The following is a 54,247-nucleotide window of genomic DNA, read 5'->3' as shown; positions in this document are numbered from 1 at the left end:
GTCTCCTCCATGCGGGCCGGCGTGACGACGGTGGTGTCGGTCTGCTCGGCCGACTGGATGGTGTAGCGGCCGTCGACGATCAGCGCCGCCTTGTCGGACAGCACCACCGCATTGCCGGCCGAGCCGGTGAAGCCGGTCAGCCAGGCGAGGCGGGCCATGTGAGCCGGGACATATTCGCCCTGATGCTCATCGGCGCGCGGGATGACGAAGCCGTCGAGTCCCTGCGCTGCCAGCGCCTTGCGCAGGGCGGCGACGCGGCCGGCGACGAGCTTCGGATCGCTCGGCTCGGAGAAGGACTGGAAACGGCAGGTCGGCAGGATCGAATCGGTCATGGCGGGGTCCGGCTTGGGTCGCGGCATCGTTGCCTCGCGTTCGCGAAAGCGCCAGCGCAAATGCGTCGGCCGCGAGCTGCCCGTTCCGTGGGACGGGGCAGCCTTCCTGCTCCGCATTGTGCCGATTGGTTATGCAATCTGCGCAAACATTAATGGATATGGACGGATCGCATGCGTTTTCTGCATATCTTGCATATGCGAACATATCTTCTCGCAAGTGCGAAATGACCCCACCTTGGTCGCATAAGAGAACGAGGAAGCGACCGGGACTGTCCTTCGTTTTTCGGAGATGGACCCATGACTTACGTGTTGGATAATGCCGACCTGCTGCCTGTATCGGCTCGGACCCGCGGCGAAACCCGCGCCAGCAAGCCTGGCCTGATGCAACGCTTCTACGCCGCGCTCGTCGCGAGCCGCCAGCGCTCAGCAGCTCGCGAACTGCGCGCCCGCAACCTCCTCGTCAACGAGGCCGAGATCGTGCTGGGCGGCTACCCGTCCGCGACGCTGTCAAGCGACGTCTCCCTGCCTTTCAACCGCTGAATTCATGCCGCCGCGGCCTCGCGCCGCGCAGCAGGCAACCTTCAAGGACCTTCATCATGATCGCCATCATCAAGCACATCTACGAACAGATCGCCGATGCCGCGAAGTTCGCCGCCGCCGTCTGGCACGATGCCCGCAGCCTGCAGGCCGATGCCGAGAAGAAGTACGGCTATATCGGCTTCTGAGCCGAACGCGTAACGGCCTCGCGCTTCCCCGAGGAAGCGCAGGAGGTCAGACAAGGCGGCGTGGCCTCTGGGCTGCGCCGCCTTTTTTCATGACCAGCGTCGCCCAACCTTCGCGCAACGAATGGCTGGCGAGATAGACGCCCTGATGCCGGTAAGCCGAGACGACGCCGGCGACGTCCATCGCCAGCAGGCCTGACAGGATCAGCGTGCCGTTCGACGAGAGCACGCGCGCGATCGACGGGGCGAGCCGCTTCAGCGGGCCGGCCAGGATATTGGCGAAGACGAAATCGAAATGGCCGGGGCGCCAGGCCTTGGCGTGGCGCAGGCCCGGCGCGACATAGAGATCGAGCGCGTTCGGCGCGTGGTTGAGCCGGGCGTTATGGGCGGAGACCTCGACCGCGACCGCGTCGATATCGCCGGCGACGACCTTGCGCTTGATCTGCTTGGCGAGCGCCAGCCCGAGAATGCCGGTGCCGGTGCCGATATCGATGCCATGGCGCGGGCGGCGCTTCTTCAGCTCGGCATCGAGCGCGAGCAGGCAGCCGGCGGTGGTCCCGTGATGGCCGGTGCCGAACGCGAGCGCGGCCTCGATCTCGATGGCAACGTCATTGGTGCGGACCACGTGCCGGTCATGCGCGCCATGGACGAGGACGCGGCCGGCGCGCACGGGCTTCAGCCCGTCCAGGCTGTTGGCGACCCAGTCCTTGGTGTTGACCGTGGTGAAGGGCGTGATGTCCACGAGTTCGCCGACGATGGGGCGCAGCAGATCGCGCACCGCGTCCTCGTCGGGCGGATTGGCGAAATAGATCTCGACCTTCCACGGGATGTTCAGCGACAGCGTGGTGATCCCGTCCTCGACCTCGAAGGCCGAGATCGCGGTTTCGGTCGGGTCGAAAATCTCTCCCAGCAATTCGGTGAGGGCCCGGGCCTGTTCGCCCGAGGTGGAAAGTTCGAGGACGGTCGCGACCGTCGCTGGCAGGAGGCCTTCACGCATGGCGCCGGCTTAGCAGGCGCCCCCGCCGCTGTCATCGGAAATGGCCGGGGCGGCGCTGCTAAACCCCCCGTTCAGTATTCGCTGCTACCCGCGGGGCATGACGGCCTCGACACGCGCGATCATTCTGAAGGCAAGCCTCGCGACATTGCTGTCGATCGCGGCTTCGCTTGCTCTGGCGCTGACGGTGGTCCCGATGCTCGGCGGAGTCGTGGACGGCACTGCCTGGCTGATGTGCATCCTCTGCCCGCTCCTGATCGCCTGGCCGGCGAGCGCCTGGCAGTTCCGGCAGGCGCAGCGCCTGAAGGACGCACATGGCGAGATCGCGCGGTTGCATGACGAATTGTCGGCGACGCATGAGGCCTTGCTGGAAAGGGCGCGCCGCGATGGCCTGACCGGGCTGCTGAACCGCGAAAGCTTCCTTGCGGAGCTGGAGAAAGCGGTGGCCGCTGGCGGCGAAGGAACGCTGCTCTTCATCGATGCCGACCACTTCAAGCAGGTCAACGACCGCTTCGGCCATCCGGTCGGCGACGACGCCTTGCGAAGGCTGGCGCGGACGATCGTGGAAGCGGTGGGCGAGGGTGGCCTCTCCGGCAGGCTCGGAGGCGAGGAGTTTGCGGTTTGCCTTCCGCAGATCGACCTTTCGGAGGCAAGAGCCGTTGCCAAACGGATACTCGATGCTGTCCGGCGCCTCAGGATCGAGACGCCGGGTGGCGCGGCTGTCAGCCTGACCGTGAGTATCGGTGCCGCCGGCTGGGCCGGCGGCATGATGCTCGCGCATTTGATCGCCGAAGCAGACGCGCAGCTCTACCGTGCGAAGATGCAGGGCCGGAATCGGGCTGTCTGCGCTTCGAACATGGCTGCGGTGGCGTGAGGAGCGCCCGCCTCAGGTGCGCTGCGCGTTCAGCGCCGCGAAGACCTGACCGAAGGTGCCAGTCGCCTCGGCGAAGCGCAGCGGCTTGCAGCGCTCGACGATGACCTCGGTGGCCTCGGGCTGGGTTTCGAGGATCGTCATCACCTCCGTGATGAAATCGGCGAGGGGCATCGCGGCTGGATCGACAGCCTGATGAGGGCCGAGCAGCTCGGTCTGCACATAGGGCGGTGCGATCTCGATGACCTCGACCGATGTACCCTTGAGCTGCTCGCGCAGGCCGATCGACCAGGAATGGATCGCGGCCTTGGTCGCGCTGTAGGTCGGGGTCGCCGCCAGCGGCACGAACGCGAGGCCCGACGAGACGGTCAGCACCGCGGCGCGCGGCTGCTTCAGGAGATGCGGCAGGAGCGCCGTCGTCAGGCGGATCGGTCCGAGCAGGTTGGTCGCGACCGTTTCCTCGGCGATGGCGAGGTTGTCGGCGGCCGGGACGTTCTCCGGCTTCATGATGCCGGCATTGTTGATGACGGCATTGAGGCTCGGGAAGCGCTCGGCGGCCCTTTGAGCGAAGGCAGCGATATCGGCCGCTTCCTGGATGTCGAGCAGCATCGATTCCATACCGGGATTGTTGGCGGTGACCGCATCGAGCACGGCTTCGCGGCGCCCGGCGATGACGACCTTGTTGCCCTTGGCGTGCAGCGCCTCGGCCAGCGCCCGGCCGATGCCCGAGCCGCCGCCGGTGACGAGGATGGTGTTTCCGGAAATTTTCATGGCAAGACCCTCTCGTGGTTGCGCGAGACGAGATGGCGCCCATACTCTTCAATGGAAAGAAGGCGCTTGGAAGTGCCATACGCACCAAAAGGAGAGTGTGCGATGCAGGCGATCCGGGCCGCCATGGCGGCGATGCATCAGCGCAGCGAGGCCATCCCGCCGGTCAGTCCGGCGGTGGAGTCGCTGGTGCGGCAGGTCATCGCGCAGGTGGCGGACAAATGGACGATGCTGGTGCTGGAAGCGCTGGAGGAGCACGGCACGCTGCGCTTCACCGAGGTCGGCCGTATCGTCGGCGGCATCAGCCAGAAGATGCTGACCAAGACGCTGCGCGAGATGGAGCGCGACGGGCTCGTCATTCGCACCGTCCATCCGGTGATCCCGCCGCATGTCGACTACACGCTGACGGAGCTGGGGCGCGAACTCAGCGCCGCCTTCTGCGGCGTCTGGACCTGGGCCGAGACCTACTACGCCGAGGTTTCGGCAGCGCGAAAAGCGTTCCGCGAGCGGGAAGGCGGGGCTTGAGCGCTCAGAGGTCCTTGGTCAGGTAGATGCGGGTCGCGCCCGGCGGCTTGGGGGCGATCTCGCCAAAAACCTGCCAGCCGAGCTTCTTGTAGAACTCCGGCGCCTGGAAGCTGATGGTGAAGAGCACGGCCTTGCTGCAGCCGCGCCTGCGGCCTTCCTCCTCGGCCATGGCGAGGATGCGGCTGCCGATGCCGGTGCCGCGCAGGCTTTTCGGCAGGTAGACGGTATCGATGAAGAGCAGGCCGAGCGAGGTGCGCCCGGCGAGCCCGCCGATCGGCTTCCCCGTTTCCGGATCGCTGATGCGGATCTGCAGTTCCTGGCGATCGTGCCGGCCGATCGCCGCGTCGTTATAGTCTTTCAGGCCTTCGCCGAGCAGCTTGCGGAAAGCGTCGTCTTCGGCGTCGGTGAGGGTGATCTCGGGAGGCATGGTCGGTCGGATCGCTGAAGCTGCGGCAGGGACGAGCCGCTTCTACTCCGCTGCTGGCTGCAGCGATAGGCCGGGTGCCGGGATCAGAGCTATGGCGTGTGCGGCCATGTCTGCGGAAGTCTCTGGATCGCTGCGCAATTCGCTGGACGTCCGGGCGCGGGGGGCTGAACCGCCTTGAGCTTCGATCCAGAGTGCAACTGCCTCGGGAGCATTGAGCAAGGCTTCATCCAGCGTATCGCCGGCCGCGAAGCAGCCGGGCAGATCGGGAAACCAGACGCCGACGGCATGGTCAGGGCCGGCATCCTCGATGATGGCGACGTAGAAACCCATCTTAGCGCTGGGCCTAACCTTCCGGAAAAAGTGGCAGGTCGCTGCCTGGAGACTGAGTGGGCCGTTCGGAATCTGCTCGCTCTTTGGAAACAGGCTCCTTTGCTAGGAAATAAGCTTCTACGAATTTCTCAAGCTCTTGTGCTAGCTCTTTGTCTGAAAGGCTATGAAAGTCCTTTCTATTATACACTCGTGCGCCACGAGTTGTGCTTCCAGTTGGGCAAGAGAGGTCAACAAAATCAAGGTCGAGTGATCTAAAATCTGAACGGCCGAACATCTCTCGTTCAAGGATTGATATAAAAACTCTCCCTGGGATGCCATTCAATTTCCCGGGTGTTTTCCAGAAGCTTGGCCAAAACAATCGGGGGCGCCTAGCGTCAATCAGAACAAACGGAGGATTGACTGGAACATACAGGCCGCGTCCGATGGGGAACAGCCGAGGATCGACGCGGATCGCTCCAGAAAAAGAGTTCTCTTTGATATATTTTGATAACGCCTGAAGCGCAGCCAAATTATGTTTGGCGTTTTTAGGTTTCAAAGTGGCTTTGATAGCTTTCTCGATCTGTTCGGCGTCAATTCCCAGTTGGAATCGATCGAAAAGCCATTGTGTCCGAAGCGTTTCATAGCTGATGCCACTTCCGCCGCCGGCTCGTTTCTCAATCCTCTTTCGGATGTCGGCAACAGTTCCGCCGCAATGTGTCGAGAAATGCTGAACAGTCGGAAGTTTCAAATTGGCCAATTCATGCTCCCGCTTTTGACCACGAACTCCTAAAATAGGCCCTCATACTCTCGTTCGAGATTTTCATCCCAACATTCAATCGCCCTGCATGATGCCATGTCTCGTACCATGGCGAGCCTTCCATATGGCTCCAATCCACAAGCTTTCCAGAGGGAACGCGGGAAAAAAAATCAATGACTGGCAAAATCCGATCTAACTCATCGCTGGTTATTGTTTTTGGAAATATCTCTGTTTTTCCAGTCAAAAAATCTGTGGTTGTTGCTCGGCTTGTTATTCTCTCGGAGCCATGTTTTTTGAATTGATAGTATATCTCTTTAATTACAGGCCCATACTCCCAAGCTTCAAATCTGTCCATTAATAGATCTTCATTTGTGAATTTATAATTCACGCCATTTACAAAGTATAATATTTTATTAAGTGATAGATTTGAGATATGTAAATTTAAATATTCCGATCTATCAAGTATTATATTGGCTATCTCTCTGGCGTCGCGGGGCATAATTGCTAGCCCGCCTTCTGCACGAACGAGTCGAGCACCATCTTCCGGCCGGCCTTGTCGAAATCGACGGTGAGCTTGTTGCCGTCGACGCTGGCGACGGAGCCGGGGCCGAACTTGACGTGGAAGACGCGGGCGCCCTCGCCATAGGCGGATTCGCCGGATGATTTCGCGGTCAGCTCGCCCTCGATCAGCAGCGGACCGCGCTGGCGCGAGCCGCCGCCGAAATTGCCCTGGCCGAAGCCGCGGCCGCTTTCCGAGAAACCGCTGCCGCCGCCATTCCTCGCCCGGTTCTCCTGCGCGCGCTGCCAGCCCGGCGTGTTGTAGCTGGAGCCGAAGCTCTCCATCCGGTCGAAGCGCGAGGCGCCGTAGCCGCCTTGGCTATAGCTGGTCGGGGCCTGCTCGACCTCGACATGTTCCTCCGGCAGTTCGTCGATGAAGCGCGAGGGCAGGCTGGTCTGCCAGAGGCCGTGGATGCGCCGGTTCGAGGCGAAATAGAGCTTCAGCTTCTTGCGGGCGCGGGTGAGGCCGACATGGGCGAGGCGGCGTTCTTCCTCGAGGCCGGCGCGGCCACTCTCGTCGAGGGCGCGCTGGTTCGGGAACAGGCCTTCCTCCCAGCCGGGCAGGAAGACGGTGTCGAATTCCAGCCCCTTGGCAGCGTGCAGGGTCATGATCGAGACGCGCGCCTCGGCCTCGCCGTCCGCGAGGTCCGTCACCAGCGCGACGTGCTCGAGGAAGGCGGGCAGGTCGGGGAACCCGTCGAGCGAGCGCACCAGTTCCTTGAGGTTTTCCAGCCGCCCGGCGGCGTCGGCCGACCGGTCTTTCTTCCACATTTCGGTATAGCCGGACTCTTCCAGCACCAGCTCGGCAAGCTCGCCCTGGGGCATGTTCTCGGCGTTGGCCTGCCAACGGCCGAAGGCCTCGACCAGCTCGCGCAGCGACGTGCGAGCCTTGGACTTCAGCTCGTCGCTCTCGACTGCGGCGCGGGCCGACTGCATCAGCGAGAAACCGGTGGCGCGGGCGTGCTCGTGCAGGAGCCGGACCGTCGTATCGCCGAGGCCGCGCTTGGGCACGTTGACGATGCGCTCGAAGGCGAGATCGTCGGTGGCTGAGACCACGCAGCGCAGATAGGCGAGCGCATCGCGGATTTCGGCGCGCTCGTAGAAGCGCGGGCCGCCGATGACGCGATAAGGCACGCCGGCCTGGACGAAGCGTTCCTCGATCTCCCGCATCTGGGCGGAGATGCGCACGAGCACCGCGACCTCGGCGAGATTGTATTTCTTGGCCTGCATCGCCTCGATCTCGTCGGAGATCAGGCGCGCTTCCTCCTGGCTGTCCCACGCACCGGTGATGGTGACCTTCTCGCCGAGCGCGTCTTCGGTGCGCAGGGTCTTGCCGAGACGGCCTTCGTTGCGGGCGATCAGCTTCGAGGCGGTCGCGAGGATATGGCCGGTGGAGCGGTAGTTGCGCTCCAACCGGATCACCGTCGCACCTGGAAAATCGTGCTCGAAGCGCAGGATGTTGTCGACCTCGGCGCCACGCCAGCCATAGATCGACTGGTCGTCGTCGCCGACGCAGCAGATGTTGCGGCGGCCCTGCGCCAGCAGCCGCAGCCAGAGATACTGGGCCGTGTTGGTGTCCTGATACTCGTCGACGAGGATGTAGCGGAAGCGGTCGTGATAGGTCTGGAGCACGTCCGGATAGTCGCGGAACAATGTCAGGCAGTGCAGCAGCAGATCGCCGAAATCGACGGCGTTCAGCGCCTTCAGGCGCTCCTGATAGGCGGCATAGAGCTTGCCGCCCTTGCCATGGGCGAAGACGGCGGCTTCGCCCGCGGGCACATCCTTGGGCGCGAGACCGCGATTCTTCCAGCTATCGATGAAGCCTGCCAGCATGCGGCCGGGCCAGCGCTTCTCGTCGATGCCCTCGGCCTGAATCACCTGCTTCATCAGGCGGATCTGGTCGTCGGTGTCGAGGATGGTGAAGTCGCTGCGCAGGTCGAGCAATTCGGCATGGCGGCGCAGGAGCTTGGCCGAAATCGAATGGAAGGTGCCGAGCCAGGGCATGCCCTCCGCCACGGGGCCGACGAGATGGGCGACGCGCTCCTTCATCTCGCGCGCCGCCTTGTTCGTGAAGGTGACGGCGAGGATCTGAGACGGGTAGGCGCGGCTGGTCGAGATCAGGTGGCCGATGCGGGTGGTCAGCACGCGGGTCTTACCGGTGCCGGCGCCGGCCAGCACCAGAACCGGGCCTTCCGTCGCCTCGACCGCCTGACGCTGCTCCGGGTTCAGCCCCGCGAGATAGCCGGCCGCCGGCTGCGCGGCAGCGCGCGCGGCGAGGCCGCCGGGGCGGGGCGGGGGAGCGGAAAAGGGGTCTGCGTCGGACAAGGGTGTGCGCTGCTCGTGCGTGATTCGTTCTCCGGCGAATATAGGGCGTCGCCGTCAGGATTGCGCCCTGCCGGAGCGATCATTTTATATCCCGTTCCACAGGGAGGTGGCAGCAATGGCTGAGCTAGGCGAAACGGCGCGCTGGGAGGTCACCAATCAGGTGCCGGTGCTGGCGGAGTACGACGCCTTCGCCGCCGATCCGGTGCTGCCCGGCATCGTCTCGGCCTTCGGAGCCGACTGGGCGCGCGCACGCTTGAGCGAGGCGGGGCGGACGGTCGGTTCGGCACGGGTGCAGGAGCTGGCCTATCTCGCCAATCGTTACCCGCCTGAACTGAAAGCCTTCGACCGTTTCGGCAACCGGATCGACGAGATCGCCTTCCATCCGGCGTGGCATGAGTTGATGGGGCTCGCCATCGGGCAGGAGGCGCATGCGCTCGCCTGGAACCGGCCGGAATCCGGCGCGCAGGTGGCTCGCGCCGCCCTGCAATATCTCTGGTACGGGGCGGAGAGCGGTATCTGCTGTCCGATCAGCATGACCTATGCCGCCGTGCCGGTGCTGAAACCGGATGCGGCCGTGTGGGAGCAATGGGGCTCGCTCGTCACCTCCGACCGCTATGACCCGCGGCAGGGACCGGCCCACCTCAAGACGGGAGCGACCGTCGGCACGGCGATGACGGAGACGCAGGGCGGCTCGGATCTGAGGCAGACTCAGACTTCTGCCGAGGATAATCGCGACGGCACCTTCTCGCTGCATGGGCGGAAGTGGTTCTTCTCGGTGCCGCATTCCGACGTCTTCCTGACGCTGGCGCGCACGGCCGAGGGCATCTCCTGCTTCGCCGTGCCGGGCTGGCTGCCGGACGGCGGGCGCAACGGTATCGCGATCCAGCGGCTCAAGGACAAGGTCGGCAATCGTTCCAATGCCTCTTCCGAGGTCGAGTTCAGAGGCGCGATCGGCCACCTCATCGGCGAACCGGGCCGGGGTATCCGGACTGGCCTGTCGATGAATCACAATTCGCGGCTCGATATCGCGGCGGCGTCCTCCGGGCTGATGCGGATGGCGGTCTCGCTCGCGGCGCATCACGCGCAGCATCGCCGCGCTTTCCAGAAGGCGCTGATCGACCAGCCGATCATGCAGAACGTGCTCGCCGATATCGCCATCGAGGCGGAGGCCGCTGCCTGGCTCGCGTTCCGGCTGTTCGCGGCGCTCGATCGGCAGGAGGTGTCCGAAAGCGAGCGGCTCCTGGCGCGGGTCGGGGCGCCGATCGCGAAGTACTGGATCACGCGGCGCGCGCCGGCCGTCGTCACCGAGGCGCTGGAATGCCATGGCGGCAACGGCTTCATCGAGGAGAACCCGATGGCGCGGCTCTATCGGGAGGCGCCACTCAACGCCATCTGGGAAGGCTCGGGCAACGTCATCTGCCTCGACGTGCTGCGCTCGCTGGCGCGCGATGAGGGGGCGGTCGACGTGCTGCGGGCGGAGCTGATGGCCGCTGCAGGAACGGATCGGCGTTACGATGCGGCGCTGAAGCGGCTGGAGGGCGATCTGCCGGAGATGATGCGCAACGAGGGGCAGGCGCGGCGATTGACCGAGAAGCTGGCGTTGATGCTGCAGGGTTCGCTGCTGTTGCGCTTCGCGCCGACAGACGCGGCGGACGCCTTCATGGCGACGCGGCTTGGGGGGGGCTGGTCAGGGCAGTTCGGCGACCTGCCACTGGGCGTCGATGCGGCGGCGCTGGCGCGGCGGGCGGTTCCGCTGGTGAACTAGACTCTTTTAGCCCGGGTACCCCTTTCCCTCCGAGAGAGGGGTACCCGGGCCTTTTTGTTGGAACGAAGTGATAATCAGGCCGCTTCCGGCTCGAAATCCATCGCCACGCCGTTGATGCAGTAGCGCAGGCCGGTGGGTGGCGGGCCGTCCGGGAAGACGTGGCCGAGATGGCCGCCGCAATTCGCGCAATGCACCTCGACGCGGACCATGCCGAACTTACGATCCTCGCTGGTCTCGACCGCGCCTTCCAGCGGCTGGTCGAAGCTCGGCCAGCCGGTGCCGCTCTCGAATTTCTTGCCCGACCGGAACAGCTTCTGGCCGCAGCCGGCGCAGGAGAAGGTACCGGCGCGCTTCTCGTAGTTCAGAGCGCAGGAGCCGGCCCGCTCCGTGCCGTGCCCGCGCAGGACCTGATATTGCTCCGGCGTCAGCCGCGCGCGCCACTCAGCGTCCGAGAGTCGGAAAGGGAAGCTCTCGTCCTGTTCCTTCGGCTCGCCGAACATGCTCATCAGACCCATTGCGATCTCCTTGTCAGCGGGAGGCGCCTCATTGGCTCTCTTAGCCTCAATATGGCGTTTCCCGCGTCTGATTTCAGCCCCGCGCCGGTTAGCTTTTTCACGAAGCCGTGGGCACTCCCCTGGCATCGTCACCGGACCGTCACGCGACTCCTCTAGCAGCCCGGCCACCCGCAAAGGGAGGAAAACCTGTGACGCAACAGGCGACGCAAACGGCGCGCGCGGCCCGCCGCATGACGAGCTCGGGCCTGGGACAGGCCGTCCGGCGCAGCAAGACGCTCTCCAAGGCCGGCATGCTGGAATGGCTGTTCGCGCGCGCCTTCTCGGGGCTGGTCTATCCGCAGATCTGGGAGGACCCGGTCGTCGACATGGCGGCGCTTCAGCTCAAGGCCGGCGATCATGTCGTCGCGATCGCGTCGGGCTCCTGCAACATCCTGTCCTATCTGACGGCGGCGCCGATCCGAGTCAGCGCCGTCGACCTCAACGCCACTCATATCGCGCTCGGGCGGCTCAAGCTCGCGGCGCTGGCGCGGATGGAGAAGCAGGAAGATTTCCTGCGCTTCTTCGGGCGAGCCAATGAGAGCGCCAATGTCACGCTCTACGACCGCGAGATCGCCGATCATCTCGACGCCGTCTCGCGGGGCTACTGGGAGGGGCGGGGGCTGAACGGGCGCCGCCGGATCAATCTCTTCGCTCGAGGCTTCCATCGCTACGGCCTGCTCGGGCGCTTCATCGGCACTGGGCATCTGCTGGCGCGATTGCTCGGCGGCAATCCCAAGGCGATGCTGGCGGCGCGCGACTTGGCCGAGCAGCGGGCGCTCTACGACAGGCATCTCGCGCCGGTCTTCGAGCGCAGGCTGGTGCGCTGGCTGGTGCGCCAGCCAGCCTCGCTCTACGGTCTCGGCATTCCGCCGGCGCAATACAAGGCGCTGGCCGCCGATGGCGAGGACGGCATTCTGGGCGCGCTGAAGCTCCGGCTCGAGCGCCTCGCCTGCGATTTCGACCTCAGGGACAATTATTTCGCCCAGCAGGCTTTCGGCCGGCGCTATGGCGAGGGGCCGGACGCGGCCTTCCCGCCCTATCTCCAACCGCAGCATTTCGCGGCGGTGAAGGAGCGTGCTTCGGGCGTCTCGTATCGCCAGAGCGCGGTCACGGCCTGCTTGGAAGAGCAGCCGGCGGAGAGCTGCGATGCCTATGTGCTGCTCGACGCGCAGGACTGGATGAACGACGCCGATCTCACGGCGCTGTGGTCGCAGATCACGCGGACGGCCCGGCCGGGTGCGCGGGTGATCTTCCGCACCGCCGCCGATGAGCGCCTGCTGCCGGGCCGTATCCCGGCTGCGATCCTCGGCCAGTGGCATTACGAGGAGGCGAAGAGCCGCGATCTCTGCCGGCAGGATCGCTCGGCGATCTATGGCGGCTTCCATCTCTATGTGCTCCAGGAGCCCGCCCGGTGAGCGCCGCAGAGGCGCCGGCCGGCTCGGCCGCCGGGCTGATGGACCGGATCTACCGGCACCAGCGCCATTTCTACGATGCCAGCCGGAAGTTCTACCTGCTCGGCCGCGACCAGCTCATCGACGGCTTGCAGCCGCCGAAAGGCGGAAGCGTGCTGGAGATCGGCTGCGGCACCGGGCGCAACCTGATCCGGATCGCACGGCGCCATCCGGATTGCGCCTGTTACGGGCTCGACGTTTCCAGCGCGATGCTGGCGACGGCGCAAGGTTCGGTTTCAAAGGCCGGGCTTGAGGGGCGGATCAGGCTCGCGCAGGCGGATGCCACCGGCTTCGATCCGCAGGCGCTGTTTGGCCGCGCCGGTTTCGACCGGATCGTGATCTCCTATGCGCTGTCGATGATCCCGCCCTGGCAGGGCGTCGTCGTCGAGGCTCTGCGGCGTCTCGCTCCGGGCGGTTCGCTGCATATCGTCGATTTCGGCGATCAGGCGGGTTTGCCGGCGCCGTTCAAGGTGGCGCTGCTGCGCTGGCTCGCGCTGTTCCATGTCACGCCGCGCGAGGATCTGGCCGAGGTCGTGCAGGCCATGGCGGAAGCGGCCGGGGCCGATTGCCGGACCGGCGTGGCCTATCGCGGTTATGCGGTCCATGCGGTGGCGACGCGGCAACGGGACGCGGCATAGCGGTGCGCGGGTCTTTTGTTCTTGCATCGGCTTTGCCCGAAAACCGCGTCGCACTTTTCGGGGCGATGCTTTAACGCCTATGCTGGCGGCGATGGATGCCGCCGACGCCCCGCCCGATCAGAGCCGCTTCGAAGCCCTGCGGAGCCGTTTGCGCCAGCTTTATCACGGCCGCTCGCCGGCAGCGCTGCGCTTCCAGGCGGTGACGACGGTCGTCGATCTCCTGATCATCGCCTTCTTCATCCTGACGCCGCTGCTCCGGGAGAACGCGGCCTTCCTCTGGATCGACTATTCCGTCGCGGTGATCATGGTGACGGAGATCGCTGCGCGTCTGCTCGCTTCGACCAACATGCTCCGGCTGCTGCGCCAGCCGACCCTGCTGCTCGATCTTTTCATCCTGCTGACGCTGCTTGCGCCGCAATGGCTGGAGAATTTCGGCTTCCTGCGCATCCTCAGGCTGTGGTCACTCTCGCATAAGGGCATCGTCTGGGCGCAGTTCCGCGAGACCCGCTTCCGCCAATGGGAGAACGTGGTCCGGGCGCTGAGCAATATCGCGACCTTTCTCTTCGTGGTGACCGGCTTCGTCTACACCTTCTTCTTCCGGCAGGAAGGCGGGCTGGAGAGCTATGTCCAGGCGCTCTATTTCACGGTGGCGACCGTGACCACGACCGGCTTCGGCGACGTGACCCTGCCGGGTGTCGCCGGCAAGCTGACCTCGATCGTGGTGATGATCGTCGGGATCACGCTGTTCGTGCGCCTGGCGCAGGCGCTGTTTCGGCCGAACAAGGTGCTGTTCCCCTGTCCCGAATGCGCCTTGCAGCGGCATGAGCCGGACGCGGTCTACTGCAAGGCGTGCGGGCACAAGCTCAAGATCCCCGACGACGATCCCTGAGATGATCGTCGTTCAGTGCCGGGTTTCGGTCGCCGTCTCGGTCTCGCGCTCGTCGGTGGTCTCATCGACCCGGATCGCCGATTTCCTGGGCATGCCGATGATGCGGCCGATCGTGGCCGGCAGCGGCATCATGCTGTGGGCTGCTTTCATCAGGGCGATGTTGGCGAGGATGTCGGCCGGGAAGGGCGTGACCTTGCGGTGGACCATGTCGACATGCAGCGACAGGTTTTCGCTGGTCGCCGCGAGCCAGCCCTCGTTGGCGTGCCGCATCTCCAGGTAATAATGCAGGCGCTTGTCGTCGAAGGCGATGAGCTGCGCGGTGATGCGGACGAGGTCCCCCTCGGTCAGTTCCCGCTTGTAGAGGACATGGCACTCGGCCGCGAAGGTTGAGGCGTGGCGCGTCTCGGCATAGTCGCGGCTGAGGCCGACCAGCGAGAAGACCTCGTCGACCGCACGGTCGAACAGCACATGATAATAGGCCATGTTGAGATGGCCATTATAGTCGATCCATTGAGGCTCGACCCGCATCGCCGAGGAGACGAAGGGCGCGAAGAACAGCGCCGGGGCGCGGGTATCGTGTTGCACCTTCGCCTCCCTGACAGGCGCCTGGTTCAAGGGACGGCCGCAATATTGCCGCTGCCCATCTCATGGTCGCTTGATCTAGTATGCATCGCTCGCAAGCGGCGTCAGCATCATGGTCCGGCCAGTATGGCAGGACCATGTCGAAGCGTAACCAATTGCGAAACCGATCTGTTCCAAATCTAAGCGCCAGAACCGGATGTTGACAATGAGCCTGCCTGCCGCCGCTCCTCATGACAGCCCTGTCCCGGCCGCAGTGCTGCCGCCCTCGCCGGAGGCGATCGCGGCGGTGACTCAAGGCTTGGCCGCAAGCTTCGGCAACCGGCTGGTCACCAGCCTCGCCGTGCGCCAGCAGCACGGCCATACACTGACCTGGATCCCGAACCAGCCGCCGGATGCGGTGGTGTTCCCGCAGAGCACGGCGGAAGTCTCGCAGATCGTGAAGCTTTGCGCCGCCCATGGCGTGCCCGTCATCGCTTTCGGCACTGGTACTTCGCTGGAGGGCCATGTGAATGCGGTCTTCGGCGGCGTCTGCATCGACATGTCGCAGATGAAGCGGATCATCGCGGTCCATGCCGAGGATCTCGATGTGGTGGTCGAGGCGGGCGTTACCCGCAAGGAGCTCAACGAGCATCTGCGCGACCAGGGCCTGATGTTTCCGATCGATCCCGGCGCCGATGCCTCGCTCGGCGGCATGGCGGCGACGCGCGCCTCGGGTACCAATGCCGTCCGCTATGGGACGATGAAAGACAACGTTCTGGCGCTGACCGCGGTGATGGCCGACGGCTCCATCGTCAGGACCTCGACGCGCGCCCGCAAGACCTCCGCCGGCTACGATCTCACCCGCCTGCTCGTCGGTTCGGAAGGCACGCTCGGCATCATCACCGAGGTGACGCTGAAGCTGCACGGCATCCCGGAGGCGATCGCCGCCGGCGTCTGCCCGTTCCCCTCGGTGAAGGCGGCCTGCGACGCGACGATCCTGACAATCCAGACCGGCCTGCCGGTTGCGCGCATCGAACTGCTCGACGACGTGATGATCCGCGGCGTCAACCTGCACGCCAAGCTCGGCTTAGCAGAGACGACAATGCTCTTCGTCGAGTTCCACGGCACGGAAGCCGGCGTGAAGGAGCAGTCCGAGCGCTTCGGCGAGATCGCGGCGGAGTTCGGCGGCGGCCCGTTCGAATGGGCGACCAAGGCCGAGGATCGATCCAAGCTGTGGCAGGCGCGCCATGACGCCTATTGGGCGGCCAAGGCCCTGCGTCCCGGCTTCGACTCGGTCGCCACCGATGTCTGCGTGCCGATCTCGCGGCTGGCGGAATGCGTCGAGGAGACCAAGCGCGATATCGAGGCCTCCGGCCTGATCGCGCCGATCGCCGGCCATGTCGGCGACGGCAATTTCCACACGCAGCCCCTGGTCGATCTTGCCGACACGGCCGAGGTCGAGCGGGCTCAAGGCTTCATTGACCGGCTGGTGAAGCGGGCGCTCGCAATGGGCGGCACCTGCACCGGCGAGCACGGCGTCGGCCAGAAGAAGATGAAATATCTCGAGCAGGAGCATGGGGCCGAGGCGCTCGCGGTGATGCGCACGCTGAAGCGTGCGCTCGACCCGCGCAACATCCTCAATCCCGGCAAAATCGTCGTCCTGTGACCTCGTTGCGGCTTGCGCCTTTGGCTTGCTTCGCCGAAATGTCGTGATCTCGCCGCGACTTGCGGGCAGGATGGGATATTCCGGCGCTGGCCGTCCCTGCGACGAAACGGGGCCTTCATTCCGGCAGTCCGGAATGGCGGCGTGGTTCGGTCGCGGGGACGGCAGGCTGAAATGCAACGCCGTTCCACCATGGCGACAGGGGCATACAGCGGAATTTGCGTGAGAGTCTGACAGTTCTGGCCGGTCTGCTGGTGCTGGCGCTGCTGGCGGCCCTGATCGGCCCCGGCTTCGTCGACTGGCGCAGCTACCGCCCGCAGATCGAAGCCCGATTGAGCGAGGCGCTCGGCGTGGAGGCGCGGGTCGGCGGCGGTATCGGCCTGCGCCTGCTGCCGTCGCCGCGCATCGCGCTCGACGATGTGCGGATCGGGCCGGGCGACGGAACGACCAGTTCCGCCAGCGCCGAACATGCGACTGTGGAGCTGGCTCTGGCGGCACTGGCGCGGGGTGAGTTCCGCTTCTCGGAAGCGCGGCTGGACGGCGCGGCGATCTCACTCCTGCAGGACGAGGCCGGCACGATCCGCCTGCCCGAGCGGAGCGGCACGGGCATTCCGGCCGGGGCGAGACTCGACCGCCTGACGATCAGCCGCTCGACACTGATCTGGCGCGAGGCAGGCAAGCCCGGCGTCATGCTCTCGCCGATCGCCGCCGAGATGTCGGCGGTGAGCTTCGCCGGCCCCTGGCGCTTCGAAGGCGAGGTCGCGGGCGCTTCACTGCGCGTCACGACCGGCGAGATGGAGGCTGACGGAAGGCTGCGGACCAAGGCCTATCTCACCGGCGAGGATCTGCAGCTAGGCTTCGACGGGGCACTGCTTTTCCCGAAGGGCGCCGAGGGGTTCGGAGCCGAACTCGATGGGACCTTCAATCTCTCGCCGGGCGGTGCCGTCGCGCTGACCGGGCGTGTCAAGGGCGGCAGCCGGCAGCTCGATCTCTCCGGGCTCACGCTCGATCTCGCGGGCGGCGCGGCGCGGCTGGAAGGCGAGGGACAGTATCTCCCCGGCACGGGCAAGGGTTCGCTGGCGCTCCGCGCACGCCGGCTCGATGCCGATGCGCTGACGACGGCACTGGCCGAAAGGCAGGGTTTCGAGCGCGCCTTGCAGGGGCTGCCGGGCGCCTTCGATGTCAGCCTCGATCTCGACCAACTGATCTGGCGCGGCGAGGATTTCTCGACGCTCGCCCTGCGCGGGCATCTGCATGACGGGGGGCTGAGCGAAGCCTCCGCCTCCGTGCGTGTGGCCGGCGCGCTGCTGGGTGCGAGCGGTAATCTCAATGCCGAAGGCGTTTCGGGCCGGCTCAACCTCAAGGCCGAGGATGCGCGGCGCGTCGGGCTGGTGCTGTCGCGGGCGGGGCTCGATCCGGCGCTGGCCGATTTCATCGCGCGGCTCGGGCGGATCGATGCCGATATCATCGGCGCCTGGACGGGTACTGGAGGCCGATTCCAGCGCCTGCTGGTCGCGGGGTCGTCGGGTCTGCGCCTCGATGCCTCCGGCGAAATCGCGCCGAACCGCATCGCCGCGAAGGCAGCGGTGAACGGGCTCTCGCTCGATACGCTTCCTCCCGGCAACAGCCTGTCCGGCCTGCTCCGGCAGCGCGACGTGGCGCTGGATCTGGCGCTCACCAACCTGCGCTTCCGCAACGCACCACCGGGTTCGGCCAATCTCGACCTCCGGCGCGAGGGCGATATCTGGCGCCTGAGCCGGCTTTCGGTCGATGGCTTCGGCGGCGTCGCCGTCACAGGAGCCGGTGCGCTTCTGGCGGAGGGGGGTGAAATTTCCGGGCGGGTCCGGGCGCCGCGCTTCGAGACGCTGACGGCATTGGCCGGGCCTGTCCTGCCGGAAGCGGCAGTCCAGGCATTCCAGCGCGCCGGCGAAGGGCTCGCGCGGCTCGACACCGGCTTTCGGCTGACACGTGCCGCGTCGGGCGAGACCAGCCTGTCGGCAGAGGGTACGGCAGTGGCGGGCCGGCTCAAGCTCGACGGAAGGCTCGACCGTGCCGGCAACTGGAGCCGGGCGGCACTGGGGTTCGAACTCAACGACCGGCGGCAGGCCTTCGCCGCCCTGGGCTTGCCCTTGCCGCAGCAGGGCGGGGCGGGGCGGTTCAATCTCGATCTGGCCCGCGGGAAGGTCACCGGCTCCCTTGCCGGGCAGGGGCTGTCGATCGTCGTGGAGGATGGCGGGCAGGGACCTCGCCTGACCTTGCAGGCGGACGGGCCGGGGCAGATCCTCGCCGAAGGGCCGGCGCGCCTGCTGCCGGACGGCGTGATCGACGCGTCCGCGCGGCTCGCCATCGCCGAGGAGGCGATCCGCCTCGACGAGATCACGGCCCATCTCGACGGCATGGCGGTGAACGGTTCGCTGCTGCTGCCGCGCGAGGGACGCGCCTCCGGACGTATCGCGGTTCCGGCCGCCGATATTCGCTCGTTGATGGTGGCGGCGTTGGGGCAGGTGGCGGCGACGCCGAATGCGCTCTGGTCGACCGGACGCTTCGGGCGTGTGTCGGGATTTCCTGATTTCGATATTGCCGTGGAGGCCGGGACGCTTGCCGCCTTCGATGGCGGGACGATCCGCAATGCCGGCTTCATGCTGCGCTCGGACGAGGACGGACTCAGGATCGAGGATATCCGCGGCAGCTATGGCGGCGGGCAGGTGGCCGGGCGGCTTGGTCTGCGACGCGATGGTGGGTTGGCCCAGCTCAACGGGCGGCTCAGCCTGATGGCGGTCGATCTCGGCGAATTCACCAAGGGGGCCGTCGGCGGCAAGGCTTCGGGGCAGGTCGAGTTCGGTGGATCGGGCGAGACGCCGGCGCGGCTGGTGGCGGGCTTGAGCGGGGCAGGCAGCCTCGCGCTGAGCGCTACGCGCCTCTCCCGGTTCGATCCGAAGGCTTATGAGCGGATCATCGCAGGAACCGGCGAGGATGCGTCCGAGAGCGATGCGTCGCGGCTGCAGGATCGGCTCAGCGAGGCGCTGGACAAGGATGCCTGGGCGCTCGGCGACGTCACGCTGCCCTTCACGCTCGCTGGCGGCCTGATCCGGCTCCAGCCCTTCGCCTTCGAGCGCAACGGCCTGCGCGCCGAGGCGAGCGGCATCCTCGACCTGCGCGCGCTGACCGCCGATCTCAGGCTCGGCCTGAGGCCGCTCGGCGCCCTGCCGAAGGGCTGGCCGGGCGATGCACCGCAGATCGGCATTGCCTGGCGCGGCCCGCTCTCGAACCTGCGGCGCGAGAGCGATGTCAGCGCGCTCTCGAACACGGTGGCGGCGCGGGCTCTGGCGCGCGAGATCGAGCGGGTCGAGGCCTTCGAGGCCGATGCGCGCGAGCGGGCGATGCATGCGCGGCGCCTGCGGGCCGAACGCGAGATGCGCGAGAACGAGCGTAAGCTCGGTGAGTTCCTGAAGGCGCAGGAAGAAGCCCGCATCGCCGAGGAGAAGCGCCAGGAAGAGGCGCGGCGCATCGAGGAGCAGCGCCGGCAGGCCGAGGAAAAGCGTGCCGAGGACTTGCGGCGTGCCGAGCAGGCCCGGGCCGAGCTGGAAGCGCGACGCCGGGCGGAAGCCGAAGAACGCGCTCGCGCGGCCGCCGAACGGGCGGCCGCGCAACCGACTGCTCCGCCAGCTCAGCCCCAACCGCAGCCGGGCCCGCTCGTGCTGCCGGGGGCACCGCGCAGCAGTTTGCCGGAAGGGGCGGTGCAGTCGCCGACAGGGGGCGTCTCGCCATTGCCGCCGCCGATGCAGATCCAGCCTCTGCCACAGCCGCGCAGCGCTCCCGCGCGTTGAGGGTTTGATTCAACGGCTTCGCAACTTGATTCCGGATCTTACGCCAAGCGGCTGAAACGGAATGGGGTTTTTCGGTGGTGCGCTGGGCTGTCGATGGCCGGCAGTCATCCGCGCCGCCTCAGGCGCTGCCAGCCAATTTCCGATAATGCGCCAGTGCATGGAGCCGCAGGGCTGAAGAGAGATTCAGCTCTCCCCTGTCGGAATCGACTTCGGCGACGAGGGCGGCGATCGGGCGGTCTTCGTCGGCCGCAATCTCCTTCAGCGCCTCCCAGAAGGGCGCCTCCAGCGAGATGCTGGTGCGATGGCCGGCGATGCTGAGCGAGCGCTTGCGCTCGGGCTTCATGCCGGCTCCGGTTCGTCTCGGCCGAGCTTGTGCCCGTCGATATGGCGGGCTGCCTTGTCGCGCTCGGCCTCGGTCAGCCTGCGCTCGGCCTTGGTGCGGCCGAAGGAGATGCGGTTCTGCTCGGCCGTTTTCTGAGCTTCGGCCCGCGCCTTCTGCTTGCGCGCCTGACGGAGATTGATGATCTCGGCCACCGGCGAGCCCTCCGTCAGTGCGGGCCGAGCATCAGCTCGGGCCTGACCGTCTTGTCGAAGAGCTCTGCATCGACGCCGGCCTTGAGCGCTTCCTCGCGCAACGTCGTGCCGTTGTGATGGGCGGCCTTGGCGATGCTGGCGGCCTTGTCGTAGCCGATTGCCGGGGCCAATGCCGTCACCAGCATCAGCGAGCGCGAGAGCAGGTCCTTGAGCTGCGCCTCGTTGGCTTCGATTCCTTCGACGCAGTTGACGCGGAAGCTCTCGGCAGCGTCGGCGAGGAGCCGCACCGATTGCAGGAAGGCGGCGGCGATCACCGGCTTGAAGACGTTGAGCTCGAAATGGCCTTGGCTAGCGGCGAAACCGATCGTCGCCTGGTTGCCGTGCACCTGGGTCGCGACCATGGTCAGCGCTTCCGCCTGGGTCGGATTGACCTTGCCCGGCATGATCGAGGAGCCCGGTTCGTTCTCGGGCAGGCTGATTTCACCCAGCCCCGAGCGCGGGCCGGAGCCCATCAGCCGGATGTCGTTGGCGATCTTGAACAGGTCGGAGGCCAGCGCCGCCAGCGCGCCATGGGCGGCGGCGAGCGCACCATGGCTCGCCAGCGCCTCGAATTTATTGTCGGCGCTGCGGAAGGGCAGTCCCGTCAGGGTCGCGATCTCCCTGGCGAAGAAGGCGGCGAAATCGGGATGGGTGTTGAGACCCGTGCCGACGGCGGTGCCGCCCTGCGCCAGCGCATAGAGCCCGCCGAGAGCCGCCTCGATCCGGCCGATGCCGAGATGAAGCTGCATCGCATAGCCGGAGAATTCCTGACCGAGCGTGACCGGGGTCGCGTCCTGCAGATGGGTGCGGCCGATCTTGACGAGGTGCCTGAAAGCCTCAGCCTTGGCGTTCAGCGCCTTTTCGAGGCTGCGCAGCGCGGGCAGCAGCCGGCGGGTGATCTCAAGCGCGGCGGCGATATGCATCGCGGTCGGGAAGGAATCGTTCGACGACTGGCCGCGATTGACGTGGTCGTTGGGATGGACCGGGCTCTTGGCGCCGAGTTCCGCGCCGAGCAGTTCATTGGCGCGGTTGGCCAGGACCTCGTTGGCGTTCATGTTCGACTGGGTGCCGGAACCCGTCTGCCAGATCACCAGCGGGAAATGCCCGTCGAACTTGCCGGCGAGCGCTTCGTCCGCCGCATGGGCGATGGCGCCGGCGACGCGCTGGTCGAGCAGGCCGAGCCTGGCGTTGACATGGGCTGCGGCCTTCTTGACGAGCACCAGCGCATGGACGAGCGGCAGCGGCATGCGCTCGCTTTCGCCGCCGATGCGGAAATTCTCGAGAGAACGCTGGGTCTGCGCGCCCCAGTAGCGATCCGCCGGCACCGCGATCGGGCCGAAGGAATCGGTTTCTGTGCGCGTCTCGGTCATCGCGGCCGCCGTCAGGGCTTCTTGCGGAAGGAATCGAGGCTGACCACCTCGGCGCTGCCCCGGTTGTCATCGTCCTCGGCGGAGGGTTCCGATTTCGCGGATGCGGGGGCGGGCTCGCTGGCGGGTGCCTTGCCTTTCGTAGCCGGAATGGCAGCCGGCACGATCCTGGCCGGCGCGGGCGGTGCCTCGGCGGGCTCCGCTTCCTGCGCGACGGTGTCGTCGGCCAGGTCCTGCGCCTCGAATTTCAGGCCGAACTGGACGGAAGGGTCGAAGAAGGTCGAGATCGCGTCGAAGGGCACCAGCAGCCGTTCCGGCACCCCGGAGAAGGACAGACCGACCTCGAAGGAGTGTTCGCCGACGTTGAGGTCCCAGAACTGATGCTGCAGGACGATGGTCATCTCGTCGGGGTGCTTCTCGCGCAGGCGCTGCGACAGGCGCACGCCCGGCGCGCCGGTGCGGAAGGTCACGTAGAAATGGTGCTCGCCCGGCAGCCCGTCGCGCGCGGCCTCCGTCAGGATCTTGCGGACCACGCCCTTCAGCGCGTCCTGCACCATGAGATCGTAACGAAGAACATCCTTGGACATCGAGTCGTGGTTTCCGCTTGCAGGTCCGGCGGGAACAGCCGGCAGGCCGTCAGAAAAAGAAGTGGAGGCTTCTGTTGCCAGGCGCCTCCGAGCCCCGCCTTACGCGGCTAAGCGCAAGGGCTTTGGTTTGGGAACCAGCACCGCTTACGCGGCGACAGCAACCCGAGCATTGTTGTCGTTGGCAACTATGCTTTGGCCCGATAACGGCGGAACCATGCCGAGCAAAAGGATAACCTTTACACCCTCGTCGATCCTGTTTCGCCCCCGCCAAAGCCCTGCAGGTTCACCGCGAGGCCGCCTGCCGGAGCAGGGCTTTGGTGGAGGCGCCGGGTACTGCCCCCGGGTCCGAAAGGCTTATTTCGAGATCCGTTTATCGCCATAGCCGTTCTTGCGAGCGGCACCGGCGAATATAGGGAAGCCTGCGGCGTTGGGAAAGGGTTCTCGCGCTTTTTCGCGAAAGATCACGGGATAGCGCCCTCAGTTGAGAATGCGCCCGTTTCTGATGTCGATATCGAGGTTCATCTCGTCGTCCTCGGCGGTGCGTCCTGCCACCTCCCAACGATCGTCGAGGCGGACGATTTCCTCGACATGGACGAGGCCGGCGCTCCAGGCGATGTCGCGGGCCTGCTGCTCCGAGATCGTCGCATCCGCGAAAGTTTCCTCGCCATGCGCCGACAAGGCGATCAGGGCGTTGAGAGCGAGGGCCGCCAGCAGGCGGCCGGGCGCGTTCAGGGTCGGCATATCGACTGTTCCCATGAATCAAACGCGATGAATCAGTTGTGCGATGAGTGGCGCGGATTGGGGCGGGTTTGCGGAGAGGCCGTCTCACGGTTCGTCGCGTTTGCGTGAGGCGGCAAGGCTACCGCCACAGGCTGGCAGGATCTGCCTGAAAGGCTGGGGATGCCTGCCGGCCGGGCGGGCCAAGCGGGTTGCGAGCCGCTATAGTCGCGCGCCTTCCAGAGAGTCGCCATGCGCCAGTATCACGACCTGCTCCAACGCGTCCTGACCGAGGGCGTCCGCAAGGACGACCGCACCGGCACCGGCACGCTCGCCGTCTTCGGCCATCAGATGCGCTTCGACCTGTCGGAAGGGTTTCCGCTGGTCACGACCAAGAAGCTGCATCTGAAATCGATCATCCACGAGCTGATCTGGTTCCTGCGTGGAGATACCAATGTGCGCTACCTCCAGGAGAACGGCGTCACGATCTGGGACGAATGGGCCGATGCGAATGGCGATCTCGGCCCGGTCTATGGCCGGCAATGGCGCTCCTGGGCCGCGCCCGACGGGCAGGTGATCGACCAGATCGCCTGGCTGGTGAGCGAGATCCGGCGCAACCCGGATTCGCGCCGCCTGATCGTCTCCGCCTGGAACCCGGCCGACATCCCCAAGATGGCGCTGGCGCCCTGCCATTGCCTGTTCCAGTTCTTCGTCGCCAACGGCAAGCTCTCCTGCCAGCTCTACCAGCGCTCGGCAGACGTCTTCCTCGGCGTGCCCTTCAACATCGCGAGCTATGCGCTGCTGACCCATATGGTGGCGCAGGTGACGGGCCTCGGCGTCGGTGATTTCGTGCATTCCTTCGGCGATACTCACCTCTATGTGAACCATCTCGATCAGACCCGGCTGCAGCTCTCGCGCGAGCCGCGCGCACTGCCGAAACTCACGCTCAATCCGGCGGTGACGCGGCTGGAGGATTTCCAGTTCGAGGATGTGACGATCTCCGATTACGATCCGCATCCCGGCATCAAGGCTCCGATCGCAGTATGACCCTCTCCATCCGCTCCGCGCGTCCCGGCGAGGCCGGGCTCGTGCTCGGCTTCATCCGCGAACTTGCAGAATACGAGAAGCTGCTGCACGAGGTCGTCGCGACCGAGGCCGATATCGCGGAAGCCCTGTTCGGGGAGAATCCGAAGGCGTTCTGCGACATCGCCGAGTGGGAGGGCGAGCCGGTCGGCTTCGCCGTGTGGTTCTATACCTACTCGACCTTCTCGGGCCGGCACGGCATCTGGCTGGAGGACCTGTTCGTGCGGCCGGATCAGCGCGGGCGCGGCATCGGCAAGGCGCTGATCGCGGGACTGGCGCGGCGCTGTGTCGCGGAGAAACTGCCGCGCCTCGCCTGGTGGGTGCTGAACTGGAACGAGCCCTCGCGCGTTTTCTATCGGGCTCTCGGCGCCAAGGCACAGGACGAGTGGACCGTGAAGCGGCTGGAGGGCGAGGCGCTGGTGCGACTGGGCGCGGAGGGCTGAACCATGGAAAAGCGCCCGATCGTTGTGATCGCGGCCGTCGCCGACAATGGAGTGATCGGCGACGACAACCGGCTGATCTGGCGCCTGAAGACAGATCTCAAGCGCTTCCGCAGCCTGACCCTGGGGCGGCCGGTGCTGATGGGGCGCAAGACCTTCCTCTCGATCGGCAAGCCCCTGCCGGGGCGCGAAATCATTGTCCTGACCCGCGATCCCGGCTTTGCCGCGGATGGCGTGAGCATCGCCCATTCGCTCGACGAGGGGCTGGAGACCGGGCAGCGGCTGGCTGCGGCGAGCGGGGCGGATTCGGTCGTAATCGCCGGCGGTGCCGAGATCTATCGGCAGGCCCTGCCGCTGGCGGACCGGCTGGAGCTGACGGTCGTGCATGCCAAGCCATCGGGCGATGCGCTCTTTCCCGACTGGGAGCGCGATGCCTTCGAGGCCGGCATGAACGACCACCACCCCGCCGATGCCGAGAACGAGCACCCCTATACCTTCGTCACCTGGCATCGGCGCGGCTGATCGCGGCTTTCCATTCACGATGAATGGCTTGCGCCGTTGACGAATCCATGGCCCATGACCAAGTCAGCCAGGCACCTTCGCCCGAAGGCGCTGACAAACGGCCGTCATTTGCTTATGGCTTGGCCTCGACAGAACGAAAGGGAACGGCTCGCGAATGCCTTGGAGCAATCAGAGCGGCGGTGGCAGCGGCGGGGGTGGACCCTGGGGCCAGCGCGGAGGTAGTGGCGGCGGCGGTCCCTGGGGCGGCGGTTCAGGCGGTGGGGGCAACGGCAACCCGCCCGACCTCGAGGAGATGCTGCGGCGCGGCCAGGACCGACTCAAGAATCTGGTTCCTGGCGGCAATATCGGCGGACGCGGCCTCATTCTCGGGGGGCTGCTCCTGATCCTGATCTGGCTCGGCTCCGGCATCTATTTCGTGCGGCCCAACGAGGTCGGCCTCAACGTCGTGTTTGGCCGCTTCGCCGGCAAGACGGGCGAGGGGCCGAACTGGAACTGGCCCTATCCGATCGGCAACGTGATCAAGCCGCAGGTGACGAACGTCGTCACCACCGAGGTCGGGTTCCGGACGGTCGAATCGGTCAGGGCGTCGCGCCAGACCGACGTCATCGAAGAGAGCCTGATGCTCACCGGCGACGAGAACATCGTCGACATCGACTTCATCGTGCAGTGGCAGATCGACCCGGCCGCGCCCGAGAACTACGTCTTCAACATCCAGGATCCGCCGGGTACGGTGAAGGCCGTAGCCGAGAGCGCGATGCGCGAGATCATCGGCCGCCGCAATATCCAGCCGGTGCTGACGACCGATCGCGGAGCGATCGAGACCGAAGTGCGCCAGCTCATGCAGGACACGCTCAACGGCTATAATGCGGGCGTGCGCATCAGCCTCGTCCAGCTCCAGAAGGTCGATCCGCCGCAGCAGGTCATCGACGCCTTCCGCGACGTCCAGGCGGCGCGCGCCGACCAGGAGCGCCTGCGCAACGAGGCGCAGACCTATGCCAACCGCGTCGTGCCTGAGGCCCGCGGCCGTGCCGCGCAGCTGACCCAGGCGGCCGAAGCCTTCAAGGAGCAGACCGTCGCCGAGGCACGCGGTCAGGCGAGCCGCTTCAACGCGGTCTACGAGCAATACAAGAACGCTCCGGGCGTGACGCGCGAGCGTCTGTTCCTGGAGACGATGGAACGCGTGATGGGCGGGACGGACAAGATCATCCTCGACTCGACCGGCAACGGGCAGGGCGTCGTGCCTTACCTGCCGCTCGACCAGCTCCAGCAACGGCGCCCGGCTCCGGGCCAGCAGCAGGGAGGAGCTCTGCGATGAACTCCCCCGTGTTGCGCGGCGTGCTCTTCTTCATCGTCGTCGTCGTCGCCATCGTGCTCTATGCCTCGACCTTCGTGGTCTCGCAGACGCAGTCGGCGCTCGTCCTGCGCCTCGGCGCGATCCGCAGCGTCGTCACGGCGCCGGGGCTCTACTTCAAGCTCCCGGCCCCCTTCGAGCAGGTGACCCTGCTCGACAACCGCATCCTCGATCTCGATCTGCCGGCCCAGGAAATCATCGCCTCGGACCAGAAGCGCCTCGTCGTCGATGCCTTCACCCGCTACCGGATCTCCGATCCGCTGCGCTTCTACCAGGCGGTCAACAACATCCCGCGGGCGAACTCGCAGCTCGCCTCGATCGTGAACGGCAATGTCCGCTCCGTGCTGGCGGAAGCGAGCTTCACGGCGATGGTGCGCACCGAGCGCACACGGCTGATGAACCGCATCCGCGACGACGTGAACCGGGAAGCCGCCCGTTTCGGGATGTCGGTCGTCGACGTCCGGCTGCGGCGCGTCGACCTGCCGGCGGCGAACTCGGCGGCGGTGTTCCAGCGCATGCAGACGGAACGTCAGCGCGAGGCGGCGGAAGCACGCGCGCTCGGCGGCCAGCAGGCACAGGAAATCCGTGCCCGGGCCGACAGGGACTCGACCGTGATCGTGGCGGAGGCGCAGCAGCACTCCGACGAGATCCGCGGCGCGGGCGAGGCGGAGCGCAACAAGGTCTTCGCCGAAGCCTTCGGCAAGGATCCCGAGTTCTTCGCCTTCTACCGCTCGATGCAGGCCTATGAGGCCAGCATCAAATCGGCGGATACGCGGATGGTGCTGACGCCGGATTCGCCGTTCTTCCGCTTCTTCAACGGCCCGAACGCGCAGCGTCAGGACGGCCAGGCGAGCGCTCCGGCGACGCCTGCCCAGCCTGCGCCGGCCCGGCCCTGATCATGGCGGGCGACGCGGATGCTTGATTTCGTCGCGGCGCTCGGCCTGGTCTTCGCTATCGAGGGCATTCTCTTCGCCGCGATCCCGCATCTGGCGAAGGATGCCCTGCGCAGCGCGGCGGAAACTCCGCCGGACCGGATGCGGCTCATCGGCATCGGTTCGGCGGTGCTGGGCGTGATCCTGGTCTGGGTCGCGCGCGGCGTCTGGTAGACATCGGCGCAGTAGACATGGGGGCAGGCACATGATCGTGTTCGATGACATGATCGTGCGTCGCCCTTCCGCCGCATTTCGGAGTTCAATCATCGGGCGCGTCCGCTTGCCTCGCGGCACCGGGCGCGCGCGCCTGCATCGACCGGCCCGCATTCTTCCGAACATGAGGACCCCTATGGCATCGAACACCCTTTCCGCAGCCAGGCCTGTCCGCATCGCTCTCGCTGCCGGCGTCGCCGGACTCGCGCTGCTGGCGTCGCCGGTGCTGGCGCCGGGGCATGCGCAGGCCAATACGCCGCTCCTTCAGGGACAGACCTCGCTCGCCGATCTCGTCGACAAGGTCATGCCGGCGGTGGTCAACATCGCGGCCGTCACCACCAACGACACCAAGGGCCGCAACCTGCCGCAATTGCCGCAGCTCGGCCCGGACACGCCCTTTGGCGACCTGTTCGAGGAATTCTTCAACCGCCGCAACCAGCAGGGCGAGCGCCAGGCGCCGCAGCAGCGCCGCTCGCAATCCGCCGGCTCGGGCTTCGTGGTCGATCCCTCCGGCATCGTCGTCACCAACAACCACGTGATCGGCGACGCCAATGAGATCACGGTGGTCTTCAACGACGGTCTGAGGCTCAAGGCCGAGGTGATCGGCAAGGACAGCAAGGTCGATCTCGCCGTGCTCCGCGTGAAGCACGACAAGCCGCTGCCGGCGGTCAAGTTCGGCGATTCCGACAAGATGCGGATCGGTGACCCCGTGATGGCGATCGGCAACCCGTTCGGACTGGGCGGTTCGGTCTCCTCGGGCATCGTCTCCGCCCGCAACCGCGACATCAGCCAGGGTCCGTACGACACCTATATCCAGACCGACGCGGCCATCAACAAGGGCAACTCGGGCGGCCCGCTGTTCAACATGGCCGGCGAGGTCATCGGCATCAACACGGCGATCCTGTCGCCGACGGGCGGCTCGGTCGGCATCGGCTTTGCCGTGCCGTCGACGCTGGCGACCAACATCGTCGAACAGCTCAAGGAATTCGGCGAGACCCGGCGCGGCTGGCTCGGCGTGCGCATCCAGACCGTCGACGACGCTACCGCGGAGGCACTCGGCCTCGGCGCGGCGCGCGGCGCGCTCGTCGCCGGTATCGACGAGAAGGGCCCGGCCAAGCCGGCCGGCCTCGAGACCGGTGACGTGATCGTCAAGTTCGACGGCAAGGACGTGAAGGATTCGCGCGATCTGCCGCGTATCGTCGCCGCGACGCCGGTGGGCAAGGACGTGCCGATCGCGATCATCCGCAAGGGCAAGGAAGAGATCAAGACGGTGAAGCTCGGCCGCCTCGAAGATGGCGAGAAGGTCCAGTCCGCCTCTGCGAACAAGCCGACGGCGGAGCCGGCCAAGCCGGCGGTGACCAGCGCGCTCGGCCTCGAGTTCTCACCGCAGACGGACGAACTCCGGAAGCGCTATTCGATCAAGGATGGCCTGAAGGGCGTGGTCATCACCAAGGTCGACGCCAATTCGAACGCCGCCGACAAGCGCATCCTCGTCGGCGAATTGATCGTCGAGGTCGGCCAGGAGCCGGTCAACGCGCCGCAGGACGTGACCAAGCGCCTCGACGCGCTGAAGAAGGAGGGCAAGAAGTCCGCTCTCCTGCTCGTCTCGAACGGCCAGGGCGAGGTTCGCTTCGTCGCGGTGTCGATGAACTGAGATCGCCGGTAACGGCAGAATGCGAAGGGCGGTCCGTGTCGGACCGCCCTTTTTCATGTTCTAGCCGCAGACCGGCGGTGAGACGCCGATGCTGGCGTGGAGGGACAGAAGGCGGCTAGAGCTTGCTGGCTTCGCATCTGAGCAGGCCGGCCCCGGAGAGACCGAGATGAAGATCAGCGAAATCCCCTTCGTCACCACCGACTGGTCGACCATTCCCGTCGAGCACCATGCCGGCGACAGCGGCGAAGCCATCTGGCGCGTCCAGTATTTCGGACCCGAGGGCAACCGCATCCGCGTGCGGATGGTCGAGTATTCGCCGGGCTATGTCGCCGATCACTGGTGCTCGAAGGGACACATCATTCTGTGCCTCGAAGGCGAGATGGAGACCACGCTGGTGGATGGCCGGGTGCTGCCGCTCAAGGCGGGGATGAGCTATCAGGTCGCCGACAATGCCGAGGCGCATCGCTCCGCGACGAAGACCGGCGCGAAGCTCTTTATCGTCGACTGATCAGCCCCGGACGATCTCGCTGCCCGTGTAGCCCTGGGCGTAGAGCAGGGCGGTGAGGTCGGCATGGTCGAGCCGGGCGTCGGCGGCCGCAGCGACTGCCGGCTTGGCGCGGAAGGCCGCGCCCAACCCGGCTTCGCCGAGCATGGCGAGATCGTTGGCGCCGTCGCCGACAGCCATGGTCTGCTCCGGTACCAGCTTGAAGCGGGCGCGCAGTTCGACGAGCGCATCGAGCTTGGCCTGCTTCCCGAGGATCGGATCGGCGACCGTGCCGGTCAGGATGCCGTCACTGGCGAGCAGCGTGTTGGAGCGGTGCTCGTCGAAGCCGATGGTCTGGCCGATCGGCCCGGTGAAGACGGTGAAGCCGCCCGAGACCAAGGCTGTGTAGCCGCCATTGGCCCGCATGGTCCGGACGAGTGCGCGCCCGCCCGGCGTCAGCGTGATGCGGTCACGGATGATCTCGCCGACGACGGAGAGCGGCACGCCCTTCAGCAGGGCGACGCGCTCGCGCAGGGCCGGCTCGAAATCGATCTCGCCGCGCATGGCGCGCTCGGTGATGGCGGCGACATGCTCCTTGAGGCCGACGAAGGCGGCGAGCTCGTCGATGCATTCCTGGCCGATCATGGTCGAATCCATGTCGGCGAGGAACAGCGCCTTGCGGCGCGTCGCGGCCGGCTGGACGATGATGTCGATCGCGGCGCCTTCCAGCGAGGCCCGGATATCGGCTTCGAGCTTGCGCGCGTCGACCGCTTCCGCGAAGAGGTCGGCGGCGATCGCGCCATCGAGCATGGCTGTGCGGGTAATTCCGGGCACCGCGCAGGCGAGGCGGGCGAGCAGGGCGTCGCCGACGAGCGCCTGGCCGTGGGCGGATACGAGTGTGGCGACGAGCATGTGAGGAACCGGGTGAAGGCGGAAAGGCAATTCGGCGCGGTGCTCATCGCAGGTCCGACCGCAAGCGGCAAGTCCGCGCTGGCGATCGAGATCGCGCGCCGCACCGGCGGAACCGTCGTCAACGCCGATTCCATGCAGGTCTATGCCGACCTGCGCATCCTCTCTGCCCGGCCGAGCGAGGCGGAGGAGGCGATGGTGCCGCATCGCCTCTATGGGCATGTCGACGGTGCCGTCAATTATTCGGCGATGCGCTATGCCGCCGATGTGACGATGCTGCTTGAAGAGCTGCGCGCGAATGGCTCGCTGCCGATCCTGGTCGGCGGCACCGGCCTCTATTTCAAGGCCGTCACCGAAGGCTTTTCGGCGATGCCGCCGGTTCCGGAAGATGTTCGTGCCGCCTTTCGGGCCTATGCCGAGGGGCACGAGACGGCTGCGCTCCACGCCGAGCTTGCGGCCTGCGATCCCGCCATGGCGGAGCGATTGCGGCCCAGCGACCGAATGCGGATCATGCGGGCGCTGGAGGTTTTCCGGGCGACGGGGCGCTCGCTGGCGAGTTTCCAGGGCGAGCGCGAGCCGGGGCCGCTGGGCGATGTGCCGACGCTGCGGCTCTTCGTGTATCCCGACCGCGCGGCGGTGAAGGAGCGGATCGACCGGCGCTTCGAGGCGATGATGGGTGAGGGCGCGCTCGACGAGGTGGTGCGCTTGAAGCGACGGGGGCTCGATCCTCTGCTGCCGATTATGCGCGCCCATGGCGTACCCGGCCTGATCGCCTATCTCGACGGCGAGATCACCCTCGAGGAGGCGATCCGGCGCGGCCAGGCCGATACGCGCGCCTATGCCAAGCGGCAGGTGACGTGGTTCCGCCACCAGATGGATGGCTGGGAAGCGGTTGCGCCCGCGGCCGCGCTGGAGATTGCGGCGCGGCGGCTTGGAGACCGATGACTGGTCCGGAGGTTCCGCAAGCCCTCGTCCTGAGGACAAGCCGACGCGGCTTCTCAGGAAACGGGCTCATGCTTCCGACGGGCGATTGACGCTCAGGCTGCTGCGGCGACGGAAACGGGTTCGGCGAGGCCAAGCCGGTTGCGGCCTTCGTTCTTGGCGCGATAGAGCGCCTGGTCGGCGCGGGCCGTCAGGGATGCCAGCGCCTCCCCGGGCTGAAGCGTGGCGACGCCGAGGCTCGCGGTCACCTTGAGAGCCAGGGTTTCGGAAACCGGCATCGAGCGGGTGAGCAGGGCGTCCTGGATCTGGCGAGCGCTCGCGATGGCGGAGGCGAGGTCGCAGCCCTGCAGAAGGATGCCGAATTCCTCGCCACCGAAGCGGCCGACGAGATTGCGTTCGTTGCGGAGCTGGCCGAGCAGCAGATCGGCAAAGGCGCGGATCACCGCGTCGCCAGCCGGGTGGCCATAGGTATCGTTGACCTGCTTGAAATGGTCGAGGTCGACGATGATGAGGGCGATATCGGTGCCTTCCGCCTCGCTCGCCACGATTGCGGCATTTGCCTTGTCGGTGAAGGAGCGGCGGTTGAGCAGTGCCGTCAACGGGTCTTCCTCCGCGAGGCGGCGCAGTTCCTTCTCGCGTTCCTCGCGCAGGCCGATCTCTTCGGAGAGCGCGCGGCGGGTCGCCCGTTCGCGGCCGATCTCGAGCGCCAGCGTGGCGGCGCGCATCTGCAGGGTCTGGTTGGCGACCGTGAGGTCGGTGATATCCGTCAGCGTCAGCAGCAGCCCGTCGCCGAGCGGGGCGACCGCGACCTTCAGCCAATTCGTCGCGCCATCATGCGTGAAGGAGACCTCGAGCATGTCCGCGCGCTGCAGGTCGATGGCATAAAGGCAACGGCGCCAGATCGACGGATCGGACAGGAAGGGCAGGCTCTCGCGGCCATCGGTGTCGAGCAGATCGGTCTCCGGACGCCCGATCAGCTCGGCCGCGCGCCGGTTGGCGGTGACGACGACGGCCTGTTCGATCTGGCCAGCCGTGTCGCGGATGGCGCGCAGAGCGACGATGCCGCTGGGCGAGCTTTCGAGCACGGCATTGAGCAGGTCTTCGCGGAATTGCAGCGGCCGGCTGAAAGCGACGATGAGGTGGCGTCCGTCGCGCGTCACGGTCGGCATGACGAGACGCTCCCACAGTGCGACGCGCACCGTATCGCTCGATCGATGGACGGTATAAAGCGGCCGATCCTCGGCCAGGGCCTGGTCGAAACTGTCGATCGAGAAGCGGGCGACGCGCTCGCGCATGCCGGACAGGCGCTGACCGAGGCGGTTCGCGCCGGAATAGCGGATGATGTCGCGCCCGAAATGCAGCCAGCGATAATCGCCGTCGGCGGTCGGTTCCAGGATCATCAGGTCCTGACCGAAATCCGGCAGGAGCGCGGCGGAGAGTTCTTCATAGCTCGCGGTTTCACCGTCGCGGCGATGGAGCGCGAAGCGGCGCAGGATCTGGGCGATCTCCGGCGCGTGTCCGCGTGACGCGATATTCTCGGTGTGGACTTCGTAATACATTTACGTCCCGGTTCGAGCGCGCTCACGCTAGGGCCGACGGATTGAAAAAGTGTTCCCTTGGGGCATGGCATTTTCCGGACCGGACGAATGGCTGCTCGTGACCATGTTAATGCTTGACCGGTTGCGTGCCCTCCGTTAGCGTTCGGCAACTTTCGTCAAGGAACATGAGCGCAATGCGCAAGCTTATTCTCGTAGAGGTGCGCTGGTAGGGGCCGGTTTTCGAACCGGGCGTCCCCGACGCCAGCGCACGCCCAGGCCCCTCCGAGGGCCTTTTTTATTGCCCGCATTCCAGACAGACAAAAAGACCAGCCGCAGGAGAGCGTAATGAGCGAGATGATGACCGGCGCCGAGATGGTCGTCCGCGCGCTTCAGGATCAGGGTGTCGAGCACCTGTTCGGTTATCCGGGCGGCGCCGTACTCCCGATCTACGACGCCATTTTCCAGCAGGAGAAGGTCAAGCACGTTCTCGTCCGCCACGAGCAGGGCGCGGTCCATGCCGCCGAAGGCTATGCCCGCTCCGGCCCCGGCAAGGTCGGCTGCGTGCTCGTCACCTCCGGCCCCGGCGCGACCAATGCCGTCACCGGACTGACAGACGCGCTGCTCGACTCGATCCCGCTCGTCGTCATCACCGGTCAGGTTCCGACGCATCTGATCGGCTCAGACGCCTTCCAGGAATGCGATACGGTCGGCATCACCCGCTCCTGCACCAAGCACAACTATCTGGTGAAGAGCATCCACGACCTGCCGCGCATCCTGCACGAGGCGTTCTACGTCGCCGCCAACGGCCGCCCGGGCCCGGTCGTGATCGACATCCCCAAGGACATCCAGTTCGCGACCGGTGCCTATAGCCGCCCGCGCGACAACCAGCACAAGACCTACCGCCCGGTGGTCAAGGGCGACCTTAACAAGATCAAGGCCGCGGTCGAGCTGATCGCCGGCGCCAAGCGGCCGGTGTTCTATACCGGCGGCGGCGTGATCAATTCCGGCCCGCATGCCGCGGCGCTGCTGCGCGAACTCGCGCGTCTGACCGGCTTCCCGGTCACCTCGACCCTGATGGGGCTCGGCGCCTTCCCGGCCGCGGACAAGCAGTGGCTCGGCATGCTCGGCATGCACGGCACCTACGAGGCCAATCTCGCGATGCATGACTGCGACGTCATGATCAATATCGGCGCGCGCTTCGACGACCGCATCACCGGGCGCATCGACGGCTTCTCGCCGCGCTCGAAGAAGATCCATATCGACATCGACCCGTCCTCGATCAACAAGACGGTCAAGGTCGATATCGGCATCGTCGGCGACTGCGCCCATGTGCTGGAGGACATGGTCCGGATCTGGCGCGAGACCGGCGCCCAGCCGGACAAGACCGCGCTCGCCGCCTGGTGGACGCAGATCGAGGGCTGGCGCGGCCGCAAGAGCCTCGGCTACAAGCGCTCGGACACCATCATCAAGCCGCAATACGCGCTGGAGCGCCTTCATGCGCTGACCAAGGACCGCGACACCTACATCACGACCGAAGTCGGCCAGCACCAGATGTGGGCGGCGCAGTATCTGCAGTTCCAGGAGCCGAACCGCTGGATGACCTCGGGCGGTCTCGGCACGATGGGCTACGGCCTGCCGGCGGCCATCGGCGTGCAGATGAAGCACCCCAAGGCGCTGGTCATCGACGTCGCCGGCGAGGCTTCCATCCTGATGAACATGCAGGAGATGTCGACGGCAGTGCAGTACCGGCTGCCGGTGAAGATCTTCATCCTCAACAACGAGTACATGGGCATGGTGCGCCAGTGGCAGGAATTGCTGCATGGCGGGCGCTATTCGGAGAGCTATTCGCAGTCCCTTCCGGACTTCGTGAAGCTGGCCGAGGCCTATGGCGGCCATGGCATCCGCTGTTCCGACCCGGCCAAGCTCGATGCCGCGATCATGGAGATGATCGAGACGCCAGGCCCCGTGATCTTCGACTGCCTCGTCGCCAAGGAAGAGAACTGCTTCCCGATGATTCCGTCGGGCAAGGCGCATAACGAGATGATCCTGCCCGATTTCGAGGGCGATACCGGCCAGATCATCGACGCCAAGGGCAAGCAGCTCGTCTGAGCCCCCAGACCTCCCTCAGACCTCATCCTCAGGAGCCGCACCGGCGGCGTCTCGACGGATGATCCAACGGGCGGGGAAGGCATCTGGACCATCCTTCGGAAGCCGGCTTCGCCCGCTCCCGAAGGATGAGGGCCGAGGGTACGATTGAAGGAAAGCACCATGGCCACCATCGGTCTGATCGGCGGGATGAGCTGGGAGTCGACCGCGGTCTATTACCGCCTCCTCAACGAGGGTCTGCGAGCGCGCTCGGGCGGGCTGCACTCCGCCGACGTGCTGCTGCATTCGGTCGATTTCGCGCCGATCGCGGAAATGCAGGCCAAGGGCGACTGGGCCGCAGCCGGGGCGGCGCTGGCCGCGAGCGCACGCCGCCTCGAACAAGGTGGCGCCTCGTGCCTCCTGCTCTGCACCAACACGATGCACAAGGTTGCCGATCAGATCATTCCCGCGACCAAGCTGCCCTTCCTGCATCTCGCCGACGTGACGGCGCGAGGGGTGCTGGCGTCGTCCTCGCGCCGCCCCCTGCTGCTGGCGACCCGCTTCACCATGGAGCAGGGCTTCTACCGCGACCGGCTGAAAGCCTTCGGCGTCGAGACGCTGGTCCCGCAGCCGCAGGAGCGCGACGTGGTTCATCGCATCATCTATGAAGAGCTGTGCCGGGGGCGGATCGAGCCGGCATCGCGCGAGCGCTACCGCACCATCGTCGCACGGGCCGTCGCGGAGGAGGGCGCCGACGGGGTCATCCTCGGCTGCACCGAGATCGGCCTGCTGCTGTCGCAGGACGATGTTACCGTGCCGGTATTCGACACGACCGCGCTGCATGCGGCAGCGGCGCTCGATTTCGTCGACGAATGGGAGGCTGTGGCGGCATGAAGCTTCTGATCGGCAACAAATGCTATTCGTCCTGGTCGCTGAGGGCCTGGCTGCTGATGCGCGCGAGCGGCATCGCCTTTACCGAACAGCTCGTTCCGCTCGACGAGCCCGGTTTCAAGGAGGCGATCTTCGCGACGGCTCCCGGCAGCGGCGGCACTGTGCCGACGCTGGTCGATGGCGAGATCGCCGTCTGGGAGACGCTGGCGATCTGCGAATACCTCCACGACACGCAGCCACAGGCGGGCATCTGGCCGCGCGACAAGGCGGCTCGCGCCCATGCGCGCGCCATCGCCAGTGAGATGCATGCGGGCTTCACGGCGCTGCGCGGCGCCTGCCCGATGAATCTCGGCAAGCGGTTCGCAGCCCGCGATCGTGGGCCGGGTGTGGCCCGTGACGTGGAGCGCCTGACCAGCCTGTGGCGGCAGGCGCGCGCGCGTTTCGGCGCCGGCGGGCCGTTCCTCTACGGGGCCTTTTCGGCGGCCGACGCGATGTTCGCGCCGGTCGTCACGCGGCTCGATACCTATGGCATCGCCGTCGATCCTGTTTCGCGGGACTACATGCAGGCCGTGCTCGCACTGCCGGCCTATCGCGAATGGCTCGCCGCAGCGCTGGCAGAGCCCTGGATCGTCGCGCAGGACGAGGTCGACGAGCCTGCTCTCGTCAATCTCCGCTGAGCCCGACCGTTCCAATCACCCAGACTTCAATCGCTCCAACCCGCCTCACAGGTCCGCCATGTCGAAGCCCGCTACCCATTACCCGAATGCTCCCAAGGCCCAGCCGACCGCGCGGCACACGCTGGCGGTGATCGTCGACAACGAACCGGGCGTTCTTGCCCGCATCGCCGGGCTGTTCTCGGGCCGCGGCTACAATATCGAGAGCCTCACCGTCTCCGAGACCGAGCATGAGAAGCATCTCTCGCGCATCACGGTGGTGACCTCCGGCACGGCCAATGTCATCGACCAGATCAAGGCGCATCTCGATCGCCTCGTGCCGGTCCATCGCGTCGTCGACCTGACCGAGCAGGGCGAGGCGGTCGAGCGCGAGCTCGCGCTGATCAAAGTGGTCGGCAAGGGCGATCACCGCGTCGAGGCGATGCGCCTCGCCTCGGCCTTCGGCGCGCGCGTGCTCGACGCCTCGCTGACCTCCTTCGTCTTCGAGCTGACCGGCGCGACCGAGGAAATCGAGCGCTTCATCAAGACGATGACGGCAGTCGGGCTGACCGAGGTCTCGCGCACCGGCATCGCCGCGATGAGCCGTGGGCCGGACTCGATGTGATCGTATGGCGTTGACCTCCGAAACACTCGGCCAGATCGCGCTGCTCCTCGGAATCGTCGGTTTCGGCTGCCTGGCGTGGCCGATCGTGATGCGCCTCTCCGGCAAGGAGGAGGCCGAACCGCTGGGCAGCGGCAGGAGCCTGCGTTCGCCGCTGTGGTGGGCCGGCTTCCTTTTGACCGTCGCCGCGGTCTTCCTGCAGCGCATCGCGAGCCAGCAGGGCGGCTGAATCTCAGCCGCTGAAACCGCCATCATCGAGGAAGGCACGCTCCTGCGCCGTGGTCGTGCGCCCGAGCACCGGGTTGCGATGTGGAAAACGGCCGAAATCGCGGATGATGTCGCGGTGGATCTCGGCGAATTTCACACCGTCGGCATCGTCGGAAGCCGCACAGAGCGCAATGCAGCGCTCCTGATGCGGCAGTTCCTCCGAATGCATGAAGGGCATGTAGAAGAAGCGCTTCTCCGGCGGCTGATAGGCTTCGTCGAAGCCTCTCGCGATCGCGCGCTCGGCAATTTCAACCGCCTGCGCATCGGTGGCGAACGCACGCGGGCTGCCGCGAAACATGTTGCGCGGAAACTGGTCGAGCAGGATCAAGAGCGCATAGACTCCTTCCGGCGTTTCCTCCCATTCCGCGAGCTTCCCGGCAGCCGCGGCTTCATGAGCGGTCAGGAAGCGCCTGGTGATCTCGGCGTCGAAAGCCTCGTGCTTGGCGAACCATTTCTCGGGGCCGGCCGCGCGCCAGAAGCTGACGACGGCATTGGCGCTGGGCAGGGTCATGAATGGCTCCGTTCCTCGAAATCCGATGGCAGAGAGATAATTCTTCTTCGCCCGTATGCCAGCCGCGAATAACGCTTGCGGGCTGCGGGCGGCTACGGTAGATGCCTGAACCGTAACGTACGGTACTGGATCGTTTCCGCCCCATGACGCAAGGCTCCGCAGAGACGCAAGGCGAGGCGCTGACCGCGCGCCAGCAGGCCGTGCTCGATGCCGTGCTGAGCCTGATGGTCGAGAAGGGCAGTGGCCTGACCATGACCGCGGTCGCGCGGCGCGCGAGCTGCTCCAAGGAAACGCTCTACAAGTGGTTCGGCGACCGTGACGGGCTGCTCACCGCCACCGTGCAATGGCAGGCCTCGAAGGTGAGGGCGGGCAATTACGAGCGCCAGACATTCGATGCCGGTGCCTTGCGCGAGAGCCTGAAGGGTTTTGCCGCGAACTGGCTCGAGGTGATCACCTCGCCGACCTCGATTGCGCTCAATCGCATCGGCATCAGCCAGGCGGCTTCGCGTGACGGCAATCTCGGTTCGATCGTGCTGGCCAATGGCCGCTTCGCCATCGGCGAGCGCCTGAAGCCGGTGCTCGATGCCGGCCGCGAAGCGGGGCTGCTCGCCTTCGACGATACCGAGACGGCCTTCCGCACCTTCTTCGGCCTCGCCGGCCGCGACGTCCAGATCCGGCTGCTGCTCGGCGACACGCTGACGCTGAGCCGGGCCGAGATCGCGGCCGATGCCGAGCGGGCGACCGAGCAGTTTCTCACCCTCTACGGCACGGGGCTGCATGCCTCGGGCCGGGACAAGACCAACGCGTGACAAAGGAGACACCCATGCGCGTTTATTACGATCGTGACGCCGACATCAACCTGATCAAGGGCAAGAAGGTCTGCATCGTCGGCTACGGCTCGCAGGGCCATGCGCACGCGCTCAACCTGCGCGATTCCGGCGTCAAGGAGATCATCATCGCGCTCAAGGCCGGCTCGGCCACGCGCAAGAAGGCCGAGGAAGCCGGCTTCAAGGTGATGACCCCGTCGGAGGCCGCCAAGGTCTCGGACATCATGATGATGCTGACCCCGGACGAGCTGCAGGGCGACATCTATCGCGACGAGCTGCACGCCAACATGAAGGAGGGCGCCGCTCTCCTGTTCGCGCACGGCCTCAACGTCCATTTCAACCTGATCGAGCCGCGCAAGGACCTCGACGTGCTGATGGTCGCCCCGAAGGGCCCCGGCCACACCGTCCGTTCCGAGTATCAGCGCGGCGGCGGCGTGCCGACCCTGATCGCGATCCACCAGGACGCCACTGGCAACGCCCATGACCTCGGCCTGTCCTACGCCTCGGCCAACGGCGGCGGCCGCGCCGGCATCATCGAGACGACCTTCAAGGAAGAGTGCGAGACCGATCTGTTCGGCGAGCAGGTCGTGCTCTGCGGCGGTCTGGTCGAGCTGATCAAGGCCGGCTACGAGACGCTGACCGAGGCCGGCTACGCCCCCGAGATGGCCTATTTCGAGTGCCTCCACGAGGTGAAGCTGATCGTGGACCTGATCTACGAAGGCGGCATCGCCAACATGAACTACTCGATCTCGAACACCGCCGAGTACGGCGAGTACGTCACCGGCCCGCGGATCATCACCGCCGAGACCAAGGCCGAGATGAAGCGCGTGCTCAGCGACATCCAGTCGGGCAAGTTCACCCGCGACTGGATGCTCGAGAACAAGGTCAACCAGACTTCGTTCAAGGCGACCCGCGCCCGTTACGCCGCTCATCCGATCGAGGAAGTCGGCGCCAAGCTCCGCGACATGATGCCGTGGATCAAGGCCAAGGCCCTGGTCGACAAGACCAAGAACTGAGCCGCTAAAGGCCCGCGCCGGCCATGGCAGGCGCGGGCTTCCCAGATTGATTCAAGATGTTGCGGAGCTGATTCCGGAACGTCTTGCAATCGACTGATATCGGTGGATTTTCCTGTTTGCGGGCGGCGGCCGAAAGGCTGTCGCCCGTTTTCGTTGGGCGCCGGTGGGAACCCTCCGAAGGCCCGGGCGTTTTCTTTGCGGTGCATGGCCCGACAAGGCCTGCGAGACCTCAAGGAGACGGTCATGACGGTCGATACGCGACCCAGGGTGCCGGTCGAGGATCTGGAGAACGCCCGTGGCGGCGATCCGCTTCCGCCGATGCGCGCCGACGACCACAGCGACGCCGATCCGGCTGTCGAGACGCCGATCGAGGCGCGGCAGGGCTTTCTCGGCCGGCCGGTGCTGATGGTGCTGATCGGCGGTCTCGTCCTGGCGATGATCGCATGGGTTGGCGTGGAGATGCTCGTCTATTGAGTTTTGCGGAGACGTTCGTGTTTGCCCGATGAAGGGGAGGCTGCGATGGAGCTTTTGCGCATTCTTGAAACGCCGGTGGCGATCCGCGTCGTGATGGCGCTGTCGCTGGCAATGATGCTGGCGGTGATTCTCGGCCTGGCCTGAGGCATCGTCTCGACAGACCTGAAACGAAGAAGCCTCCGGCGTCTGGCGCCGGAGGCTTTTTGCGTCGGAGGACCGATCAGAAGGTGATCTTGTCCTTGATGTCGGCCTCGACATTGGACGGCAGGGTGCCGCGTTTCACGAGGTCGGCAAAATCCTTGAATTTCGCCTTGCTGCGCTCCTCGATGATCTTCTTGGAGCGGGCTTCGCCAATGCCCTTGAGCGTATCCAGCTCGGCGGCGGTCGCGGTATTGATGTTGATCTTCTTCGCCTGGGTCGCGGCGGGCTGGGCAGCGGCCGGGGCGGCGGGCTTCGCCGCAGGAGCGGCCTGCGTGGCGGGCGCAGCAGGCGCGGTGACGGGGGCCGCAGGCTTGGCCGGGGCCTGCGTCGCGGTCTGGGCGAAGGCCTGGCCGCCCATGGCGGCAAGCGCGACGAGGGGGATGAGGAAACGAGACATCGTCATGACTTAAGACCTCGCGGGTCGGCCCGGATCATCGCATCCGCCGGGGGCCGGGTCCCTCCGCCGGATGACGCCGGCGGCGCGGGGGCCGTTCAGCGTGTCGCGCCGGGCTCGCCGTGGGGACGTGCCGCGATGCGACGACGCAAGGAAGCGCCTTTCGGCTTGAACGCTCTCCGAATGGCGCGTTCACCGGGCAGTCAGGTTTCCGACGCGCTCAGCGGGCGAGGAACTCGCTGATACGGCCGACGCCGTATAGCAGGCCGAAGCCCCAGGCGAAGGAGGCCAGCCAGTTGGCGAGCTGGAACTGCCAGGATGGCATTGCGACGATGCCGGCGACGATGGCGATGACGGCGCGCAGCGGCCCGAAGAAATGGCCGATGAGAATGCTGGCAATACCCCATTTCTCGAAGAAGGCATGGCCGCGGTCGAGCAGTTGCGGGTTCTTCTTGAATGGCCAGTAGTCATGGACGCGTGGCCCGAGCAGGAGCCCAGCCCAGTAGGAGACCCAGAAGCCGCTGCCGGCGCCGAACGAGGCCGCGAGAGCCAAGGGCACGAGATTGAGGCCCGAGGCACCGGCAACGGCGCCGAAGGTGGTGAAGAACATCGTGGCTGGAATCAGCCAGGAGAGAATCGCGACGCATTCGGCGAAGGCGACCGCGAAGACGATCGGGATCGCCCATTGCTGATGGGCCTGCATGAAGTCGACGAGCGCCTTCATGGCTTGTTCGAGTTCGGCCATGGCGTTCGGCTCGGCTCCGGCGGGGGCGGGTCGGTTCCGCCATATGGCCGTGTCGAAGGTGTGATGCAAGCGGCGGGCAGCGGCAGGGCCGGGCGTTGCCTTCCCCGGATGATCGCCTATTAATTTCGGCAACGCGGAAAAGCTGACGGCCCGGCGCCAACGCTGCGCCTGACGGGGAAACGGATTTCATGGAGTTGCAGGATCGCCCGCATCCCGATGCGGGCACTGGGCCGGTTTCGTCGGGCGATCCGGCAGTTGCGCTCGGCGGCATCGACATCACCTTCCATCTCGCCGATGGCGGCCGCTATCAGGCGGTGAAGGGCATCGATCTCGAGGTCCATCCCGGCGAGTTCGTCTCGATCGTCGGGCCGACCGGCTGCGGCAAGTCCACGCTGCTGAACGCGGCGGCGGGACTGCTCGCGCCCTCGGCCGGCACGGTCGGCATCTTCGGCAAGCCGCTCTCAGGCCTCAATCGCCGCGCCGGCTATCTCTTCCAGCAGGACGCCTTGATGCCGTGGAAGACGGCGCTGGAGAACGTCAAGGTCGCGCTGGAGCCGATGGGTGTGCCAAGCCATGAGGCCGACCAGCGGGCGCGCGAATGGCTCGCCCGCGTCGGCTTGCGCACCTTCGTCGACCGCTATCCGCACATGCTTTCCGGCGGACAGCGCAAGCGCGTCAGCCTCGCGCAGATGCTTATCCGCAACCCCGAGATCCTGCTGATGGACGAGCCCTTCGGGCCGCTCGACGCGCAGACCCGGCAGATCATGGGCAATCTCCTGCTCGATCTCTGGTCGCGCGACCGCAAGGCACTGATGTTCGTGACCCATGACCTCGAGGAGGCGATCGCGCTCTCCGACCGGGTCGTGGTGATGTCGGCCGGGCCGGCGGCGGGGATCGTCGCCGATTACAAGGTCGACCTGCCGCGCCCGCGCGACATCGCCGATATCCGGCTGGAGAAGGCCTTCCACGAGATCCATCGCGATATCTGGGCCTCGCTGCGCGTCGAGGTGCAGAAGGCCTATGCGATGGGCGAGGGGCGCGAGCTCGTCGGGGGAGACGCGTCATGAAGCGGATGAAGCTGCTTTCGCTCCAGATCCTGGTGATGCTGGTCTTCCTGGGCGTCTGGCATGTGGTGACGACCACGAGCCTGTTCGGCGACGTCAAGACGCTGCAGTTCTTCTTCTCGACCCCGGCCGCCGTGCTGACGCGCACCTTCAAGCAGCTCACCAGCGGGGACATCTACTACCATCTCGGCATCACGCTGACCGAGACGGTGCTCGCTTTCGTCATCGGCTCATTGGCCGGCGTCCTGTTCGGTTTCGCCTTCGCCCGGCGCGAGCTGCTCTCGGCGGTGTTCGATCCCTATATCAAGGCGGCGAACGCCCTGCCGCGCGTCGTGCTGGCGCCGATCTTCGCGCTCTGGTTCGGCTTGGGGATCTGGTCGAAGGTCGCGCTCGGCTTCACGCTGGTCTTCTTCATCGTGTTCTTCAACGTGTACCAGGGCGTGCGCGAGGTCTCGCCGACGATCCTGGCCAATGCGCGCATGCTCGGCATGAACGAGCGCCAGCTCTTCAAGCATGTCTACTGGCCGTCCGCGCTGACCTGGATGTTCTCCAGCCTGCATACGTCGGTCGGCTTCGCGCTGGTCGGCGCGGTCGTCGGCGAATATCTCGGCTCGTCCGCGGGGCTCGGCTACAAGATCCATGAGGCCGAGAGCGTGTTCGACGTCACCGGCGTCTTCGCGGGCATGCTGATCCTCGCGATCTTCGTCATCGCCATCGACTCGCTGGTGACGGTGGTCGAGAAGCGGCTTCTGGTCTGGCGTCCCGGCCAAAGCTCGACGACCACGACGTAAGGCGAGTTGCCGGGGTCAGCGGAACTCGCCTATCGTTACCCGACAGGCGCCCCGCAGAAGCGCTTTTTTCATTCAACCGGAGGTTTCGCCATGATCTTCACCCGCCGCGGCGCGCTGGCTGCGCTCGCTCTTTCGACCGCGCTCGGCGCCGCGCCGGACGCCGCGCTCGCCCAGAATGCCGAGAAGCCGAAGCTCACCCTCGGCGTCGGCGGCAAGCAGCTCCTTTATTATCTCCCGCTCACGGTCGCGGAGAAGAAGGGCTACTTCAAGGATCAGGGGCTCGATGTCGAGATCAACGACTTCGGCGGTGGCGCCAAGTCGCTGCAGGCGCTGGTCGGCGGCTCGGTCGATGTCGTCACGGGTGCCTATGAGCACACGATCCGCATGCAGGCGAAGGGGCAGGACATCCGCGCCGTGATCGAACTCGGCCGCTTCCCGGCGATCACCATCGCCGTCCGCAAGGACCTCGCCGACAAGGTGAAATCGGCCGCCGATTTCAAGGGACTCAAGATCGGCGTCACCGCGCCCGGCTCCTCGACGGCTCTGACGGCGCAATATGCCATGGTCAAGGCCGGGCTGAAGGCGACGGATGCGGCGATCATCGGTGTCGGCGCCGGTGCCAGCGCGGTCGCGGCGATCAAGCAGAAGCAGGTCGACGTGATCTCGCACCTCGACCCGGTCACCTCGAAGCTCGAGGCCGACGGCGACATCGTCTCGGTGATCGATACCCGCACCGAGGCCGGCACCAAGGCCCTGTTCGGCGGCTCGAACCCGGCGGCCGTGCTCTACCTCAAGAACGACTTCGCCGAGAAGAATCCGGTCACGACCCAGAAGCTGGTCAATGCCCTGATGAAGTCGCTGAAGTGGCTCGAGACGGCGAAGCCCGAGGATGTCGCGGCGCTGGTGCCGGAAGAGTATCTGCTCGGCGACAAGGCGCTCTATATCCGCGCGGTCAAGAACTCGCAGGAGAGCTATTCGCGCACCGGTATCGCGACGCCCGACGCGATGAAGAGCATGTACGATTCGCTCAAACTGCTCGATCCGGAGCTGACCAACTCGAATGTCGACCTGTCGAAGACCTTCATCGACAGCTTCGCCAAGAAGGCCGCCTCCGGCTCCTGATCGTGGGCGCAAACGCCGGCTTGTCTTTTGACGTCGCGCCCATCCTGCGTTCCGTGCATGCTGTGCGGATTCGCGCTGGGGGAACAACGTGAGCGGCGAAACAGCCTTTCTGGATGGCGGCGGCGATATGGCCGCCGCCATCCGCGACTACGACTGGAGCGCGACGCCGCTCGGGCCGATCGCCAGCTGGCCCGCAGCGCTGAAGATCGCCGTCGGCATGATGGTCAATTCGCGCTTTCCCAAGTGCATCGCCTGGGGCGCCGGCCTGATCACGATCCACAACGATGCCTTCCGGCCGATACTCGGCGACAAGCCCTGCGCGCTCGGCCGTTCGTTTCGCGAGGTCTGGGCGGAAATCTGGGACGATATCGGGCCGTTCGTCGACAACGCGTTCGCCGGCGAGGCGATTTTCATCGAGGATTTCCCGCTGACGATCGACCGCTACGGCCATCCGGAGCAGGTCTGGTTCACCTTCTGCTACAGCCCGATCCGCGACGAGGCGGGCCAGGTGCTCGGCATCATCGACACGGTGATGGAGACCACCGGCAAGATGGAGGCGGAGCGCAATGGGCGCCTGCTCAATGCCGAGCTCGCTCATCGCATGAAGAATACGCTCGCGATGATCGCCGCGATCGCCAGCCAGACCTTCCGCTCGGCCGAGACGCTGGAGGAGGCGCAGTCGATTCTCAGCGACCGCATCGCGACCTTGGGCGAGGCGCACAGCATCCTGACCCGGTCGAGCTGGAGCAGCGCGCCGATCCGCGCCGTGATCGACGGGGCCTTGGCCCCGCACCGCTCGGATATCGGCACGATCCGGATCGAGGGACCGCCGCTGCAACTGGCGGCCGATCAGGCGATGACGCTGGCGCTGGCCGCCAACGAACTCGCGACGAACGCGGTGAAATACGGCGCCCTCTCGGTCGAGACGGGCGAGGTCGCGATCCGCTGGTCCGTCGGCCGGCCGCAGAGCGAAGATGCGTTCCGCTTCGAATGGATCGAGAGCGGCGGGCCTGCCGTCATCAAGCCGCGGCGCCAGGGATTCGGCTCCCGCCTGGTGGAGCGCGTCATGGCGCAGAAATTCCAGGGCGAGGTCGAACTGGATTACCGGCCGGAAGGGCTGCGTTACGTCCTGACCACGACGATGGCGCATGTCGCGCCGCGGGAATAGCCGTTCTGCGCAGGCGATGGATCGCTTCACCGCTTTCGATTGGCGCCAAGCGCGGGAGCCGTTAGGTTCGCGGCCCCATCGCCAATCGGGTTCTGCCTAAGATCATGAATATCCTCTCGATCCAGTCCCATGTCGCCTATGGCCATGTCGGGAACGCTTCCGCCGTCTTCCCGATGCAGCGACTCGGTGTCGATGTCTGGCCGATCCATACGGTGCAGTTCTCGAACCATACCGGCTACGGCAACTGGAAGGGCCGCGTCTTCGACGGCGGCATGATCGACGAGGTGATGGAGGGTATCGCCGAGCGCGGGGTGCTCGCCAAATGCGACGGCGTGATTTCCGGCTATATGGGCTCGGCCGATATCGGTCACGCCATCCTCTCGGCGGTGGAGCGGGTGCGCGCTGCCAACCCCCGGGCGCTCTATTGCTGCGATCCGGTGATCGGGGATGTCGGGCGCGGCGTCTTCGTGCGGCCGGGCATCCCCGAATTCATGCGCGAGCAGGCAATGCCGGCGGCCGACATCGTGACGCCCAACCAGTTCGAGCTGGAACTGCTCACCGATGTCGAGATCAAGACCCTCGCCGATGCCCACCGCGCCGTCGAGGCGCTGCGCGATGCCGGGCCGAAGGTGGTGATGGTGACCTCGCTCGATACCGACGAGACGCCGGCCGACTCGATCGACCTGATGGCCGCCGACGCGAAGGGAAGCTGGCGGGTGCGCACACCGAAGCTCGACGTGAGCGTCAACGGTGCGGGCGATGCGATCGGGGCGCTGTTCTTCACCCACTACCTGCGCGAGGAATCGGCGGCGGCGGCGTTGTCGAAGGCCGCATCTTCGGTCTACGGCCTCCTGAAACGCACCAAGGAGGCGGGCTCGCGCGAAATCCTGACAGTGGCGGCGCAGGACGAGTTCGTCACGCCCTCGCAGGTTTTCGAGCCACAGGCGATCTGAGCGGATCGCGATGAAGCTGCGCGTCGGGACCTTCAATGTCGAGAACCTGCTGACGCGGCACCGCTTCGATTCGGGCGGACGAACCGAGACGGCGGCGGCGATGTCGCTGTTCCATTTCCCGCGCGCCGACGAGCGCGACGCTGTGGAGCGCTCGCTCGCCGTCGCACTGGAGGACGACAAGCGCCAGATGACGGCGCTCGCCATCGCCGAGGCGCAAGCCGACCTCTGGATGCTGCAGGAGGTCGATTCGCTCGCCAGCCTGCAAGCCTTCTTCGCCAATTATGTCCACCGCATCGCCGATCATCGTTACGGCCATTTCACGCTGATCGACGGCAATGACCGTCGCAATATCGATATCGGCTTCGCGGCGCGGCGCGACCTGTTCGGGCAGGGGCAGGTCACGGTGCGCTCGCACAAGGACCTGACCTTCGCACAGGCCGGCGTGCATGACCGCGAGCTCGCCATGCTCGGCATCGGGCCGCATGGCAAGGTCTTCGCCCGGGACTGCCTGGAGGTGGAGCTGAGCTTCGCGGGGCGGCGGCTCAGCCTGTTCGGCTGCCATCTCAAGTCGATGAACAATGGTCGCGAGGACGGACGCACAGCGACGCTTCCGGTGCGCCGGGCCGAGGCGCGGGCCGTACGCTGGCTGATCCAGCAGCGGTTCGGCGGCGGCTGGCGCGAGACCAACTGGATCGTCCTCGGCGATCTCAACGGCTATCGCTACGGCCTCGGGCCGCGCGCCGAACGCGTCGACGAGGGTGACAGCGGCATCGAGCCGTTGCTCGACGATTTCGCCGTCGATCCGATGGCGACGCTGCCGGCGCATGAGCGCTGGACGCATTTCCGGCGCTACTGGTCCGACAGCCAGGAGCGGCTGATCGACAGCCATATGCCGCTCGACCACATCCTGCTCTCGCCTTCGCTCGCGGCCGCCAATCCGAACCCCGCCATGCAGATGATCCGGCGCGGATTACCCTATCGCGTGCCGCTCGATCCGCGTGAGCCGGACCGCTCGATGGCGAAGCTCGCGACCTGCGCGAACCGCTATCCGCGTGTCGGCTGGGACCGGCCCAAGGCCTCCGACCATTGTCCGCTCACCATCGATCTCGACATCCCCGAAGGCTGACCCGATGAAACGCCGCTTCGTCACACTCGACGTCTTCACCACGCGCCGCCATGCCGGCAATCCGCTGGCGGTCGTGCTCCAGTCGGAAGGGCTCGACACCGAGGCGATGCAGGCCATCGCCCGGGAATTCAACCTCTCCGAAACGGTCTTCGTCGCGCCGCCGGAGCAGCCGGAACACCGCGCTTCCGTCCGCATCTTCACGCCGGGTGGAGAACTGCCCTTCGCCGGCCATCCGACGGTGGGGGCCGCGGTCTGGCTCGGCCTCACCGACGAGGCCGAGGGCAAGCCCGCCGACATGCTGGTGCTGGAGGAGAAGGTCGGGCCGGTCTCCTGCGCGGTCTCGATCAAGGGCAGCCATGCCGGACACGCTACCTTCACCTTGCCGCGCCTGCCGGAACAGCTCGCGCAGCCGGTCTCGGATGCGCAACTGGCGGAAGCGCTCGGCCTCGCTGCGGCTGATCTCGGCTTCGACGCGCATCGCCCGAGCGCCTTCTCGGCCGGCGTCGCTTATACGATCGTGCCTGTCGCCAGCCGCGAAGCGGTCGCCAGGGCGCGGGTCGGGGGAGCTTTCGAGCGCGTCATGGCTACGGCGCCGAACGGCAATGTCTTCGTCTATTGCCGCGAGACCACCGAAGTCGGTCATCACTACCACGCCCGCATGTTCTGGCCGGGTGCCGGTGTCGGCGAGGATCCCGCGACCGGCAGCGCCGTTGCCGCTTTCGCCGGAGCGGTCATGGCCTACGACAAGCCGGAGAACGGCGACCGCCGCCTCGTCATCGAGCAGGGCTACGAGATGGGCCGGCCGTCGCAGATCACGCTGGAGCTGAGCGTGCGCGGTGGCGCATTGGTCTCTGCCCGCATCGGTGGTTCGGCGGTCGTGGTCAGCGAGGGCGTGCTGCTGTGAGCGAGGGCGTGGAGAACGGTGCGATCGTCCGGCTGTCACGGGTCGATGCCCAGATCGAGCCTTATGATTGGGCTTTCGCACGCGAGAATGCCGCGCTGATCGCGGAGCATTGGGCGGAGATTCGTGCCGAAAAGCCGGCGATGTTCAACGGCCGCGTCATGCTGCAGCATCGGGCTACGATCCGCGGCGGCGTATTCGAGGCCGGCTATTTCGAAGTGGACTATGCGGCTTTCCTGACATGGCGGGATGCCGGCCATCCCGGAGCCGCCATCCGCAACGGTTTCGCCATGGCGGCGCTGCGGGCCAATGACGGCGCATTTCTCTGCGGGAAGATGGGCGATCACACCGCCAATGCCGGCAAGGTCTATTTCGCCGCTGGCACGCCCGACCGCGAGGACGCCCGCCCCGACGGCACGCTCGATCTCGGCGGCAGTGTCATCCGCGAGCTCGGGGAGGAGACAGGCCTGCGGGTCGAGGAACTGGCGGTGGGTGATGGCTGGACGGCGCTGATCGAACAGGGACGCGTCGCCTTCATGCGCGAAGTCCGGATCGACCTTCCTGCCGAGACGGCGCGCGCGCTGATGCTGGAGCGGATGAAGCACCTCGAAGAGGAGGAGCTGTCCGACATCGTCATCGTGCGCGATCTCACCGATACCGAAAAGCACGATATGCCGCCCTTCATGCGCCGCTATCTCGCACATATCTTCGATGGCAAGTGACCCTGCCTGCTTCACGAAAGTAACCCGATGAGCTCCGCCGCGACCGCCTATCCCGAAGCCAGTTATCCTGAGGCTCTTGCGCTGCCGGCCGAGAATCCCTTCGCAACGCGCTGGGAGACTCCTTTCCGCCTGCCGCCCTTCGCCACGATCAGGCCGGAGCATATCCGCCCGGCCTTCGAGGCTGCGCTTGCCAAGCACAAGGCCGAGATCGCGGCGATCGTGGCAGACAAGGCCGCGCCCGATTTCGCCAACACGATCGAGGCGCTGGAGCGGGCAGGGCGGGCGCTCAGCCGGGTTGGTGGCGTTTTCTACAATCTCACCGGTGCCGATACGAACGAGGCGCTGCAGGCGATCGAGCGCGAGATGTCGCCGATCACCTCGCGGCACTGGTCGGCGATCATGATGGACGAGGGGCTGTTCGCCCGCGTCGATGCGGTCAATGCCAAGCGCGATGCGCTCGGCCTGAACCCGGAGCAGGCGCGCCTGCTGGAGCGCAGCTACAAGGGCTTCATCCGCTCTGGCGCGAAGCTCGGCGCGGAGGACAAGAAGCGCCTCGCCGCGATCAACGAGCGGCTGGCCGGGCTCGGCACGCAGTTCAGCCAGAACGTGCTGAAGGACGAATCCTCCTATGCTCTCTTCATCGAAGACGAGGCGGGTCTCGCCGGCCTGCCGGAGTTCGTGAAGGCGGCGATGGCGCGTGCTGCGGCCGACCGCGGCAAGCCCGGTCAGCATGCGGTCACGCTATCGCGTTCGATCATAGAGCCGTTCCTGACCTTTTCGACCAGGCGCGACCTACGCGAGGAAGCCTTCATCGCCTGGAGCAGGCGCGGCGAGAATGGCGGTGAGAGCGACAACCGCGCGATCGTCGCCGAGATGGTGAAGCTCAGGGCCGAGAAGGCCAAGCTTTTGGGCTATCAGACCTTCGCGCATTTCAAGCTCGACGACGCGATGGCGAAGACGCCGGAGCATGTGCGCGGGCTGCTCGAGCTGGTCTGGAAACCGGCCAAGGCGCGCGCGGCGCGCGAGGCCGCCGATCTGGCGGCGCTGGCGCAAAGCGAGGGCGAGAACGGCCCGATCCGCCCCTGGGACTGGCGCCATTATGCGGAGAAGGTCCGGCAGAAGACCTATGCGCTCGATGAGGCCGTGCTGAAGCAGTATCTCCAGCTCGACCGCGTCCGGCAGGCGGCCTTTGACGTGGCTGGCAAGCTCTTCGGGCTCTCCTTCGCGGAGCGGCCGGAGCTCCAGGGCTATCATCCTGACGTGCGCATCTTCGAGGTCACGGAGACCGCGAGCGGGCGCCATATCGGCCTCTTCGTCGGCGACTACTTCGCCCGTGCCTCGAAGCGCTCCGGCGCCTGGATGAGCGCCTTCCGCGGCCAGCGCAAACTCGACGGCGAAACCCGGCCGATCATCGTCAATGTCTGCAATTTCGCGAAGCCCGCCGAGGGCAAGCCCGCGCTGCTCTCGCTCGACGATGCGCGCACGCTGTTCCACGAGTTCGGCCATGCGTTGCACGGGCTGCTCTCGGACGTGACCTATGGCTCGCTCGCCGGAACGGCGGTGGCGCGCGACTTCGTCGAACTGCCCTCGCAGCTCTACGAGCACTGGTTCCTGACGCGTGAGGTCATGCGCGAATATTGCCACCATGCCGAGTCCGGTGAGCCGATCCCCGAGGCGCTGATCGAGAAGATCGAGAAGGCCCAGACCTTCAACCAGGGTTTCGCCACGGTGGAGTACACCTCCTCGGCGCTGGTCGATCTCGCCTTCCATTCGCTGGAGGCGCCGGCCGAGGTCGACCCGCTCGCCTTCGAGGCGGCGGAGTTGGCCCGCATCGGCATGCCGGCCGAGATCACCATGCGGCACCGCACGCCGCATTTCACCCATGTCTTCTCCGGCGACGGCTATTCGGCCGGCTATTACAGCTATCTCTGGTCGGAGGTGATGGATGCCGACGCCTTCAACGCCTTCACCGAGACCGGCGACGTATTCTCGCCCGCGGTCGCCGAAAAGCTGAAGCGCTACATCTATTCGGCCGGCGACATCCGCGATGCGGCGGAGGCCTACACGCTGTTCCGTGGCCGCCTGCCGACGCCGGATGCGCTGCTGGAGAAGCGGGGGCTGGCGGCGTAGCAACTGCCACGCATCATGGTCGGGCTTGTCCCGACCATCCACGTCCTCATCGATATAGGGCTGTGTTCAAGGCGGGGCTGCTCGCCACAAGGGCGAGCATGAAGGTGGAACGTGGCTCAGCCCGGATAACCGAACTTCGCCTTGGTCGCGCGGATCTGGCCGGTTGCGCCGGCATCGTTGCCGGCCGAGCAGGCCGAGCGGGCGCGAGAGATTTCGCCGCTGACCCGGTCATGCACGCCCTTTGTCGTGTGGCCGGTGGCGAGATCGTTGTCGATCACAGCCTGAAAGCGCTCGACCTCGCCCGAGCAGCCGGTGCCCGAGGGCATGCGGAAGGTATTCGGCGTCACGCCGGGCGCGGCCTGCGACGGCGGCGGGGCCGGGGGCGGGCCGCCCGACGGCGTCTGGCAGGCCGACAGCAGGATGGCGGAGAGTGCGAGGACGGGCAGATGGCGCATCGGAAAGCTCCGCGAATGCAAAACGATGCGACGATGTCTGATTCTCGGCATCAGCGAAATCGCGCAGTTGCTCTGCCGGCTGCTACCGCGGCATGTTGACGGACAGGTAGGGCGCGGTCGCCTTCTCGTTGGGGCCGACGATGGCCGGGACCCGGTTCGCGATCGGCTTGAGGCTCTTGAGATAGGCGGCCAGCGCGAGAGCGTCGGCGTCATTCAGTTTGCCGTAGCTCATGTAGGGCATGGCCGGCGCGAGGGTACGACCGTCGGGCCTGGCGCCCTGCCGGACCGCCTTGACGATATCGGCTTCCGACCAGGCGCCTAGCCCGGTCTCCCGGTCCGGCGTGAGATTGGGTGGGAAGAAGGTGCCGAGACCAGGGATCTGGAACCCGACTTCCGATCCCGCGAGCCGCCGCTCCATATCCGGTTTGCCGAGAAAGATGCCGGGTGTGTGGCAACCGGCGCAGTCCATGATGTTCGCCAGGTATTCGCCGCGCCGGAGCTTCTCCTGTGGCGATGCGGTTTGCGCCGTGAGCGAATTGGGGACCGACAGTCCGACGAGGATGAACGCACCAAAGATCGCTTGCCGCATGATTGCCCCCCGGCGTCTCGTGCAGTCGTTCCCGCTGCACCGATCGATTCGAGCAGTTGGTCTTGATAGGGACGAGGTGACGTAAGGGAGTGTTTAGCATTCCTCCAATGAGAGTGAAAGAGAAATGGCTCGGCGGGACCGGCCCTAGCCCCGATCCGGCATGAAGGTCGCGACCGCGGTAAAGAAGCCGGCCGCCGCCGCTGCAAGCCAGATCGCGTCGAGCCCGATGCGGCCATGTGTGACCGCACCGGCGATCGCCCCGCTGAGCAGGCCGAGCCAGAGTACGAAATGGCGGAGGAAGGCGAGCTTCGGCCCGCCGAGCAGGGCGCCCGCGATGCGCTGTCCCATCTTGACCAGTGTCCCGGTCATGTAGGTCAGCCCGATCGTGACCTCGCCGTCACGCTGGAAGACGCTGTTCTCCGCGCCCATGGCCATCGCCAGCACCCCGGCGCCTGCCATGCCGAATCCGATCGTGTCGAGGCCGGCCGAGATCAGCAGCGCGAGCGTCACGAATGCCAGCACCGCGGCCTTGCGCTGGCGCCCGGCAAAATGCCCGGCGAGCGAGCCGCCGACGACGCCCAGCACGAAGAGCGCGAGAATGATCGCGGCGAGCAGGATGCCGCCGGCGTGGCGCCCGGCAAGCTCGATGGCGAAGCGGGTCGTATTGCCGCTCATGAAGGAGACGAAGAAGCCGCCGAGGCTGAGGAAGCCGAGCGCGTCGACGAAACCCGCGAGGCCGGACAGGCAGAAGGCGAGGCCGATGACCGGCCGGTCATAGTGTATCATGGGCACGGCGCTCCGCTGTTCCACGCCGGCTTGTGTCGTGAACGCATCAGACTGATCCGAAAAGCGGTTTCCGGTTTTCGGATTGATGGCGGTACGGCGCGACCGCCGGCCGAATCGCGCTCCGCCATCCTAATTCACAGAGAGCACCTGTTCTTAATTCAAATAGACATGCGACATATGCTTGCGCTGGGGCCGGTGCTTCGGTTACATCCTGTCCTGTCGAATTGAGGAACGCCCGTGGTTTCGACCGCCCGCCATGACCTGACGAAGGACTGCGCCGTTGCGCAGCTCGTCGGCATGCGCGCTCGCGCTCGCGCTCCGTTCTCGCTTCTTGGCCTTCTTCTCCTTAGCCGCCCCTGAGGGCCGGCCGGGCATGCTGCCTGGGCGCTCAGGGGAGTGACGAGAACCGCCGCCAGAAAACTTAGCGCCCGCCTTTCCCGAAATTCCGCGGCGCGCCGACACCCGGAAGCAGAATCATGACCAATCCGACCCAGTCCGGCTCCACA

The 54,247-nt window shown here is 66.2% G+C and carries 60 protein-coding genes and 1 other RNA gene (2 of these 61 running past the window's edge); 37 read left to right on the top strand and 24 right to left on the bottom strand.

From position 1 onward, the window contains the following. Nucleotides 1-332 carry the start of an aminopeptidase P family protein gene (locus J0I42_RS04170; RefSeq protein WP_291653070.1) on the bottom strand. Its footprint begins 1,504 nt before the window's first position, so only the first 332 of its 1,836 coding nucleotides appear in the window; its start codon is at nt 330-332; its stop codon lies off the left edge, out of view. Between the two features lie 297 nt (nt 333-629). On the opposite strand from J0I42_RS04170, the gene J0I42_RS04165 reads away from it, so the two are divergent. Together J0I42_RS04165 and J0I42_RS04160 are read left to right on the top strand one after the other, a co-directional pair. Then, nucleotides 630-872 carry a hypothetical protein gene (locus J0I42_RS04165; protein WP_291653068.1) on the top strand — a complete coding sequence of 81 codons (243 nt, stop codon included), beginning with the start codon at nt 630-632 and terminating at the stop codon, nt 870-872. A 56-nt stretch (nt 873-928) separates the two neighbouring features. Beyond that, nucleotides 929-1,057 (top strand): hypothetical protein, encoded by a 129-nt coding sequence (locus J0I42_RS04160; RefSeq protein WP_291653067.1) that lies wholly within the window; start codon nt 929-931, stop codon nt 1,055-1,057. Between the two features lie 46 nt (nt 1,058-1,103). On the opposite strand, the gene J0I42_RS04155 is transcribed toward J0I42_RS04160, so the two are convergent. Continuing rightward, nucleotides 1,104-2,051, bottom strand: coding sequence for a 50S ribosomal protein L11 methyltransferase (locus J0I42_RS04155; RefSeq protein ID WP_291653065.1), 948 nt, complete (start codon nt 2,049-2,051; stop codon nt 1,104-1,106). Between the two features lie 97 nt (nt 2,052-2,148). On the opposite strand from J0I42_RS04155, the gene J0I42_RS04150 reads away from it, so the two are divergent. Then, nucleotides 2,149-2,922: a GGDEF domain-containing protein gene (locus tag J0I42_RS04150; RefSeq protein ID WP_291653063.1), complete on the top strand. Its 774-nt coding sequence runs from the start codon at nt 2,149-2,151 to the stop codon at nt 2,920-2,922. 12 nt (nt 2,923-2,934) lie between these two features. Here J0I42_RS04150 and J0I42_RS04145 read toward each other — a convergent pair whose 3' ends face one another. Then, complete coding sequence (locus J0I42_RS04145) at nt 2,935-3,690, bottom strand: SDR family oxidoreductase (RefSeq protein ID WP_291653062.1); 756 nt, start codon at nt 3,688-3,690, stop codon at nt 2,935-2,937. A 102-nt stretch (nt 3,691-3,792) separates the two neighbouring features. Here J0I42_RS04145 and J0I42_RS04140 point away from each other — a divergent pair, with 102 nt between their 5' ends. Beyond that, entirely contained in the window at nt 3,793-4,212 is a 420-nt protein-coding gene (locus J0I42_RS04140) for a winged helix-turn-helix transcriptional regulator (protein ID WP_454033848.1), read from the top strand. 4 nt (nt 4,213-4,216) lie between these two features. Here J0I42_RS04140 and J0I42_RS04135 read toward each other — a convergent pair whose 3' ends face one another. Genes J0I42_RS04135 through J0I42_RS04115 form a run of 5 tightly spaced genes read right to left on the bottom strand, consistent with a single transcriptional unit; the run spans nt 4,217 to nt 8,588 of the window. Further along, a complete protein-coding gene (locus J0I42_RS04135) occupies nt 4,217-4,639 on the bottom strand; it encodes a GNAT family N-acetyltransferase (RefSeq protein WP_291653060.1) in 423 nt (140 codons plus the stop codon). 42 nt (nt 4,640-4,681) lie between these two features. Next, on the bottom strand, nt 4,682-4,969 hold the full coding sequence (locus J0I42_RS04130; RefSeq protein ID WP_291653057.1) for a type II toxin-antitoxin system HicB family antitoxin: 288 nt from the start codon (nt 4,967-4,969) through the stop codon (nt 4,682-4,684). A gap of 13 nt (nt 4,970-4,982) precedes the next feature. Further along, nucleotides 4,983-5,705, bottom strand: coding sequence for a hypothetical protein (locus tag J0I42_RS04125; RefSeq protein ID WP_291653055.1), 723 nt, complete (start codon nt 5,703-5,705; stop codon nt 4,983-4,985). 1 nt (nt 5,706) lies between these two features. Further along, nucleotides 5,707-6,204: a Panacea domain-containing protein gene (locus J0I42_RS04120; RefSeq protein WP_291653054.1), complete on the bottom strand. Its 498-nt coding sequence runs from the start codon at nt 6,202-6,204 to the stop codon at nt 5,707-5,709. Between the two features lie 5 nt (nt 6,205-6,209). Next, complete coding sequence (locus tag J0I42_RS04115; RefSeq protein WP_291653052.1) at nt 6,210-8,588, bottom strand: ATP-dependent helicase; 2,379 nt, start codon at nt 8,586-8,588, stop codon at nt 6,210-6,212. 115 nt (nt 8,589-8,703) lie between these two features. Here J0I42_RS04115 and J0I42_RS04110 point away from each other — a divergent pair, with 115 nt between their 5' ends. Beyond that, entirely contained in the window at nt 8,704-10,353 is a 1,650-nt protein-coding gene (locus J0I42_RS04110) for an acyl-CoA dehydrogenase family protein (protein WP_291653051.1), read from the top strand. 74 nt (nt 10,354-10,427) lie between these two features. On the opposite strand, the gene msrB is transcribed toward J0I42_RS04110, so the two are convergent. After that, on the bottom strand, nt 10,428-10,859 hold the full coding sequence (msrB, locus tag J0I42_RS04105) for a peptide-methionine (R)-S-oxide reductase MsrB (protein WP_291653163.1): 432 nt from the start codon (nt 10,857-10,859) through the stop codon (nt 10,428-10,430). A 239-nt stretch (nt 10,860-11,098) separates the two neighbouring features. Here msrB and J0I42_RS04100 point away from each other — a divergent pair, with 239 nt between their 5' ends. The 3 genes from J0I42_RS04100 to J0I42_RS04090 all read left to right on the top strand — a co-directional run bounded on the left by J0I42_RS04100 (nt 11,099) and on the right by J0I42_RS04090 (nt 13,885). Then, nucleotides 11,099-12,322, top strand: coding sequence for a BtaA family protein (locus J0I42_RS04100; RefSeq protein ID WP_291653049.1), 1,224 nt, complete (start codon nt 11,099-11,101; stop codon nt 12,320-12,322). Between the two features lie 38 nt (nt 12,323-12,360). Then, nucleotides 12,361-12,996, top strand: coding sequence for a class I SAM-dependent methyltransferase (locus tag J0I42_RS04095; RefSeq protein WP_291653161.1), 636 nt, complete (start codon nt 12,361-12,363; stop codon nt 12,994-12,996). Between the two features lie 79 nt (nt 12,997-13,075). Continuing rightward, complete coding sequence (locus J0I42_RS04090; protein ID WP_465247636.1) at nt 13,076-13,885, top strand: potassium channel family protein; 810 nt, start codon at nt 13,076-13,078, stop codon at nt 13,883-13,885. Between the two features lie 12 nt (nt 13,886-13,897). Here J0I42_RS04090 and J0I42_RS04085 read toward each other — a convergent pair whose 3' ends face one another. Further along, entirely contained in the window at nt 13,898-14,470 is a 573-nt protein-coding gene (locus J0I42_RS04085) for a thioesterase family protein (protein ID WP_465247635.1), read from the bottom strand. A 202-nt stretch (nt 14,471-14,672) separates the two neighbouring features. On the opposite strand from J0I42_RS04085, the gene J0I42_RS04080 reads away from it, so the two are divergent. Continuing rightward, nucleotides 14,673-16,112 carry an FAD-binding oxidoreductase gene (locus tag J0I42_RS04080; RefSeq protein ID WP_291653047.1) on the top strand — a complete coding sequence of 480 codons (1,440 nt, stop codon included), beginning with the start codon at nt 14,673-14,675 and terminating at the stop codon, nt 16,110-16,112. Nucleotides 16,113-16,327: 215 nt separating this feature from the next. After that, the gene (locus J0I42_RS04075) at nt 16,328-19,936 is read left to right on the top strand and encodes an AsmA family protein (protein ID WP_291653045.1); all 3,609 of its coding nucleotides are present in this window, start codon (nt 16,328-16,330) and stop codon (nt 19,934-19,936) included. A 118-nt stretch (nt 19,937-20,054) separates the two neighbouring features. On the opposite strand, the gene J0I42_RS04070 is transcribed toward J0I42_RS04075, so the two are convergent. From J0I42_RS04070 to J0I42_RS04045, 6 genes are all read right to left on the bottom strand, one after another. After that, entirely contained in the window at nt 20,055-20,279 is a 225-nt protein-coding gene (locus J0I42_RS04070) for a ribbon-helix-helix domain-containing protein (RefSeq protein ID WP_291653043.1), read from the bottom strand. Continuing rightward, the gene (locus tag J0I42_RS04065) at nt 20,276-20,470 is read right to left on the bottom strand and encodes a DUF4169 family protein (protein ID WP_291653041.1); all 195 of its coding nucleotides are present in this window, start codon (nt 20,468-20,470) and stop codon (nt 20,276-20,278) included. Before J0I42_RS04065 ends, J0I42_RS04070 begins: the two co-directional genes overlap by 4 nt. Before the next feature lie 14 nt (nt 20,471-20,484). Then, nucleotides 20,485-21,879: a class II fumarate hydratase gene (fumC, locus tag J0I42_RS04060; protein ID WP_291653039.1), complete on the bottom strand. Its 1,395-nt coding sequence runs from the start codon at nt 21,877-21,879 to the stop codon at nt 20,485-20,487. Between the two features lie 11 nt (nt 21,880-21,890). Then, nucleotides 21,891-22,463 (bottom strand): SspB family protein, encoded by a 573-nt coding sequence (locus J0I42_RS04055; RefSeq protein ID WP_291653037.1) that lies wholly within the window; start codon nt 22,461-22,463, stop codon nt 21,891-21,893. Between the two features lie 60 nt (nt 22,464-22,523). Further along, nucleotides 22,524-22,902, bottom strand: a transfer-messenger RNA (tmRNA) gene (ssrA, locus tag J0I42_RS04050). A 38-nt stretch (nt 22,903-22,940) separates the two neighbouring features. Then, nucleotides 22,941-23,204: a hypothetical protein gene (locus tag J0I42_RS04045; protein ID WP_291653035.1), complete on the bottom strand. Its 264-nt coding sequence runs from the start codon at nt 23,202-23,204 to the stop codon at nt 22,941-22,943. Nucleotides 23,205-23,432: 228 nt separating this feature from the next. Between J0I42_RS04045 and J0I42_RS04040 the strand changes: the two genes are divergently transcribed. The 8 genes from J0I42_RS04040 (at nt 23,433) to J0I42_RS04005 (ending at nt 29,883) form a co-directional block, all read left to right on the top strand. Further along, a complete protein-coding gene (locus J0I42_RS04040; protein ID WP_291653033.1) occupies nt 23,433-24,227 on the top strand; it encodes a thymidylate synthase in 795 nt (264 codons plus the stop codon). Then, the gene (locus J0I42_RS04035; RefSeq protein ID WP_291653031.1) at nt 24,224-24,706 is read left to right on the top strand and encodes a GNAT family N-acetyltransferase; all 483 of its coding nucleotides are present in this window, start codon (nt 24,224-24,226) and stop codon (nt 24,704-24,706) included. Before J0I42_RS04040 ends, J0I42_RS04035 begins: the two co-directional genes overlap by 4 nt. A gap of 3 nt (nt 24,707-24,709) precedes the next feature. Beyond that, nucleotides 24,710-25,225, top strand: a complete 516-nt coding sequence (locus tag J0I42_RS04030; protein ID WP_291653029.1) for a dihydrofolate reductase — start codon at nt 24,710-24,712, stop codon at nt 25,223-25,225. 154 nt (nt 25,226-25,379) lie between these two features. Then, complete coding sequence (gene hflK, locus J0I42_RS04025; protein WP_291653027.1) at nt 25,380-26,540, top strand: FtsH protease activity modulator HflK; 1,161 nt, start codon at nt 25,380-25,382, stop codon at nt 26,538-26,540. Further along, on the top strand, nt 26,537-27,472 hold the full coding sequence (gene hflC, locus J0I42_RS04020; protein ID WP_291653026.1) for a protease modulator HflC: 936 nt from the start codon (nt 26,537-26,539) through the stop codon (nt 27,470-27,472). The genes hflK and hflC overlap by 4 nt, the downstream gene beginning before the upstream one ends. 18 nt (nt 27,473-27,490) lie before the next feature. Then, nucleotides 27,491-27,682 carry a DUF2065 domain-containing protein gene (locus J0I42_RS04015; RefSeq protein WP_291653024.1) on the top strand — a complete coding sequence of 64 codons (192 nt, stop codon included), beginning with the start codon at nt 27,491-27,493 and terminating at the stop codon, nt 27,680-27,682. Nucleotides 27,683-27,857: 175 nt separating this feature from the next. Then, entirely contained in the window at nt 27,858-29,375 is a 1,518-nt protein-coding gene (locus tag J0I42_RS04010) for a DegQ family serine endoprotease (RefSeq protein WP_291653022.1), read from the top strand. Between the two features lie 166 nt (nt 29,376-29,541). Next, nucleotides 29,542-29,883 (top strand): DHCW motif cupin fold protein, encoded by a 342-nt coding sequence (locus J0I42_RS04005; protein ID WP_291653020.1) that lies wholly within the window; start codon nt 29,542-29,544, stop codon nt 29,881-29,883. On the opposite strand, the gene serB is transcribed toward J0I42_RS04005, so the two are convergent. Beyond that, nucleotides 29,884-30,771, bottom strand: a complete 888-nt coding sequence (gene serB / locus J0I42_RS04000) for a phosphoserine phosphatase SerB (protein WP_291653017.1) — start codon at nt 30,769-30,771, stop codon at nt 29,884-29,886. It abuts the gene before it with no gap. Nucleotides 30,772-30,783: 12 nt separating this feature from the next. Between serB and miaA the strand changes: the two genes are divergently transcribed. Next, a complete protein-coding gene (miaA, locus tag J0I42_RS03995) occupies nt 30,784-31,713 on the top strand; it encodes a tRNA (adenosine(37)-N6)-dimethylallyltransferase MiaA (RefSeq protein WP_291653015.1) in 930 nt (309 codons plus the stop codon). 92 nt (nt 31,714-31,805) lie between these two features. Here miaA and J0I42_RS03990 read toward each other — a convergent pair whose 3' ends face one another. Further along, nucleotides 31,806-33,269 (bottom strand): GGDEF domain-containing protein, encoded by a 1,464-nt coding sequence (locus J0I42_RS03990; RefSeq protein ID WP_291653013.1) that lies wholly within the window; start codon nt 33,267-33,269, stop codon nt 31,806-31,808. 324 nt (nt 33,270-33,593) lie between these two features. Here J0I42_RS03990 and J0I42_RS03985 point away from each other — a divergent pair, with 324 nt between their 5' ends. From J0I42_RS03985 to J0I42_RS03965, 5 genes are all read left to right on the top strand, one after another. Then, entirely contained in the window at nt 33,594-35,357 is a 1,764-nt protein-coding gene (locus J0I42_RS03985; protein WP_291653010.1) for an acetolactate synthase 3 large subunit, read from the top strand. Between the two features lie 159 nt (nt 35,358-35,516). Further along, entirely contained in the window at nt 35,517-36,227 is a 711-nt protein-coding gene (locus J0I42_RS03980) for an aspartate/glutamate racemase family protein (protein WP_291653008.1), read from the top strand. Continuing rightward, complete coding sequence (locus J0I42_RS03975) at nt 36,224-36,901, top strand: glutathione S-transferase family protein (RefSeq protein ID WP_291653006.1); 678 nt, start codon at nt 36,224-36,226, stop codon at nt 36,899-36,901. The genes J0I42_RS03980 and J0I42_RS03975 overlap by 4 nt, the downstream gene beginning before the upstream one ends. A gap of 58 nt (nt 36,902-36,959) precedes the next feature. Beyond that, nucleotides 36,960-37,502, top strand: a complete 543-nt coding sequence (gene ilvN, locus J0I42_RS03970) for an acetolactate synthase small subunit (RefSeq protein WP_291653004.1) — start codon at nt 36,960-36,962, stop codon at nt 37,500-37,502. Between the two features lie 4 nt (nt 37,503-37,506). Beyond that, nucleotides 37,507-37,728 (top strand): hypothetical protein, encoded by a 222-nt coding sequence (locus J0I42_RS03965; protein WP_291653001.1) that lies wholly within the window; start codon nt 37,507-37,509, stop codon nt 37,726-37,728. 3 nt (nt 37,729-37,731) lie between these two features. Here J0I42_RS03965 and J0I42_RS03960 read toward each other — a convergent pair whose 3' ends face one another. Further along, on the bottom strand, nt 37,732-38,277 hold the full coding sequence (locus J0I42_RS03960) for a DUF924 family protein (RefSeq protein WP_291652998.1): 546 nt from the start codon (nt 38,275-38,277) through the stop codon (nt 37,732-37,734). A 143-nt stretch (nt 38,278-38,420) separates the two neighbouring features. On the opposite strand from J0I42_RS03960, the gene J0I42_RS03955 reads away from it, so the two are divergent. The 3 genes from J0I42_RS03955 to J0I42_RS03945 all read left to right on the top strand — a co-directional run bounded on the left by J0I42_RS03955 (nt 38,421) and on the right by J0I42_RS03945 (nt 40,594). After that, on the top strand, nt 38,421-39,086 hold the full coding sequence (locus J0I42_RS03955; RefSeq protein WP_291652997.1) for a TetR/AcrR family transcriptional regulator C-terminal domain-containing protein: 666 nt from the start codon (nt 38,421-38,423) through the stop codon (nt 39,084-39,086). A 14-nt stretch (nt 39,087-39,100) separates the two neighbouring features. Beyond that, entirely contained in the window at nt 39,101-40,120 is a 1,020-nt protein-coding gene (gene ilvC / locus J0I42_RS03950) for a ketol-acid reductoisomerase (RefSeq protein ID WP_137879603.1), read from the top strand. Nucleotides 40,121-40,363: 243 nt separating this feature from the next. After that, nucleotides 40,364-40,594, top strand: a complete 231-nt coding sequence (locus J0I42_RS03945) for a hypothetical protein (RefSeq protein WP_291652992.1) — start codon at nt 40,364-40,366, stop codon at nt 40,592-40,594. Nucleotides 40,595-40,814: 220 nt separating this feature from the next. Here J0I42_RS03945 and J0I42_RS03940 read toward each other — a convergent pair whose 3' ends face one another. Together J0I42_RS03940 and J0I42_RS03935 are read right to left on the bottom strand one after the other, a co-directional pair. Continuing rightward, on the bottom strand, nt 40,815-41,198 hold the full coding sequence (locus J0I42_RS03940; RefSeq protein ID WP_291652990.1) for a ComEA family DNA-binding protein: 384 nt from the start codon (nt 41,196-41,198) through the stop codon (nt 40,815-40,817). Between the two features lie 211 nt (nt 41,199-41,409). Further along, nucleotides 41,410-41,934, bottom strand: a complete 525-nt coding sequence (locus J0I42_RS03935) for a DedA family protein (RefSeq protein ID WP_291652987.1) — start codon at nt 41,932-41,934, stop codon at nt 41,410-41,412. Between the two features lie 188 nt (nt 41,935-42,122). Here J0I42_RS03935 and J0I42_RS03930 point away from each other — a divergent pair, with 188 nt between their 5' ends. From J0I42_RS03930 to J0I42_RS03890, 9 genes are all read left to right on the top strand, one after another. Next, nucleotides 42,123-43,001, top strand: coding sequence for an ABC transporter ATP-binding protein (locus J0I42_RS03930; protein ID WP_291652985.1), 879 nt, complete (start codon nt 42,123-42,125; stop codon nt 42,999-43,001). Continuing rightward, nucleotides 42,998-43,789 carry an ABC transporter permease gene (locus J0I42_RS03925; protein ID WP_291652983.1) on the top strand — a complete coding sequence of 264 codons (792 nt, stop codon included), beginning with the start codon at nt 42,998-43,000 and terminating at the stop codon, nt 43,787-43,789. Before J0I42_RS03930 ends, J0I42_RS03925 begins: the two co-directional genes overlap by 4 nt. A 90-nt stretch (nt 43,790-43,879) precedes the next feature. Further along, on the top strand, nt 43,880-44,911 hold the full coding sequence (locus J0I42_RS03920) for an ABC transporter substrate-binding protein (protein ID WP_291652981.1): 1,032 nt from the start codon (nt 43,880-43,882) through the stop codon (nt 44,909-44,911). Nucleotides 44,912-44,999: 88 nt separating this feature from the next. After that, entirely contained in the window at nt 45,000-46,079 is a 1,080-nt protein-coding gene (locus tag J0I42_RS03915; RefSeq protein ID WP_291652980.1) for a sensor histidine kinase, read from the top strand. A gap of 104 nt (nt 46,080-46,183) precedes the next feature. After that, nucleotides 46,184-47,032 (top strand): pyridoxal kinase PdxY, encoded by an 849-nt coding sequence (gene pdxY / locus J0I42_RS03910; RefSeq protein ID WP_291652979.1) that lies wholly within the window; start codon nt 46,184-46,186, stop codon nt 47,030-47,032. 10 nt (nt 47,033-47,042) lie between these two features. Next, nucleotides 47,043-48,158, top strand: coding sequence for an endonuclease/exonuclease/phosphatase family protein (locus tag J0I42_RS03905; protein WP_291652978.1), 1,116 nt, complete (start codon nt 47,043-47,045; stop codon nt 48,156-48,158). 4 nt (nt 48,159-48,162) lie between these two features. Continuing rightward, the gene (locus tag J0I42_RS03900; RefSeq protein WP_291652977.1) at nt 48,163-49,062 is read left to right on the top strand and encodes a PhzF family phenazine biosynthesis protein; all 900 of its coding nucleotides are present in this window, start codon (nt 48,163-48,165) and stop codon (nt 49,060-49,062) included. Beyond that, complete coding sequence (locus tag J0I42_RS03895; protein ID WP_291652976.1) at nt 49,059-49,781, top strand: NUDIX hydrolase; 723 nt, start codon at nt 49,059-49,061, stop codon at nt 49,779-49,781. Before J0I42_RS03900 ends, J0I42_RS03895 begins: the two co-directional genes overlap by 4 nt. A 27-nt stretch (nt 49,782-49,808) precedes the next feature. After that, nucleotides 49,809-51,911 (top strand): M3 family metallopeptidase, encoded by a 2,103-nt coding sequence (locus J0I42_RS03890; RefSeq protein ID WP_291652975.1) that lies wholly within the window; start codon nt 49,809-49,811, stop codon nt 51,909-51,911. Nucleotides 51,912-52,027: 116 nt separating this feature from the next. Here the strand turns inward: J0I42_RS03890 and J0I42_RS03885 are convergent, their stop codons facing one another. From J0I42_RS03885 to J0I42_RS03875, 3 genes are all read right to left on the bottom strand, one after another. Beyond that, nucleotides 52,028-52,366 (bottom strand): hypothetical protein, encoded by a 339-nt coding sequence (locus tag J0I42_RS03885; protein ID WP_291652974.1) that lies wholly within the window; start codon nt 52,364-52,366, stop codon nt 52,028-52,030. An 82-nt stretch (nt 52,367-52,448) separates the two neighbouring features. After that, a complete protein-coding gene (locus J0I42_RS03880) occupies nt 52,449-52,955 on the bottom strand; it encodes a c-type cytochrome (RefSeq protein ID WP_291652973.1) in 507 nt (168 codons plus the stop codon). 144 nt (nt 52,956-53,099) lie between these two features. Continuing rightward, the gene (locus J0I42_RS03875; protein WP_291652972.1) at nt 53,100-53,741 is read right to left on the bottom strand and encodes a YoaK family protein; all 642 of its coding nucleotides are present in this window, start codon (nt 53,739-53,741) and stop codon (nt 53,100-53,102) included. Between the two features lie 476 nt (nt 53,742-54,217). Here J0I42_RS03875 and J0I42_RS03870 point away from each other — a divergent pair, with 476 nt between their 5' ends. Then, a protein-coding gene (locus tag J0I42_RS03870) for a 2-isopropylmalate synthase (RefSeq protein WP_291652971.1) crosses the window boundary here: on the top strand, nt 54,218-54,247 show its start. The gene runs 1,533 nt beyond the window's last position; 30 of the gene's 1,563 nt are visible here — the first part of the coding sequence; its start codon is at nt 54,218-54,220; the stop codon falls past the right edge of the window.

This window comes from Allobosea sp., from assembly GCF_017308015.1.
GTDB lineage: Bacteria > Pseudomonadota > Alphaproteobacteria > Rhizobiales > Beijerinckiaceae > Allobosea.
The sequence above is the reverse complement of the archived record's forward strand: the minus strand, read 5'-3'. Positions and strand labels throughout refer to the sequence as shown.

Bases quoted from the DNA above. Each gene is read 5' to 3' on its own strand.
- J0I42_RS04030 (WP_291653029.1), top strand. From the start codon at position 24,710: ATGGAAAAGCGCCCGATCGTTGTGATCGCGGCCGTCGCCGACAATGGA.
- J0I42_RS04045 (WP_291653035.1), bottom strand. From the start codon at position 23,204: ATGCCGACCCTGAACGCGCCCGGCCGCCTGCTGGCGGCCCTCGCTCTC.
- J0I42_RS03960 (WP_291652998.1), bottom strand. From the start codon at position 38,277: ATGACCCTGCCCAGCGCCAATGCCGTCGTCAGCTTCTGGCGCGCGGCC.
- J0I42_RS04130 (WP_291653057.1), bottom strand. From the start codon at position 4,969: ATGGGTTTCTACGTCGCCATCATCGAGGATGCCGGCCCTGACCATGCC.
- J0I42_RS04005 (WP_291653020.1), top strand. From the start codon at position 29,542: ATGAAGATCAGCGAAATCCCCTTCGTCACCACCGACTGGTCGACCATT.
- J0I42_RS04135 (WP_291653060.1), bottom strand. From the start codon at position 4,639: ATGCCTCCCGAGATCACCCTCACCGACGCCGAAGACGACGCTTTCCGC.
- J0I42_RS04015 (WP_291653024.1), top strand. From the start codon at position 27,491: ATGCTTGATTTCGTCGCGGCGCTCGGCCTGGTCTTCGCTATCGAGGGC.
- J0I42_RS03875 (WP_291652972.1), bottom strand. From the start codon at position 53,741: ATGATACACTATGACCGGCCGGTCATCGGCCTCGCCTTCTGCCTGTCC.
- ilvN (WP_291653004.1), top strand. From the start codon at position 36,960: ATGTCGAAGCCCGCTACCCATTACCCGAATGCTCCCAAGGCCCAGCCG.
- J0I42_RS03980 (WP_291653008.1), top strand. From the start codon at position 35,517: ATGGCCACCATCGGTCTGATCGGCGGGATGAGCTGGGAGTCGACCGCG.
- J0I42_RS03975 (WP_291653006.1), top strand. From the start codon at position 36,224: ATGAAGCTTCTGATCGGCAACAAATGCTATTCGTCCTGGTCGCTGAGG.
- J0I42_RS04140 (WP_454033848.1), top strand. From the start codon at position 3,793: ATGCAGGCGATCCGGGCCGCCATGGCGGCGATGCATCAGCGCAGCGAG.
- J0I42_RS04145 (WP_291653062.1), bottom strand. From the start codon at position 3,690: ATGAAAATTTCCGGAAACACCATCCTCGTCACCGGCGGCGGCTCGGGC.
- fumC (WP_291653039.1), bottom strand. From the start codon at position 21,879: ATGACCGAGACGCGCACAGAAACCGATTCCTTCGGCCCGATCGCGGTG.
- J0I42_RS03920 (WP_291652981.1), top strand. From the start codon at position 43,880: ATGATCTTCACCCGCCGCGGCGCGCTGGCTGCGCTCGCTCTTTCGACC.
- J0I42_RS03890 (WP_291652975.1), top strand. From the start codon at position 49,809: ATGAGCTCCGCCGCGACCGCCTATCCCGAAGCCAGTTATCCTGAGGCT.
- hflC (WP_291653026.1), top strand. From the start codon at position 26,537: ATGAACTCCCCCGTGTTGCGCGGCGTGCTCTTCTTCATCGTCGTCGTC.
- J0I42_RS04090 (WP_465247636.1), top strand. From the start codon at position 13,076: ATGCTGGCGGCGATGGATGCCGCCGACGCCCCGCCCGATCAGAGCCGC.
- J0I42_RS04150 (WP_291653063.1), top strand. From the start codon at position 2,149: ATGACGGCCTCGACACGCGCGATCATTCTGAAGGCAAGCCTCGCGACA.
- msrB (WP_291653163.1), bottom strand. From the start codon at position 10,859: ATGAGCATGTTCGGCGAGCCGAAGGAACAGGACGAGAGCTTCCCTTTC.
- J0I42_RS03905 (WP_291652978.1), top strand. From the start codon at position 47,043: ATGAAGCTGCGCGTCGGGACCTTCAATGTCGAGAACCTGCTGACGCGG.
- J0I42_RS04040 (WP_291653033.1), top strand. From the start codon at position 23,433: ATGCGCCAGTATCACGACCTGCTCCAACGCGTCCTGACCGAGGGCGTC.
- J0I42_RS03965 (WP_291653001.1), top strand. From the start codon at position 37,507: ATGGCGTTGACCTCCGAAACACTCGGCCAGATCGCGCTGCTCCTCGGA.
- ilvC (WP_137879603.1), top strand. From the start codon at position 39,101: ATGCGCGTTTATTACGATCGTGACGCCGACATCAACCTGATCAAGGGC.
- hflK (WP_291653027.1), top strand. From the start codon at position 25,380: ATGCCTTGGAGCAATCAGAGCGGCGGTGGCAGCGGCGGGGGTGGACCC.
- J0I42_RS04070 (WP_291653043.1), bottom strand. From the start codon at position 20,279: ATGAAGCCCGAGCGCAAGCGCTCGCTCAGCATCGCCGGCCATCGCACC.
- J0I42_RS03900 (WP_291652977.1), top strand. From the start codon at position 48,163: ATGAAACGCCGCTTCGTCACACTCGACGTCTTCACCACGCGCCGCCAT.
- J0I42_RS04100 (WP_291653049.1), top strand. From the start codon at position 11,099: ATGACGAGCTCGGGCCTGGGACAGGCCGTCCGGCGCAGCAAGACGCTC.
- J0I42_RS03990 (WP_291653013.1), bottom strand. From the start codon at position 33,269: ATGTATTACGAAGTCCACACCGAGAATATCGCGTCACGCGGACACGCG.
- J0I42_RS04010 (WP_291653022.1), top strand. From the start codon at position 27,858: ATGGCATCGAACACCCTTTCCGCAGCCAGGCCTGTCCGCATCGCTCTC.
- J0I42_RS03925 (WP_291652983.1), top strand. From the start codon at position 42,998: ATGAAGCGGATGAAGCTGCTTTCGCTCCAGATCCTGGTGATGCTGGTC.
- J0I42_RS04095 (WP_291653161.1), top strand. From the start codon at position 12,361: ATGGACCGGATCTACCGGCACCAGCGCCATTTCTACGATGCCAGCCGG.
- J0I42_RS03930 (WP_291652985.1), top strand. From the start codon at position 42,123: ATGGAGTTGCAGGATCGCCCGCATCCCGATGCGGGCACTGGGCCGGTT.
- J0I42_RS03885 (WP_291652974.1), bottom strand. From the start codon at position 52,366: ATGCGCCATCTGCCCGTCCTCGCACTCTCCGCCATCCTGCTGTCGGCC.
- J0I42_RS04160 (WP_291653067.1), top strand. From the start codon at position 929: ATGATCGCCATCATCAAGCACATCTACGAACAGATCGCCGATGCCGCG.
- J0I42_RS03985 (WP_291653010.1), top strand. From the start codon at position 33,594: ATGAGCGAGATGATGACCGGCGCCGAGATGGTCGTCCGCGCGCTTCAG.
- J0I42_RS03880 (WP_291652973.1), bottom strand. From the start codon at position 52,955: ATGCGGCAAGCGATCTTTGGTGCGTTCATCCTCGTCGGACTGTCGGTC.
- J0I42_RS04110 (WP_291653051.1), top strand. From the start codon at position 8,704: ATGGCTGAGCTAGGCGAAACGGCGCGCTGGGAGGTCACCAATCAGGTG.
- J0I42_RS04055 (WP_291653037.1), bottom strand. From the start codon at position 22,463: ATGTCCAAGGATGTTCTTCGTTACGATCTCATGGTGCAGGACGCGCTG.
- J0I42_RS03955 (WP_291652997.1), top strand. From the start codon at position 38,421: ATGACGCAAGGCTCCGCAGAGACGCAAGGCGAGGCGCTGACCGCGCGC.
- J0I42_RS03940 (WP_291652990.1), bottom strand. From the start codon at position 41,198: ATGACGATGTCTCGTTTCCTCATCCCCCTCGTCGCGCTTGCCGCCATG.
- serB (WP_291653017.1), bottom strand. From the start codon at position 30,771: ATGCTCGTCGCCACACTCGTATCCGCCCACGGCCAGGCGCTCGTCGGC.
- J0I42_RS04165 (WP_291653068.1), top strand. From the start codon at position 630: ATGACTTACGTGTTGGATAATGCCGACCTGCTGCCTGTATCGGCTCGG.
- J0I42_RS04120 (WP_291653054.1), bottom strand. From the start codon at position 6,204: ATGCCCCGCGACGCCAGAGAGATAGCCAATATAATACTTGATAGATCG.
- J0I42_RS04035 (WP_291653031.1), top strand. From the start codon at position 24,224: ATGACCCTCTCCATCCGCTCCGCGCGTCCCGGCGAGGCCGGGCTCGTG.
- J0I42_RS04155 (WP_291653065.1), bottom strand. From the start codon at position 2,051: ATGCGTGAAGGCCTCCTGCCAGCGACGGTCGCGACCGTCCTCGAACTT.
- J0I42_RS03945 (WP_291652992.1), top strand. From the start codon at position 40,364: ATGACGGTCGATACGCGACCCAGGGTGCCGGTCGAGGATCTGGAGAAC.
- J0I42_RS04080 (WP_291653047.1), top strand. From the start codon at position 14,673: ATGAGCCTGCCTGCCGCCGCTCCTCATGACAGCCCTGTCCCGGCCGCA.
- J0I42_RS03935 (WP_291652987.1), bottom strand. From the start codon at position 41,934: ATGGCCGAACTCGAACAAGCCATGAAGGCGCTCGTCGACTTCATGCAG.
- pdxY (WP_291652979.1), top strand. From the start codon at position 46,184: ATGAATATCCTCTCGATCCAGTCCCATGTCGCCTATGGCCATGTCGGG.